Source organism: Streptomyces antimicrobicus, assembly GCF_020532625.1.
Taxonomy (GTDB): Bacteria; Actinomycetota; Actinomycetes; order Streptomycetales; family Streptomycetaceae; genus Streptomyces; species Streptomyces antimicrobicus.
This window is the reverse complement of sequence record NZ_JAJAUY010000046.1, coordinates 1-42,902: the sequence shown is the minus strand read 5'-3', so window position 1 is coordinate 42,902 and position 42,902 is coordinate 1. Positions and strand designations below refer to the sequence as shown.

38 protein-coding genes, 1 rRNA gene and 1 pseudogene are annotated in these 42,902 nt (G+C 74.3%); 29 read left to right on the top strand and 11 right to left on the bottom strand.

The window, feature by feature from the left end; translation table 11 throughout:
- Nucleotides 1-70: 70 nt before the first annotated feature.
- Both rrf and LG632_RS14315 read left to right on the top strand, forming a co-directional pair.
- Nucleotides 71-187: ribosomal RNA gene (rrf, locus tag LG632_RS14320) — 5S ribosomal RNA — on the top strand.
- 1,362 nt (nucleotides 188-1,549) lie between these two features.
- Complete coding sequence (locus LG632_RS14315; protein ID WP_226727427.1) at nucleotides 1,550-2,407, top strand: tetratricopeptide repeat protein; 858 nt, start codon at nucleotides 1,550-1,552, stop codon at nucleotides 2,405-2,407.
- A gap of 60 nt (nucleotides 2,408-2,467) precedes the next feature.
- Here LG632_RS14315 and LG632_RS14310 read toward each other — a convergent pair whose 3' ends face one another.
- A complete protein-coding gene (locus LG632_RS14310; protein ID WP_226727423.1) occupies nucleotides 2,468-3,775 on the bottom strand; it encodes a DUF1015 domain-containing protein in 1,308 nt (435 codons plus the stop codon).
- A gap of 82 nt (nucleotides 3,776-3,857) precedes the next feature.
- On the opposite strand from LG632_RS14310, the gene LG632_RS14305 reads away from it, so the two are divergent.
- The 4 genes from LG632_RS14305 to LG632_RS14290 all read left to right on the top strand — a co-directional run bounded on the left by LG632_RS14305 (nucleotide 3,858) and on the right by LG632_RS14290 (nucleotide 7,957).
- Complete coding sequence (locus tag LG632_RS14305; RefSeq protein ID WP_226727422.1) at nucleotides 3,858-4,895, top strand: HAD hydrolase-like protein; 1,038 nt, start codon at nucleotides 3,858-3,860, stop codon at nucleotides 4,893-4,895.
- 61 nt (nucleotides 4,896-4,956) lie between these two features.
- Nucleotides 4,957-6,003, top strand: a complete 1,047-nt coding sequence (locus LG632_RS14300; protein WP_226727421.1) for a FecCD family ABC transporter permease — start codon at nucleotides 4,957-4,959, stop codon at nucleotides 6,001-6,003.
- A gap of 95 nt (nucleotides 6,004-6,098) precedes the next feature.
- Nucleotides 6,099-7,121, top strand: a complete 1,023-nt coding sequence (locus LG632_RS14295) for a FecCD family ABC transporter permease (protein WP_226727426.1) — start codon at nucleotides 6,099-6,101, stop codon at nucleotides 7,119-7,121.
- Nucleotides 7,118-7,957, top strand: coding sequence for an ABC transporter ATP-binding protein (locus tag LG632_RS14290; protein WP_226727420.1), 840 nt, complete (start codon nucleotides 7,118-7,120; stop codon nucleotides 7,955-7,957). The genes LG632_RS14295 and LG632_RS14290 overlap by 4 nt, the downstream gene beginning before the upstream one ends.
- A 28-nt stretch (nucleotides 7,958-7,985) precedes the next feature.
- On the opposite strand, the gene LG632_RS14285 is transcribed toward LG632_RS14290, so the two are convergent.
- A complete protein-coding gene (locus LG632_RS14285; RefSeq protein WP_226727419.1) occupies nucleotides 7,986-8,333 on the bottom strand; it encodes an SCP2 sterol-binding domain-containing protein in 348 nt (115 codons plus the stop codon).
- A 44-nt stretch (nucleotides 8,334-8,377) separates the two neighbouring features.
- Here LG632_RS14285 and LG632_RS14280 point away from each other — a divergent pair, with 44 nt between their 5' ends.
- The 5 genes from LG632_RS14280 to LG632_RS14260 all read left to right on the top strand — a co-directional run bounded on the left by LG632_RS14280 (nucleotide 8,378) and on the right by LG632_RS14260 (nucleotide 13,615).
- Entirely contained in the window at nucleotides 8,378-8,731 is a 354-nt protein-coding gene (locus LG632_RS14280) for a hypothetical protein (RefSeq protein ID WP_226727418.1), read from the top strand.
- Nucleotides 8,732-8,738: 7 nt separating this feature from the next.
- Complete coding sequence (locus tag LG632_RS14275) at nucleotides 8,739-9,554, top strand: TlyA family RNA methyltransferase (RefSeq protein ID WP_226727417.1); 816 nt, start codon at nucleotides 8,739-8,741, stop codon at nucleotides 9,552-9,554.
- Nucleotides 9,555-9,574: 20 nt separating this feature from the next.
- On the top strand, nucleotides 9,575-10,471 hold the full coding sequence (locus LG632_RS14270; RefSeq protein WP_226727416.1) for an NAD kinase: 897 nt from the start codon (nucleotides 9,575-9,577) through the stop codon (nucleotides 10,469-10,471).
- Nucleotides 10,472-10,570: 99 nt separating this feature from the next.
- Nucleotides 10,571-12,328 carry a DNA repair protein RecN gene (gene recN, locus LG632_RS14265; protein ID WP_226727415.1) on the top strand — a complete coding sequence of 586 codons (1,758 nt, stop codon included), beginning with the start codon at nucleotides 10,571-10,573 and terminating at the stop codon, nucleotides 12,326-12,328.
- Nucleotides 12,329-12,550: 222 nt separating this feature from the next.
- Nucleotides 12,551-13,615 (top strand): glycosyltransferase family 4 protein, encoded by a 1,065-nt coding sequence (locus tag LG632_RS14260; protein ID WP_226727425.1) that lies wholly within the window; start codon nucleotides 12,551-12,553, stop codon nucleotides 13,613-13,615.
- Here LG632_RS14260 and LG632_RS14255 read toward each other — a convergent pair.
- The 3 genes from LG632_RS14255 to LG632_RS14245 form a co-directional block, all read right to left on the bottom strand.
- The gene (locus tag LG632_RS14255) at nucleotides 13,612-15,237 is read right to left on the bottom strand and encodes a PucR family transcriptional regulator (protein WP_226727414.1); all 1,626 of its coding nucleotides are present in this window, start codon (nucleotides 15,235-15,237) and stop codon (nucleotides 13,612-13,614) included. The genes LG632_RS14260 and LG632_RS14255 overlap by 4 nt on opposite strands.
- A gap of 110 nt (nucleotides 15,238-15,347) precedes the next feature.
- Nucleotides 15,348-16,727, bottom strand: a complete 1,380-nt coding sequence (locus tag LG632_RS14250) for an FAD-binding oxidoreductase (RefSeq protein WP_226727413.1) — start codon at nucleotides 16,725-16,727, stop codon at nucleotides 15,348-15,350.
- A gap of 58 nt (nucleotides 16,728-16,785) precedes the next feature.
- Complete coding sequence (locus LG632_RS14245) at nucleotides 16,786-18,591, bottom strand: glycoside hydrolase family 15 protein (protein WP_226727412.1); 1,806 nt, start codon at nucleotides 18,589-18,591, stop codon at nucleotides 16,786-16,788.
- A gap of 545 nt (nucleotides 18,592-19,136) precedes the next feature.
- On the opposite strand from LG632_RS14245, the gene pyrG reads away from it, so the two are divergent.
- The 11 genes from pyrG to LG632_RS14190 all read left to right on the top strand — a co-directional run bounded on the left by pyrG (nucleotide 19,137) and on the right by LG632_RS14190 (nucleotide 31,824).
- On the top strand, nucleotides 19,137-20,789 hold the full coding sequence (gene pyrG / locus LG632_RS14240) for a CTP synthase (protein ID WP_226727411.1): 1,653 nt from the start codon (nucleotides 19,137-19,139) through the stop codon (nucleotides 20,787-20,789).
- 81 nt (nucleotides 20,790-20,870) lie between these two features.
- Nucleotides 20,871-21,500: an NUDIX domain-containing protein gene (locus tag LG632_RS14235; protein WP_226727410.1), complete on the top strand. Its 630-nt coding sequence runs from the start codon at nucleotides 20,871-20,873 to the stop codon at nucleotides 21,498-21,500.
- A gap of 155 nt (nucleotides 21,501-21,655) precedes the next feature.
- Nucleotides 21,656-23,629, top strand: a complete 1,974-nt coding sequence (locus LG632_RS14230) for a tetratricopeptide repeat protein (RefSeq protein ID WP_226727409.1) — start codon at nucleotides 21,656-21,658, stop codon at nucleotides 23,627-23,629.
- A 152-nt stretch (nucleotides 23,630-23,781) separates the two neighbouring features.
- Nucleotides 23,782-24,897, top strand: a complete 1,116-nt coding sequence (ald, locus tag LG632_RS14225; RefSeq protein WP_226727408.1) for an alanine dehydrogenase — start codon at nucleotides 23,782-23,784, stop codon at nucleotides 24,895-24,897.
- 482 nt (nucleotides 24,898-25,379) lie between these two features.
- A complete protein-coding gene (locus tag LG632_RS14220; RefSeq protein WP_445271388.1) occupies nucleotides 25,380-26,417 on the top strand; it encodes a ParA family protein in 1,038 nt (345 codons plus the stop codon).
- Complete coding sequence (locus tag LG632_RS14215; RefSeq protein WP_226727406.1) at nucleotides 26,402-26,929, top strand: hypothetical protein; 528 nt, start codon at nucleotides 26,402-26,404, stop codon at nucleotides 26,927-26,929. Before LG632_RS14220 ends, LG632_RS14215 begins: the two co-directional genes overlap by 16 nt.
- A 59-nt stretch (nucleotides 26,930-26,988) precedes the next feature.
- Nucleotides 26,989-28,050: a segregation and condensation protein A gene (locus tag LG632_RS14210; protein ID WP_226727405.1), complete on the top strand. Its 1,062-nt coding sequence runs from the start codon at nucleotides 26,989-26,991 to the stop codon at nucleotides 28,048-28,050.
- Complete coding sequence (scpB, locus tag LG632_RS14205) at nucleotides 28,047-28,730, top strand: SMC-Scp complex subunit ScpB (protein WP_226727404.1); 684 nt, start codon at nucleotides 28,047-28,049, stop codon at nucleotides 28,728-28,730. The genes LG632_RS14210 and scpB overlap by 4 nt, the downstream gene beginning before the upstream one ends.
- Entirely contained in the window at nucleotides 28,730-29,884 is a 1,155-nt protein-coding gene (locus tag LG632_RS14200; protein ID WP_226727403.1) for a pseudouridine synthase, read from the top strand. Before scpB ends, LG632_RS14200 begins: the two co-directional genes overlap by 1 nt.
- Nucleotides 29,885-30,070: 186 nt before the next feature.
- Complete coding sequence (locus tag LG632_RS14195; protein WP_226727402.1) at nucleotides 30,071-30,811, top strand: NUDIX hydrolase; 741 nt, start codon at nucleotides 30,071-30,073, stop codon at nucleotides 30,809-30,811.
- Nucleotides 30,808-31,824, top strand: a complete 1,017-nt coding sequence (locus LG632_RS14190; protein ID WP_226727401.1) for an ADP-ribosylglycohydrolase family protein — start codon at nucleotides 30,808-30,810, stop codon at nucleotides 31,822-31,824. Before LG632_RS14195 ends, LG632_RS14190 begins: the two co-directional genes overlap by 4 nt.
- A 111-nt stretch (nucleotides 31,825-31,935) precedes the next feature.
- Here the strand turns inward: LG632_RS14190 and LG632_RS14185 are convergent, their stop codons facing one another.
- From LG632_RS14185 to LG632_RS14175, 3 genes are all read right to left on the bottom strand, one after another.
- The gene (locus LG632_RS14185) at nucleotides 31,936-32,658 is read right to left on the bottom strand and encodes a nucleotidyltransferase domain-containing protein (protein ID WP_226727400.1); all 723 of its coding nucleotides are present in this window, start codon (nucleotides 32,656-32,658) and stop codon (nucleotides 31,936-31,938) included.
- A 28-nt stretch (nucleotides 32,659-32,686) separates the two neighbouring features.
- Nucleotides 32,687-33,214, bottom strand: a complete 528-nt coding sequence (locus LG632_RS14180) for a Rieske (2Fe-2S) protein (protein ID WP_226727399.1) — start codon at nucleotides 33,212-33,214, stop codon at nucleotides 32,687-32,689.
- Between the two features lie 96 nt (nucleotides 33,215-33,310).
- The gene (locus tag LG632_RS14175) at nucleotides 33,311-33,652 is read right to left on the bottom strand and encodes a DUF952 domain-containing protein (protein ID WP_226727398.1); all 342 of its coding nucleotides are present in this window, start codon (nucleotides 33,650-33,652) and stop codon (nucleotides 33,311-33,313) included.
- A 29-nt stretch (nucleotides 33,653-33,681) separates the two neighbouring features.
- Between LG632_RS14175 and LG632_RS14170 the strand changes: the two genes are divergently transcribed.
- The 5 genes from LG632_RS14170 (at nucleotide 33,682) to der (ending at nucleotide 38,384) form a co-directional block, all read left to right on the top strand.
- Nucleotides 33,682-34,173, top strand: coding sequence for a YidB family protein (locus tag LG632_RS14170; RefSeq protein ID WP_374203480.1), 492 nt, complete (start codon nucleotides 33,682-33,684; stop codon nucleotides 34,171-34,173).
- A gap of 110 nt (nucleotides 34,174-34,283) precedes the next feature.
- Nucleotides 34,284-35,372 carry a prephenate dehydrogenase gene (locus LG632_RS14165; protein ID WP_226727396.1) on the top strand — a complete coding sequence of 363 codons (1,089 nt, stop codon included), beginning with the start codon at nucleotides 34,284-34,286 and terminating at the stop codon, nucleotides 35,370-35,372.
- A gap of 109 nt (nucleotides 35,373-35,481) precedes the next feature.
- Nucleotides 35,482-36,180, top strand: coding sequence for a (d)CMP kinase (gene cmk / locus LG632_RS14160; protein ID WP_226727395.1), 699 nt, complete (start codon nucleotides 35,482-35,484; stop codon nucleotides 36,178-36,180).
- Nucleotides 36,181-36,236: 56 nt separating this feature from the next.
- Nucleotides 36,237-36,845 carry a lysophospholipid acyltransferase family protein gene (locus LG632_RS14155; RefSeq protein ID WP_226727424.1) on the top strand — a complete coding sequence of 203 codons (609 nt, stop codon included), beginning with the start codon at nucleotides 36,237-36,239 and terminating at the stop codon, nucleotides 36,843-36,845.
- Between the two features lie 75 nt (nucleotides 36,846-36,920).
- Nucleotides 36,921-38,384, top strand: coding sequence for a ribosome biogenesis GTPase Der (gene der / locus LG632_RS14150; protein WP_226727394.1), 1,464 nt, complete (start codon nucleotides 36,921-36,923; stop codon nucleotides 38,382-38,384).
- A 59-nt stretch (nucleotides 38,385-38,443) separates the two neighbouring features.
- Here the strand turns inward: der and LG632_RS14145 are convergent, their stop codons facing one another.
- On the bottom strand, nucleotides 38,444-38,878 hold the full coding sequence (locus LG632_RS14145) for a hypothetical protein (protein ID WP_226727393.1): 435 nt from the start codon (nucleotides 38,876-38,878) through the stop codon (nucleotides 38,444-38,446).
- A 265-nt stretch (nucleotides 38,879-39,143) separates the two neighbouring features.
- Entirely contained in the window at nucleotides 39,144-39,953 is an 810-nt protein-coding gene (locus LG632_RS14140) for a DUF8842 C-terminal domain-containing protein (RefSeq protein ID WP_226727392.1), read from the bottom strand.
- A gap of 360 nt (nucleotides 39,954-40,313) precedes the next feature.
- On the opposite strand from LG632_RS14140, the gene LG632_RS30725 reads away from it, so the two are divergent.
- Both LG632_RS30725 and LG632_RS14130 read left to right on the top strand, forming a co-directional pair.
- Nucleotides 40,314-41,249, top strand: coding sequence for a LysM peptidoglycan-binding domain-containing protein (locus LG632_RS30725; RefSeq protein ID WP_374203479.1), 936 nt, complete (start codon nucleotides 40,314-40,316; stop codon nucleotides 41,247-41,249).
- A 41-nt stretch (nucleotides 41,250-41,290) separates the two neighbouring features.
- A complete protein-coding gene (locus LG632_RS14130) occupies nucleotides 41,291-42,355 on the top strand; it encodes a helix-turn-helix transcriptional regulator (protein ID WP_226727391.1) in 1,065 nt (354 codons plus the stop codon).
- A 419-nt stretch (nucleotides 42,356-42,774) separates the two neighbouring features.
- Here LG632_RS14130 and LG632_RS30805 read toward each other — a convergent pair.
- Nucleotides 42,775-42,902: pseudogene (locus LG632_RS30805) on the bottom strand (phosphatase PAP2 family protein); the annotation flags it as partial.

The window sequence follows — 42,902 nt, the reverse complement described above, 5'->3', positions numbered from 1 at the left end:
CAACGAACAGTTGCTGGTTTGAGCAGAACACAACTACAGAGTGTGCTTGTTCGCTCGAAACCGATAGGGTTTCGGTGGTCATAGCGTTAGGGAAACGCCCGGTTACATTCCGAACCCGGAAGCTAAGCCTTTCAGCGCCGATGGTACTGCAGGGGGGACCCTGTGGGAGAGTAGGACGCCGCCGAACAATCTTTCAAAGGACCCTTGGTCCTCAGCGTTCACGCTGAGGACCAAGGGTCCTTTTTGTTTTGCACCTCTTTACGCCGAAGCGCGGCCATGGGCTGGTTGCGCGAGAATGACTAGCGGTACCCCGAAGACAGGAGTCACACCCATGTCCAACTCTCCCGACGATCGTCCGGAGCGCGAGCCCCGTCGCAACGACGGTGGTGACAGGGGCGGCTACCGCGGGGGCTACCGCCGCGACGACCGTGGCGGCCGTCCCGGTGGCGGCGGCTACCGCCGTGACGACCGTGGTGGCCGCCCGGCCGGCGACCGCCCGTCCTTCCGCCGCGACGACGACCGTGGCGGACCGCGCCGTGACGACGACCGCGGGGGCTACCGCGGCCGTGACGACCGGGGTGGCTTCCGTCGTGACGACCGTGGTGGCGAGCGCCGCGACGACCGTCCGCCCTTCCGCCGTGACGACCGCGGCGACCGCCGCGACGACCGCGGTGGCTTCCGCCGTGACGACCGTCCGTCGTTCCGCCGCGACGACCGCGGCGACCGCGGTGACCGGCCGAGCTACCCGCGCCGTGACGACGACCGTGGTGGGTTCCGCCGCGACGACCGCCGCGACGAGCGCCCGTCCTTCCGCCGTGACGACCGCGGTGACCGCGGCGACCGCCGTGACGACCGTGGCGGCTTCCGCCGTGACGACCGTCCGTCGTTCCGCCGCGACGACCGCGGCGACCGCGGTGACCGGCCGAGCTACCCGCGCCGCGACGACCGGGGCGAGCGTCCCAGCTACCCGCGCCGTGACGACGACCGTGGCGGCTTCCGCCGCGACGACCGCCGCGACGAGCGCCCGCCCTTCCGCCGCGACGACCGTGGCGACCGCCGCGACGACCGTCCGCCGTTCCGCCGCGACGACCGTGGCGACCGGCCCTCGTTCCGCCGTGACGACCGCGGTGACCGGCCGAGCTACCCGCGCCGCGACGACCGGGGCGACCGGCCCAGCTACCCGCGCCGTGACGACGACCGTGGCGGCTTCCGCCGCGACGACCGCCGCGACGAGCGCCCGCCCTTCCGCCGCGACGACCGCGGTGACCGCGGCGACCGCCGCGACGACCGCGGCGGCTTCCGCCGTGACGACCGGGGTGGCGAGCGCGGCGGCTACCGCGGCCGTGACGACCGCGGCGGCGACCGTGGCGGGTTCCGCGGCCGGGACGACCGCGGCGGCGACCGCGGCGGGTACCGGGGCCGTGACGACCGCGGTGGGTACCGGGGCCGTGAGGAGCGGGACCGGGACTTCCGGGACCGCGGGGACCGCGAGCCGGTCAAGCGGCTGCCGATCGACGAGGACGTCACCGGCGACGAGATCGACGCCGACGTGCGCCAGGAGCTCATGAGCCTGCCCAAGGGCCTGGCCGAGGAGGTCTCCAAGAACCTGGTCATGGTGGCCCGGCTGATCGACGAGGAGCCGGAGCAGGCGTACGCGTACTCGCGGATCGCCCTGCGGCTGGCCTCCCGGGTCGCCGCCGTGCGTGAGGCCGCCGGGTTCGCGGCGTACGCCAGCCAGAAGTTCAGCGAGGCGCTGGCCGAGTTCCGCGCCGCCCGCCGGATGACCGGTTCCGTCGAGCTGTGGCCCGTCATGGCCGACTGCGAGCGCGGCCTCGGCCGTCCGGAGCGGGCGCTGGCGATGGCCGGCGAGCCCGAGGTGCAGAAGCTCGACAAGGCCGGCCAGGTCGAGATGCGGCTGGTGGCCGCCGGTGCGCGCCGGGACATGGGGCAGCTGGACGCCGCCATCGTGACCCTGCAGAGCCCGGAGCTGGCCTCCCACTCCGTCCAGCCGTGGACGGCCCGGCTGCGGTACGCCTACGCCGACGCGCTGCTGGCCGCCGGCCGTGAGGACGAGGCGCGCGAGTGGTTCGCCAAGACCGTCGAGGCCGACAAGGACGGGGCCACGGACGCCTCGGACCGGCTGGCCGAGATGGACGGCGTCGAGTTCGTGGACGCGATGCACTCCGAGGACGAGGACGACAGCGCGGCCGAGGGCCGCGACCTGGGCGCCGACGAGTTCGAGGACGACGAGGACGATGACCAGGACCCGGCCGAGGTGGCCCGGGCCGAGGCCGCCGGCGACGTGACCGAGTACTACGACGAGGACGACGAGGAGTACGAGCCCCTCGACCGTGCCGAGGCGGACGCGGACTCGGACGACGACCGCAAGTCCGGCGGTCGTGCCTGAGAAGTGACGGACGAAGGGCGGCACCCCCGTGGGGGTGCCGCCCTTCGGCGTCCTGGGTGCTCAGTCCATGCGGCGCAGTACGAGTCCCGTCGCCGGCTTCGGGCCGAACGAGGTGGACTTGCGCGGCATGGTGACGCCCTGGCGGGCCAGCTCGCGGACGACCTCCTCGCGGACCGGGTGCAGCAGCACCGCGGTGCCGCCGTGGCGCTCGGCCATGGCGATGGTGGCCTCGGTGTCGTGGATGTACGTGATCTGCTCGGGGGTGTCCGGCACGTGCCAGAGCTCCTCCAGCAAGGTCGCGTGCAGCACGGTCGCGTCCAGGCGGCGCCAGGCCTCGGGGCGGTCGTGCCGTACGGTGCGGTCGATCAGCGCCGGGTCCGGGTCGGTGACCAGGTGGAAGCGGCCGTCGCCGGTGAGCAGGAAGGCGTTGCCCTCGGCCGCGGCCGCCCCCAGGGCCTCCAGGGCGGCGGGGAGCGGGCCGTCGACCGTGCGCACGCGGAAGTGGCCGTCCAGGGCGGCCAGGGCGTCGGCGACCGGGAGGCGGCGCAGCATCCGGTGGATGGCGCGGACCTGGAGCGGGTAGCGGACGGTGTCCACGAGGAGGACGAGGCCGAAGTCCCAGGAGCTGGTGGGGTCCTGGGGGTCTTCCTGGTGGTCCCGCTGTTCCTGCTGGAGGCGCAGGTACGTCGCCCAGCGGTGGTGGCCGTCGGCGATGAGGGCCTGACGATGGCTGAGATCGGCCGTCACGACGGCGAGTTCGGCGGGGTCGGTGACGGCCCACAGGCGGTGGCAGACGCCGTCCTCGGTGGTGGTGGACAGCAGCGGGGTGCGCGCGGCGGTGGCCTCCACGACGGCGGAGGTGCCGGTGTCCGCGGTGGGGGCCGGGTCGTCGCCGACGTAGGTCAGCAGCAGCGGTTCGAGGTTGGCTCCGGTGGCGCGCATCAGGCCGGCCCGGTCGGTGACGACGTGGGGCATGACGTCCTCGTGCGGGAGGACGACGCCGGCGTCGGCGGGGGACAGGGCGAGGGCACCGATGATCCCGCGCTGGAGGAGGTCGCCCTTGCGTTGTTCGTAGACGTACAGGGCGGGTTCGGGGTCGGCGCGCAGGACGCCCTCGGCGAGCCAGCTGCCCAGGGTGCGGGCGGCCTGCTCGCCCCGGGCTTCGGCGGTGTCGGCCTGGGGGAGGATCAGCCGGACGATGTTGTGCGGGTCGGCGGACTCCAGGTGGTTGAGTCCGTCGGGGCGTACGACCACGTCGTAGGGCGGCGAGGTGACGGCGGCGAGGCTGCCGACGCGTTCGGGGACGTAGCGCAGCCCGCGGAAGGGGATCAGGCGAAGTCCGTGTTCCTCGGTGCCAGGTGTGGTCATTGGTGCATCGTAAGGTGCGTCTCGCCATGCGGGATGATCGGGGGAGACAAGATCTGTCAAGATCATCGAAGGAGCGGACAGGATGAGTCGGCACAGCAGGACCATGCCCTCCGGGAGCGAGCGGAGCCTGCACCAGGCGTACGACACCGCCCTGCTGGATCTCGACGGGGTGGTGTACGCGGGCGGTCAGGCGATCGCGCACGCGGTGGAGTCGCTGGGGGCGGCCCGGGCCGACGGGATGCACCTGGCGTACGTCACCAACAACGCGCTGCGCACGCCCGACGCGGTGGCCGAGCACCTGACCGAACTGGGCGTCCCGGCCGCGGCGGGCGATGTGATCACGTCCGCGCAGGCGGTGGCCCGGCTGATGGCCGAGCAGTTGCCGGCCGGGGCGAAGGTGCTGGTGGTCGGCGGCGAGGGGCTGCGGGTGGCGCTGCGCGAGCGCGGCCTGGTGCCGGTGGACTCGGCCGACGAGCCGGACCTGGCGGCGGTGGTGCAGGGGTACGGCGGCCCGGAGCTGCCGTGGAGCCGGTTCGCGGAGGCCAGTTACGCCGTCGCGCGCGGGCTGCCGTGGTTCGCGTCGAACACCGATCTGACGATCCCGAGCGCGCGGGGCATCGCGCCGGGCAACGGGGCGGCGGTGGAGGTCGTACGGATCGCCACGGGTGCCGAGCCGCAGGTGGCGGGCAAGCCGTTGCCGCCGATGCACCGCGAGACGATCCTGCGCACGGGCGCGGAGCGGCCGCTGGTGGTCGGCGACCGGCTGGACACCGACATCGAGGGCGCCTTCAACGGGGAGGTCGACTCGCTGCTGGTGCTCACCGGCGTGACGGACGCCGCCCAGCTGCTGCGGGCCGAGCCGCGGCACCGGCCGACGTACGTGGACCGGGACCTGCGGGGGCTGCTGACTCCGCAGCCGGCAGTGACGGCGCAGGCCGGGGTGTTCCGCTGCGGGGGCTGGACGGCGTCGGCCGCGCAGGGGCAGCTGGAGCTGGGCGGCGAGGGCGACGGCGACCCGATGGACGGACTGCGGGTGCTGTGCGCCGCCGCCTGGAGTGCCGCCGGGGACGCGGCGTGCACGCTGGACGCGGGGAAGGCGCTGGCGCGGCTGGGGCTGTGAGCAGGGCCTTCGGGTGCTCCGGGAGATCGGAATCGGCGGAGGCTAGGCTAACCTAACTTCCGTGTTGGTCGAGAGTCCTCCCTCAAAGAGCGCGGCGCCGGTCGCCGCCACCCGCCCGCGGAACGCCGCGCGCACCGCGGGGTTGCTGGCCGCCCTGGGCGTGCTGGCGGCGATCGCGGTGGCGTCCATCGCCGTGGGCGCCAAGCAGATGCCGCTCGATCAGGTCTGGCACGGCCTGTTCGGCTACTCGGGCACCCCGTCCGACGTGGTGGTGCGCGACCTGCGGGTGCCGCGCACGCTGCTCGGGCTGATGGTGGGCGCGGCGCTCGGCCTGTCGGGCGCGGTCATGCAGGCGCTGACCCGCAACCCGCTGGCCGAGCCCGGCATCCTCGGCGTCAACGCCGGTGCCGCGGCGGCCGTGGTGTCGGCGATCAGCTTCCTCGGGGCGTCCTCGCTGACCGAGTACGTCTGGTACGCGTTCGCCGGAGCCGCGCTGGTCTCGGTGCTCGTCTACGTCCTCGGCGGCAGCCGCGCGGCCACGCCCGTACGGCTCGCCCTGGCCGGTACGGCGGCCAGTTTCGCCCTGGTCAGCTACGTCAACGCGGTCCAGCTGATGGACAGCAAGGCGCTGGACAAGCTGCGCTTCTGGACGGTGGGTTCGCTGGCCTCGGCCACCATGGACACCGCCGTGCGGGTGGCGCCGTTCATCGCCGTCGGCGCGGTGCTCGCGCTGCTGCTGGGGCGGCCCCTGAACGCCATGGCCATGGGCGACGACACCGCGCGGGCGCTCGGTGCGGATCTGACCCGGACCCGCGTCACCGCCATGGTGGCCGTCACGCTGCTGTGCGGCGCGGCCACCGCCGCCTGCGGGCCGATCGTCTTCATCGGCCTGATGATCCCGCACCTGGTGCGCGTGTTCACCGGCCCCGACATGCGCTGGGTGCTGGCCTACTCGGCCGTCCTGTCGCCGGTCCTGCTGCTGGGCGCGGACGTCCTCGGCCGGGTCGTCACCCGGCCCGCCGAGCTCCAGGTCGGCATCGTCACCGCGCTGATCGGCGGGCCCGTCTTCATCGTCCTGGTCCGCCGCAAGAGGATGGCTCAGCTGTGACCGTGACTGCCCACTCCCCGGCCGGCGGCCCCGAGCGGCCCGGCGGCCCAGACCGGCCCGGGCGCCCCGAGACGTCCGGCCGACCCGCGACCCGGGTGCTGCGCGGCCCCGCCGGGACCTCCCTGCGGGTGGAGCCGCGCGCCCTGACCGCCGGGCTGGTGCTGGCCGCGGCCGCCGCCGTGGCGGCCGTGGTCCTCGTCGGCACCGGCGACTTCGAGATAGCCCCCTGGGACGTCGTCCAGACCCTGCTGGGCAACGGCACCCCGGCGAACGACTTCATCGTCAACGACCTGCGGCTGCCGCGCGTGCTGGTCGCGCTGCTGGTGGGCGCGGCCCTCGGCATGGCCGGCGGCGTCTTCCAGGCCGTCTCGCGCAACCCGCTGGGCTCGCCCGACCTGCTCGGCTTCGGCTACGGCTCGGCGGTCGGCGCCCTCGCGGTCATCATCCTGTTCAAGGGCGACGCCAACCAGGTCGCCCTCGGCGCGGTCCTGGGCGGGCTGCTGACCGGCCTGGCCATCTACGCGCTGGCGTACAAGCAGGGCATCCACGGCTACCGGCTGGTCCTCGTCGGCATCGGCGCGTCCGCGGTCCTGGTGGCGCTGATCCAGTACCTGCTGACCAAGGCCCAGGTGGTCGAGGCCACCCGCGCCCTGGTCTGGCTGACCGGCTCGCTGGCCGGGCGGGACTGGGCGCAGGTGTGGCCGCTGCTGGTGACCTGCGGCGTGCTGTTCCCGCTGGTCCTCTCCCAGGGCCGGGCCCTGCGGATGATGGAGATGGGCGACGACGCCGCGTACGCCCTCGGGGTGCGGGTCGAGCGCACCCGCTTCCTGCTCATGCTGGCGGCCGTCCTGCTGACCACGGCGGCCGCCGCCGCGGCCGGCCCCATCACCTTCGTCGCCCTGGCCGCGCCCCAGCTGGCCCGGCGGCTGACCCGCTCGCCCGGGTCGAACCTGCTCTCCGCCGCGCTGATGGGCGCCGTGCTGCTGCTGGTCTCCGACTGGGCCTCGCAGCGGGCCTTCGGCTCGGACCAGCTGCCGGTGGGTGTGGTGACCGGTCTGGTCGGCGGTGTCTATCTGCTGTGGCTGCTCGTCACCGAGCGCAAGGCAGGACGCATATGAACCCAAGGAGTACGGACGTGCAGCGGCTGACCGCCCAGAACGTGACCCTCGCCTACGAGCAGCGGGTCATCGCCGAGAACCTGTCGGTGGAGATCCCCGACCACTCGTTCACGGTGATCGTCGGCCCCAACGCGTGCGGCAAGTCGACGCTGCTGCGGGCCCTGTCGCGGATGCTGAAGCCGGCCGCCGGGCAGGTCCTGCTGGACGGGCAGGCCATCGGCTCGCTGCCGGCCAAGCAGGTCGCGCGGACCCTCGGCCTGCTGCCGCAGTCCTCGACCGCCCCCGACGGCATCACCGTCGCCGACCTGGTCGCCCGCGGCCGCTACCCGCACCAGGGGCTGCTGCGGCAGTGGTCGGCGCAGGACGAGCGGATCGTGGCGGAGTCGATGGCCTCCACCGGGGTCGCCGAACTCGCCGACCGGGCGGTGGACGAGTTGTCGGGCGGCCAGCGCCAGCGGGTGTGGATCGCGATGGCCCTGGCCCAGCAGACCCCGCTGCTGCTGCTCGACGAGCCCACCACCTACCTGGACATCCAGCACCAGCTGGACGTGCTCGACCTGTGCGCGGAGCTGCACGAGGAGCAGGGGCGCACGCTGGTCGCCGTCCTGCACGACCTCAACCACGCCGCCCGCTACGCCACCCACCTGATCGCGATGCGCGGCGGCACGGTGGTGGCCGAGGGCCCGCCGGCCGAGGTGGTCACGGCGGAGCTGGTGGAGCGGGTCTTCGGGCTGAAGTGCCAGGTCATCGACGACCCCGAGACGGGCACCCCGCTGGTGGTCCCGGCCACCCGGCAGGCCCGGGCGAAGGCGTCGGCGCCGGCCGCCGCGGTCTGAGCGGCGGGGCGTCGCAGCGGCGGGGCCGTCACAGCAGGGAGCGCAGGCGCAGCAGGTCGCGCACGCCCGCCTCCAGCCGGACCCGGCCGGTGGCCCAGGCCTTGGCGAAGTTCAGCTCGCCCTCGACCAGCGCCACCAGGTCGTCGCCGGTCATCGCCAGCCGGATCTGGGCCTTCGTGGCGGGCGGGCCGGGACGGACGCCGTCCACCCGGATCCGGCCGCCCGCGAGCCGGCCGGTGAAGGTCCGGTCGAGGTCGGTGACGTGGCAGCTGAGCGATCGGTCGAGCGCGGCCGCGCCGCGCACGTCGTCGCCGGCCCGGGCCAGATTGTCGGAGAGCTTGTCGAGCGCCGCGCGGCACTCCTGGGTGGTCGCCATCGTGATCACGACCGTACCGCAGTCCCAGGGGGTAGCGTCGGGGCATGACCGACGAAGTGAACCCGGACGGGGACCCGGCGGACGCGGACCCGGCGGACCCGGCCCCCGCCGACGGGACCCCGGCGGGCGGCGCCCCCGCGGCCGACGCCCCGGCGCACGCCGTCCCCGAGGACGACGGGAGCGCCGACGCGCCCGCCGGCCCGGCCCCGCTGGGCGTCGTACGGATGCCCACCGGCCACGCCGGGGTGGACGCGCTGCTGGAGCGGCTGGCCGACGCCGACCACCTCCCGGCGGACGGACATGTCGAGGTGTACGAGGATGTTCACAGGGGACTGCGTGACGCGCTGACCGCGCTGGACGCCGCCCCCGCCCCTCGTCCGTACGACAACAGGAGCTGAACCGAACGTGGCTGGAGTGGCACGCCGCCGCCTGGACGCCGAACTCGTCCGCCGCAAGATGGCGCGCTCGCGGGAGCACGCGGGCCAGCTGATCGCCGCCGGCCGGGTCACCGTCGGCGGGGCCACCGCGACCAAGGCGGCCACCCAGGTCGAGACCAGCGCCGCCCTGGTGGTGCTCAAGGACGACAGCGACCCCGACTACGTCTCGCGCGGCGGGCACAAGCTGGCCGGGGCGCTCGCCGCCTTCGTCCCGCAGGGGCTGCGCGTCGAGGGCCGGCGGGCGCTGGACGCGGGCGCCTCCACCGGCGGGTTCACCGACGTCCTGCTGCGCGCCGGGGTGGCCCACGTGGTGGCCGTCGACGTCGGCTACGGGCAGCTGGCGTGGTCGCTGCAGAGCGACGAGCGGGTCACCGTCAAGGACCGCACCAACGTGCGCGAGCTCACCCTGGAGCAGATCGACGGCATCCCCGTCGACCTCGTCGTCGGTGACCTGTCCTTCATCTCCATCGGGCTGGTGCTGCCCGCGCTGGTGCGGTGCACGGCGCCGGACGCGGACCTGGTGCTGATGGTGAAGCCGCAGTTCGAGGTGGGCAAGGAGCGCCTGGGCAGCGGCGGCGTGGTGCGCAGCCCGGAGCTGCGCGCGCAGGCCGTGTGCGAGGTCGCCCGGCAGGCGGGGGAGCTGGGGCTGGGCGTGCTCGGGGTGACCGCGAGTCCGCTGCCCGGCCCGTCGGGGAACGTCGAGTACTTTCTGTGGCTGCGGGCGGGGGCACCGGCCCTCGACCCGGCCGATGTTGACCGTGCAGTGGCGGAGGGGCCGCGGTGACAACTTCAACAGGGGGTTCCGTGACGGGGCGGACCGTCTTCCTGCTCGCGCACACCGGACGGCCGGCGGCCATCCGCAGCGCGGAGCTGGTCGTACAGGGTCTGCTGCGCAGCGGACTGGGGGTACGGGTACTCAAGCACGAGGCGGTGAACCTGCCGCTGCCGCCCGAGGTGGAGCTGGTCACCGAGACCACGCCCGGCGTGCTCGACGGCTGCGAGCTGCTGATCGTGCTCGGCGGCGACGGCACGCTGCTGCGCGGCGCGGAGTTCGCGCGCGGCTCCGGGGTGCCGATGCTCGGGGTCAACCTCGGACGGGTGGGCTTCCTCGCCGAGGCCGAGCGGGACGACCTGGACAAGGTCGTGGACCGGGTGGTCACCCGGGACTACGAGGTCGAGGAGCGGATGACCCTCGACGTGATCGTGCGGACCAACGGGGACGTCGTCCACCGGGACTGGGCGCTCAACGAGGCCGCCGTGCAGAAGGTGTCCCCGGAGCGGATGCTCGAGGTCGTCCTGGAGATCGACGGCCGGCCGGTCACGGGCTTCGGCTGCGACGGGATCGTCTGCGCGACGCCGACCGGCTCGACGGCGTACGCGTTCTCCGCCGGCGGCCCCGTGGTCTGGCCGGAGGTGGAGGCGCTGCTGATGGTCCCGATCAGCGCGCACGCGCTGTTCGCGAAGCCGCTGGTGACCTCGCCGGACTCGGTGCTGGCGGTGGAGGTCCAGACCGGGACCCCGCACGGCGTGCTGTGGTGCGACGGGCGGCGCACGCTGGAGCTGCCGCCGAGCGCCCGCGTGGAGGTCCGCCGCGGCAGCGTGCCGGTGCGGCTGGCGCGGCTGCACCACGCGGTGTTCACCGACCGGCTGGTGGCGAAGTTCGCGCTGCCGGTGTCCGGCTGGCGCGGCGCCCCGCACTGACGGGCGCGGCCCGTGCCACCTGCCCCGTCAGGGTGACGGGGCAGGTGGCCGACCAGCGGGTGAGGGGGCGAGGTCACATCCGACGTGCCAAACCTCTGTATGGTCTTCAGCGTGCTTGAGGAGATGCGGATACGGTCGCTGGGCGTCATCGACGACGCGGTGGTCGAGCTGTCGCCCGGATTCACCGCGGTGACCGGCGAGACCGGCGCGGGCAAGACGATGGTCGTCACCAGCCTCGGGCTGCTGCTCGGCGGCCGGGCCGACCCGGCGCTGGTACGGATCGGGTCCAAGGCGGCGGTCGTCGAGGGCCGCATCGTGATGCGGCCGGACGCCCCCGCCGCCGTACGGGCCGAGGAGGCCGGGGCCGAGCTGGACGACGGCGCGCTGCTGATCAGCCGCACCGTCTCCGCCGAGGGGCGCTCGCGCGCCCACGTCGGCGGCCGCTCGGTGCCCGTCGGGCTGCTGGGTGAGCTCGCCGACGACCTGGTCGCCGTCCACGGCCAGACCGACCAGCAGGGCCTGCTGCGGCCCGCCCGGCAGCGGCAGGCCCTGGACCGGTACGCCGGCGACGCGGTCGCCGTCCCGCTGGAGAAGTACGCGGCCGCCTACCGGCGGCTGCGGGCCGTGGCGGCCGAGCTGGAGGAGATCACCACCCGGGCCCGGGAACGGGCCCAGGAGGCCGACCTGCTGCGCTTCGGGCTGGACGAGATCGCCGCCGTGGAACCGCGGGCCGGCGAGGACGCCGAGCTCGCCGCCGAGGCCGAGCGGCTCGGCCACGCCGAGTCGCTGGCGGGTGCCGCCCAGCTCGCGCACCGCGCGCTCGCGGGCGATCCGGAGGACCCCGAGGGCGTCGACGCCAGCACCCTGGTCGCGGGCGCGCACCGGGCGCTGGACGCCGTACGGGCGCACGACCCGGCGCTCGCCTCGCTCGCCGAGCGGATCGGGGAGCTGGGCATCCTGCTGGCGGACGTGGCCGGGGAGCTCGCCGGGTACGCCGACGACCTGGACGCCGATCCGCTGCGGCTGGCCGCGGTGGAGGAGCGGCGCGCGGCGCTGCTGCAGCTGGTGCGCAAGTACGGCACCGCCGAGGAGGGCGTCGACGCGGTCCTGCGGTGGGCCGAGACGGGTGCCGCCCGGCTGCTGGAGCTGGACGGCGACGACGAGCGGATCACCGAACTGACCGCCGAGCGGGACGCGCTGCGGGCGGAACTGTCCGGACTGGCCCAGGCCCTGACCGACGCCCGGACGGAGGCGGCCGAGCGGTTCGCCGCCGCCGTGACCGCGGAGCTGGCGTCGCTGGCGATGCCGCACGCGCGGGTCACCATCGACATCCGGCAGACCGAGGACCCCTCCGGGGAGGGCGTCGAGGTCGGCGGCCGGCCGGTCCTGTACGGGCCGACCGGCGCGGACGAGGTCGAGCTGCTGCTCGCCCCGCACCCCGGCGCCCAGCCCCGGCCGATCGCCAAGGGCGCCTCGGGCGGTGAGCTGTCCCGGGTGATGCTCGCGGTGGAGGTCGTCTTCGCGGGCTCGGACCCGGTTCCGACGTACCTGTTCGACGAGGTGGACGCGGGCGTCGGCGGCAAGGCGGCGGTCGAGGTCGGGCGGCGGCTGGCGAAGCTGGCCAAGTCGGCGCAGGTCGTGGTCGTCACGCACCTGCCGCAGGTGGCCGCGTTCGCGGACCGGCAGCTGCTGGTGGAGAAGACCAACGACGGCTCGGTGACGCGCAGCGGTGTCACGGTGCTGGAGGGCGAGGCCCGGGTCCGCGAGCTGTCGCGGATGCTGGCCGGCCAGGAGGACTCCGAGACGGCCCGCGCCCATGCGGAGGAGCTCCTCGCGGCGGCCCGCGCCGACGGCTGAGGTCCGTCACCCCGGGTGCCCCGGGGTGACGGACATGTAGCCCGTGTGGGTGATAGCTGACGGCGCGCGGGGTCATCCCGGCCGGGATCCGCACCCGAATGGTCTCGGAACGCGCGTACGGGCTGGCATCCTGGGCGACGTCCCTGCCTCCCTCACCCAGGAGCTCCGGCCGTGAGCAGCACACCGGTTCCGGTTGCGGGCCCGCCGTTCGGGCGGGTGCCGATGCGTACCGTCCAAGTCCTCGGGGGCTCCGGCGGGGCGGGCAGCAGCGCCCACGTGCGGTCCCTGGCCGGCGGACTGGCCGCGCGCGGGGTGCGGGTGACGGTGTGCGCGCCGGTCGAGGCGGAGGGCGAGTACGACTTCACGGGCGCGGGGGCGCAGTTCACCCCGGCCGCGGTGAGCTCCCTGCGCTCGGCGTGCGCCGGCGCGGACGTGGTGCACGCGCACGGGGTGCAGGCCGGGATGCGGGCCGCCCTGGCGCTGAGCGGGTTCCGGGTGCCGCTGGTGGTGACCTGGCACGGCGGCGGGCCGGACGCCGGCGGGCCGCTGGCGCGGCTGACCCGGGTGCTGGAGCGGCGGGTGGCGCGGGCCGCCGCGGTGGTGCTGGGCACCTCCTCGGACCAGGTGGACCTGGCGCGGCTGCGCGGGGCCCGGGACGCGCGGCTCGCGCCGGTGACCGTGCCGATGGCCGCCGTCTCCTCCCACGGGGCCGAACCGGGCAAGGTCCGCGCCGAACTGGGCGCGCTGGACCGGCCGCTGCTGATCGCCGTGGGCAGCCTCGTGCCGCACCGCGGCTACGGCGTGCTGCTGGACGCCGCGCGGGCATGGCGGGCGCTGGATCCCGCGCCGCTGCTGGTCATCGCCGGGGAGGGCGCCCTGCGGGCGGCGCTGGCCCGGCGGATCGAGGCCGAGGCCCTGCCGGTGCGGCTGCTGGGGCGGCGTACGGACGTGCTGGACCTGCTGGCCGCCGCCGACGTGGCGGTGCTGCCGAGCCGTTGGGAGGCCCGGTCCCTGCTGGCGCAGGAGGCGCTGCGGGCCGGGGTGGCGCTGGTGGCGACCAAGGTCGGCGGGGTGCCCGAGCTGGTCGGTGACGCGGCCGTCCTGGTCCCCTACGGCGACGCCGAGGCCCTGGCGCGGGCGGTGACCTCCCTGATCGCCGACCCGGCCCGCCGCGCGGCCCTGGCCCGGGCCGGCCGTGCCCAGGCGGCCACCTGGCCGTCGGAGGACGACACGGTGGCCCAGGTCCTGTCGGTCTACGACGAGCTGCTGGACCGCCGGCGCCCCTAGGCCGTGCTCTGCGTGTGCCGGCGGGCCCGCAGGGCCAGGCTCAGCGACAGGACCGTCTCCGGGTCGTCCAGATCGGTGCCCAGCAGCTCCGAGATGCGGGCCAGGCGGTTGTACAGGGTCTGGCGGTTCAGGTGCAGTTCGCGGGCCGTCTCCGCCTTGCGTCCCGCGTGCGCCAGGTACGTCTCCAGCGTGGGCAGCAGCGCCGGGCGCGAGGTCGCGTCGTGCACCCGCAGCGCGCCGATCGCCCGGTCCACGAAGGCCGCCAGGTCCGGATGCTCGCGCAGCCGCCACAGCAGCAGGTCGATGTCCAGCCGGCGGGCGTCGTACCAGGGGCGGGGCGGCAGCCCGTGGGCGGCGGTGGCCGTCTCGGCGGCGTGCCGCAGCCCCGAGGAGGCCGCCGTCCAGCCGCCAGCCACGCCGACCACCACGGCCGGCGGCGCCCCGGCCCGGTCCAGCCCGGCCCGCTCCACGCCCGCCCGCAGCGCCGCCGCCACCCGGTCGGCCACCGCGGTGCGCTCGCCTTCCGACCGCAGCGCCACCAGCAGCGGAACCCTGCCCTCCACCGGGCGGACCCCCAGCAGCACCGGCACGCCCACCGCCGACAGCTCCTCCGACACCGCCCGGGCCAGCACCGACCAGTTCCCCGCCGGGCCGAGCTCCGCCGCCAGCCGCATCACCACCGGCAGCAGCGGCCCGGCCCCCGGCCGGAAGCCCAGCACCCGCGCCTGGGCCGGCGCGTCCTCGGCCGAGATCCGGCCCTCCGCCAGGTCGGTCAGGAAGTCGCCGCGCCCGCGCGCCGCGAGCTCCTCCTCCTGCCGGGCCTGCATCAGCACCACCGCGAGCACGCCCGCCGTGCGCTCGGCGGCCATCCGGTGCACCGGCAGCAGCGGGGTCGACACCCCCAGCAGCACCAGCCGGGCCCGCACCGCGCCGGTGCCCGGTCCGCCGCCGGGCACGTCGACCACGACGGCGTTCGACGGCGGGGCCTCCCCGCGCTGGCCGCGCAGCCCCTCCCACACCTGGAGCGGGTCCGCGCCCGGGTCGCCGGAGCTGCTGCCGGCGGCGTAGAGCAGCTGGGCGTCCGGGGTCTCCAGGAACACCGGGTTGGCCGTGAAGTCGGCCAGGATCCGCAGCACCTGCGGGACGCCCCCGCCGCCGAGCAGGGCCTCGGTGCACCGCCGGTGCACCTCCTCGGCCCGCTGCAGCAGCGCGTAGTGGCCGTTGACGATCTCGGTGTGGACCTCCTCGGTCACCGTCACGAACGGCACCTCGCGGTGCAGCTGCACCAGCGGCAGCCCGGCCGCCCGCGCGGTGTCCACGAGCGTCGCCGGCAGCCGGGTGAACCGCGGGCCGAGCTCCACCACCAGCGCCGCGATGCCCCGGTCGGCGAGCCGGCGGACGAACGCGCGCTGCTCGGCGGGCCGGGTGCCCAGTCCCAGGCCCGTCGTCAGCAGCAGCTCCCCGCCCTTGAGCAGGGAGGCGATGTTCGGCACCTCGCCGGCGTGCACCCAGCGCACGGTCCGCCCCAGCCGGTCGGCGCACGCCACCACCTCCGGCAGTCCGCTGCGCAGTCCGGGCAGCTCAAGTGCTCGTTGAACGGTGATCCCGCCCTGGTTGTCCATGTCGCCGGACGGTACCTCCCGGCCGGTTCCGGCCGCTACGGAGGTGCCCGCGGAGGTGCCCGCGAAGGTGCCGTCGGGGATCCCTGCGGAGCTCTCTGCCGGGCGTCCGCTCACAGCGGCTTGATGTTGTGGTTGAAGCGGAAGACGTTGTCCGGGTCGTACCTCCGCTTCACCTCGCCCAGCCGCCGCATGTTCTCCGCGCCCAGCCCGGCGACCACCCGGTCCGCGCCCTCGTCCCCGAGGAAGTTCAGGTAGACCGCGCCGGTGCGCCACGGCTCCACGGCGGCCCGCACGTCCTTGACCCAGCCGCGGACCCGGTCGTCGTCCGCCGGGTCGGACCAGACGCCGAACGGGTGCACCGCCCACGGCGCGTCCCGGTACGGCACCGGGTAGTCGGCCGGGCCCTCGGCCACCGCGCCGCCCTGCGGCCACACCAGGTGCTGGGTGCCGCTCGGCACGGGCATCGTGGCCGCCATGCCGCAGAAGGCGTCCACGAAGGCGTCGGGCGCCCCGGTCAGGTACTCCGCCGACCAGTAGTTCCGCATCCCCGGCGGGTCGTCGATCATGCACTGCAGGTCCGCGTACGGGATCGGCGTGACCATCTCGACCACGTGCGGGACCGCCAGCAGCGGCTCGGCCAGCTTGCGCATCCGGTCCTCGGGGCCGGCGTACGTCAGCAGCGCCCCGGCCAGCAGCCGCCCGACCAGCTCGGGCGGGACGAACTCCTCCGGCGGGCCGGTCAGGTACAGCACGGCGCCGCTCGCCTCGCGCGGGGCGGACTCGATGAGGTCGCGGTAGGCGCGCAGCACCTGCGGGCCGTACTCCGGCAGGTACAGCAGGAACGCGATCGACATCTGCGGCAGGGCGTGCAGGCGCAGCGTGAGGGACGTGGCGATGCCGAAGTTCCCGCCGCCGCCGTGCAGGGCCCAGAACAGCTCGGGACGGTCCTCGGCGGTGGCCGTGACCTGCTCGCCGTCGGCGGTGACCAGCTCCACGCCCAGCAGGTTGTCCACGGCCAGGCCGCACATGCGGTCCAGCCAGCCCGACCCGCCGCCCAGCACGAAGCCGCCCACCCCGGTGCTGGAGACCCGGCCTCCGGTGGTGGCCAGCTCGTACGGCTGGCAGGCGCGGTCGAGACGGCTCATCGTGGCCCCGCCGCCGACCCGTACGGCCCGGGACGCGGGACGGACCGTGACCTCGTGCATCCGGCGCAGGTCCACCACCAGCGCGCCGTCGCCGAGCGCCGAGCCGGAGACGCTGTGCCCGCCGCCGCGCACGGCGATCGGCAGGTCCAGCTCCCGGGCGAAGCGCACGGCGGTGACCACGTCCGCCTCGCTCTCGACCTGGGCGATGACCGCCGGACGGCGGTCGACCATGGCGTTGAAGACGACCCTCGCCTCGTCGTACCCCGCGTCGCCGGGGGCGAAGACGTCGCCTGACAGATCCTCGCGGAGCGCGGCCAGGGCCGCGCCCGCCTTCGAGCCAGCCATACCCTCAGGCTAATCAGGCCCCGTACGCCCCGCCCGTCAGCCGCGGTGGCCCCGCCCGTCAGCCGCCGTAGGCCCCGCTCGCGGTCAGCCGCAGAGCGGTGTCGATCAGGGGGACGTGGCTGAAGGCCTGCGGGAAGTTGCCCACCTGCCGCTGGAGCCGCGGGTCCCACTCCTCGGCGAGCAGCCCGAGGTCGTTGCGCAGCGACAGCAGCTTCTCGAACAGCCGCCGCGCCTCGTCGACCCGGCCGATCATCGCCAGGTCGTCGGCCATCCAGAACGAGCAGGCCAGGAACGCGCCCTCGTCGCCCTCCAGGCCGTCCACACCGGCCTCCTCACCGGCCGTCGGGTAGCGCAGGATGAACCCGTCGGGGGTGGACAGCTCCCGCTGGATCGCCTCGACCGTGCCGATGACCCGCTTGTCGTCCGGCGGCAGGAAGCCGACCTGGGGGATCAGCAGCAAGGAGGCGTCCAGCTCCTTCGACCCGTAGGACTGGGTGAAGGTGTTGCGCTCCTTGTCGTAGCCCTTCTCGCAGACGTCCCGGTGGATCTCGTCGCGCAGCTCCCGCCACCGCTCCAGGGGGCCGTCGGCGTCCCCGGACTCGATCAGCTTGATCGTGCGGTCCACGGCCACCCAGGCCATCACCTTGGAGTGCACGAAGTGCCGGCGCGGGCCGCGCACCTCCCAGATGCCCTCGTCGGGCTGGTCCCAGTGGGCCTCCAGGTAGCGGATCAGCTTGAGCTGGAGCAGCGAGGCGTAGTCGCTGCGGGCCAGGCCCGTCATGTGGCCCAGGTGCAGAGCCTCGGTGACCTCGCCGTAGACGTCGAGCTGGAGCTGGTGGGCGGCGCCGTTGCCGACCCGGACCGGCTGGCTGTTCTCGTAGCCGGGCAGCCAGTCCAGCTCGGTCTCGCCGAGCTCGCGCTCGCCCGCGATGCCGTACATGATCTGCAGGTTCTCGGGGTCGCCGGCGACCGCGCGCAGCAGCCACTCGCGCCAGGCGCGGGCCTCCTCGCGGTAGCCGGTGCGCAGCAGCGAGGAGAGCGTGATCGCAGCGTCCCGCAGCCAGGTGTAGCGGTAGTCCCAGTTGCGGACCCCGCCGATCTCCTCCGGCAGCGAGGTGGTCGGCGCGGCGACGATGCCGCCGGTGGGGGCGTACGTCAGCGCCTTGAGCGTGATCAGCGAGCGGATCACGGCCTCCCGGTACGGGCCGTGGTAGGTGCAGTGCTCGACCCACTCGCGCCAGAACTCGGTGGTGGCCTCCAGCGCGGCCTCGGCGTCCGGGGTCTCCGGGGGCTCCTTGTGCGAGGGCTGCCAGCTGATGCAGAAGGCGATCCGGTCGCCGGGGCCGACGGTGAAGTCGGCGTACGTGGTGAGGTCCTTGCCGTACGTCTGCGCGTCGGTGTCCAGCCAGACCGAGTCGGGGCCGGCCACGGCGACGGTGCGGCCGTCGACCTTGTGCACCCAGGGCACCACCCGGCCGTAGCTGAACCGCATGCGCAGGGCCGACCGCATCGGCACCCGGCCGCTGACGCCCTCGACGATGCGCACCAGCTGGGGGGCGTGGTCCTCGCGGGGCGGCATGAAGTCGATCACGCGCACGGTGCCGCGCGGGGTCTCGAACTCCGACTCCAGCACCAGCGAGTCGCCGAGGTAGCGGCGGCTGGTCGCCCGGGGGATCTCGCTGCCGGGCGCGTAGGCCGGCCCGATCCGCCAGAAGCCGTGTTCCTCCGTGCCGAGGAGCGCCGCGAAGACGGCATGGGAGTCGAAACGTGGCAGACACAACCAGTCCACCGAGCCGTCCCGGCAGACCAGTGCGGCGGTCTGCATGTCCCCGATCAGTGCGTAATCCTCGATGCGCCCGGACACGTTGCATCTCCAGTCGAACGGCCACGTCCGCCCCGAAGGGCGCTTGCATTGCGCGGTTGTGCGCGGTCCTAGGGTCCCCCGCGCGAGCTCCGGATGTCGTGAACGGCTGGGTGCTGCCGTCAGGGGACGAGCCGGACTGCTCGGGCGGCGATGTGGAGCGATATCCGAGCAGGATATGTCGGCACCCTAGTGATCTCCTTAAGTCTTGGAACAATGGGGCTCCGCCAAAAGAGTGGCGAGTATTGGTGTGACCAACGGTCTGGTCACCACCTGGATGGCCGACAGCCCGGCGCGCGGCCGCGGGAGCCCGCGCGTGGCGCGGAGCGGAACGGGCCGCTCCCGGCCGCCCCGGTCAGGGCCGCGTGCCGCCGCCGCGGGCGTGGCCGGAGGCGGACCCCGCTGGTCGCTGATAGGCTGGTACCCCGTGGACCGGGAGTCCGCCTGTGCGAATCAGCGGCCCCGAAACCGCAGCTTCGGCACCCCCGGAAACGGGAGAGACGGCCGGACGCACCTCACCTCGCGACCACGGGAGCCCCCTCTTGGCGATGCCGCCCAAATCCATGACGACCAAGCACATCTTCGTCACCGGGGGTGTCGCTTCGTCCCTCGGCAAGGGCCTGACGGCCTCCAGCCTGGGTGCGCTGCTCAAGGCGCGCGGCCTGCGGGTCACCATGCAGAAGCTCGACCCGTACCTGAACGTCGACCCGGGCACCATGAACCCGTTCCAGCACGGCGAGGTGTTCGTCACCAACGACGGCGCCGAGACCGACCTGGACATCGGCCACTACGAGCGCTTCCTCGACGTCGACCTCGACGGCTCGGCCAACGTCACCACCGGCCAGGTCTACTCGACGGTGATCGCCAAGGAGCGCCGCGGCGAGTACCTGGGCGACACCGTCCAGGTCATCCCGCACATCACCAACGAGATCAAGCACCGCATCCGGCGCATGGCGACCGACGACGTCGACGTCGTGATCACCGAGGTGGGCGGCACCGTCGGCGACATCGAGTCGCTGCCGTTCCTGGAGACCGTCCGCCAGGTCCGCCACGAGGTCGGCCGGGACAACGTCTTCGTCGTGCACATCTCGCTGCTGCCCTACATCGGCCCCTCGGGCGAGCTGAAGACCAAGCCGACCCAGCACTCGGTCGCCGCCCTGCGCAACATCGGCATCCAGCCCGACGCCATCGTGCTGCGCGCCGACCGGGACGTTCCGACCTCCATCAAGCGCAAGATCTCGCTGATGTGCGACGTGGACGAGGCCGCCGTGGTCGCCGCGATCGACGCCAAGTCGATCTACGACATCCCCAAGGTGCTGCACAGCGAGGGCCTGGACGCGTACGTCGTGCGCAAGCTCGACCTGCCGTTCCGCGACGTGGACTGGACCGTCTGGGAGGACCTGCTGGACCGGGTCCACAACCCCGACCACGAGGTCACCGTCGCGCTCGTCGGCAAGTACATCGACCTGCCCGACGCCTACCTGTCGGTCACCGAGGCGCTGCGCGCCGGCGGTTTCGCCAACCGCGCCCGCGTCAAGATCAAGTGGGTGACCTCGGACGACTGCAAGACCCCGGCCGGCGCCGCCGCCCAGCTCTCCGACGTGGACGCGATCTGCGTGCCCGGCGGCTTCGGCGACCGCGGTGTCGACGGCAAGGTCGGCGCCATCACGTACGCCCGTGAGAACAAGGTCCCGCTGCTGGGCCTGTGCCTGGGCCTGCAGTGCGTGGTCATCGAGGCGGCCCGCAACCTCGCCGGGATCCCGGAGGCCAACTCCACCGAGTTCGACGCCTCCACCCCGCACCCGGTCATCTCGACCATGGAGGAGCAGCTCGCCTTCGTCGAGGGCGCGGGCGACCTGGGCGGCACCATGCGCCTGGGCATGTACCCGGCGAAGCTGGCCGAGGGTTCCATCGTGCGCGAGGTCTACGGCGACCAGGCGTACGTGGACGAGCGCCACCGCCACCGCTACGAGGTGAACAACGCCTACCGCGGCGAGCTGGAGAAGAAGGCGGGCATCGTCTTCTCCGGCACCTCCCCGGACAACAAGCTCGTCGAGTACGTCGAGTACCCGCGCGAGGTGCACCCGTACCTGGTGGCCACCCAGGCGCACCCGGAGCTCCGCTCCCGCCCGACCCGTCCGCACCCGCTGTTCGCGGGCCTGGTGAAGGCGGCCGTGGAGCGCATGCGGGCCGCCGAGTAGGTCCAGCCGGCGCATACGGTAGGCAGCCGGGGTACGAGCGCGTACCCCGGCTGTCGCGCGTTCGCAGGAGGCATCACCGTCATGGACATCAGGGATACGTCGCAGTCCTGGGAGGTCGTCTCCGCCGAGCGCCCCTTCGAGGGGGCGAAGACGGCGGTCGCCTCCGACCGGGTGCGGATGCCGGACGGGTCGACCGCGCGCCGGGACTACCAGGTGCACCCGGGATCGGTGTGCGTGCTCGCCCTGGACGAGCAGGGCCGCGTCCTGGTCCTGCGGCAGTACCGGCACCCGGTCCGGCACAAGCTCTGGGAGCTGCCCGCCGGACTGCTGGACGTGCCGGGGGAGAACCCGCTGCGGGCCGCCCAGCGCGAGCTGTACGAGGAGGCCCACGTCGAGGCCGGGGACTGGCGGGTGCTGGTGGACTTCTTCTCCTCGCCCGGCGGCTCGGACGAGGCGGTCCGGGTCTTCCTGGCCCGCGACCTCGCCGATGTGGAGGGCGAGCGCTACGCGGCGTCCGAGGAGGAGGCGGACATGGAGCTGGCCCGGGTCCCGCTGGCCGACCTGGTCCGCGGCGTACTGGAGGGACGGCTCGGCAATCCCGGGCTGGTCAGCGGGGTCCTCGCGCTGTCCGCGGCGCTGGCCTCGCCCGGCGGGCTCGACGCCCTGCGCGGGCCGCAGGCGCCGTGGCCGGCGCGGCCCTACGAGGCGTGACGCCCGCGCGGTGCAGCGGTGGGGCGGGTGCCGGGGAGTGAAAGTGTGACGATGTGTTGATCCGATTGAGGGATCTGTCCGCCGCGCTCCCCGCAGCTCGTCGCACAGAGTGAATTACGCTCTGTTTTCCCGAACGCTGGGAAAGGAGCGGATCCGTGGCGGATTTCGTCGGGCGGCGGCGTGAGCTCAAGGAGCTGCGCGAGGACATCGCACGGACCGGACTCGACACCCTCTCCGGCCGCAAGGCCAAGGCGCCGCGCGCCCGCGTCCTGCTCGTCGCCGGGCGCCCCGGCTCCGGCCGCACCGCGCTCGCCGAGGAACTCGTGCGCGAGGTGGCGCCCGAGTACCCCGGCGGCGTCCTGCGCGCCCGGCTGACCATGCCCGGCGGTGAGCCCGCCGACACCGAGGCCGTGATGCGCGGCCTGCTCCGCTCCCTGGGCCGGGCCACCCCGCCCGGCGCCGGCGAGGACGAGCTCGGCGCCGCGCTGCGCGAGGCCCTCGCCGACCGTACGGCGATCCTGCTGCTGGACGACGCCGCCGACGTCTTCCAGGTGGACGCCCTGCTGCCGGACAACCCCGACTGCCTGGTGGTCGTCACCGCCGAGGGCCCGCTCACCGGGATCCCCGACGTCCGTCCCTGCACCCTCGGCGGCCTGGACACCCCCTCGGCCGTCCAGATGCTCACCCGGCACACCGGTGACATCCGGATCGCCGCCGACCCGCGGGCCGCCGAGGCCCTCGCCGAGGCCTGCGGCAGCCAGCCCGCCGCGCTCGCCCTGGCCGGCGGCTGGCTCGCCGCCCACCCCAAGGCCTCCCTGGTCGACCTGGCCAAGCAGCTGCACGACATGCCCGCCGGGGCGGGCGGCACCGTCGCCAAGGCCTTCCAGCTCGTCCACGCCTCGCTGCCGCAGCCCGCCCAGCGCACCCTGCGGCTGCTGCCGCTGGCCCCGACCGGCCTGATCGACTCGCACACCGCCTCGGCCCTCGCCGGCTGCTCGGTCGTCGCCGCCCAGTCCACCCTGGAGGACTTCGCCCAGCTCGGCCTGCTGCGCCCGGCCGCCGACGGGCTCTTCCTGCTGCCGGGCTGCCTGGCCCCGCTGGTGCGCGGCCTGCTGGAGACCAAGGAGCGCCCGAGCGAGGTCCAGCTGGCCCGGGCCCGGATGCTGGAGCGGACCGTCCGGCTGCTGCACTCCTGCCGGGCCATGGCCGAGGCCGGTGGGGAGCCCGTACGCGAGAAGCTGGAGGGGCTGCCGCGGGCGCTGCGGTTCGCCGACCGCCGGGCCGCCGCCACCTGGCTGGACAGCAGGCTCCCCGCCCTGACCGCCGCCGCGCACCTGGCCGTCGCCGACGGCGAGCTGGACACCCTGGCCCGGCGGCTGGTGGCCGCCCTGGTCCGGGCGCTGGCCGAGCACCGCGGCACCGCGGAGGCCGCCCCCGAGCTCTACCCGCTGCACCGGCTGGTCCTGGACGTGGCCGAGCGGCGCTCGCTGCACCGCGAGCGGGCGGCGGCGCTGCTGAACCTGGCCGACCTCGACGCCGAGACCGGGCGGACCACGGAGGCGCTGGAGCGCTACCGGGCCGCGCTGGACGCCGGCCGGGCCGCCGGTGATCCGTACGCCACGGGCCGCGCGATGGAATCCGTAGGGGGTGCCCACCAGGCGCTCGGGGACTTCCACCGCGCCGCCGACTGGTTCGGCCGGGCGCTGTCCCAGGCGCTCGCGAGGGGCGAGCGGGCGGACGAGACGCGGCTGTACGGGCGGCTGGGCAACGTGCACACCCTCGCCGGTCGCTACGGCGACGCGCTGCGCAGCTGGCGGGCGGCCGCGGCGGGTCACCGCAAGGCGGGCGATGTCCCGGGACAGGCGCGGGCGTTGAGCGAAATGGCGCGGGTGCAGGAGTACGCCGGCCGCCCGGAGGAGGCGCTGCACACCTGCCGCGAGGCCGTCGAGCTGGCGCGGCGGGCCGGCGACCTGCGGCTTCAGGCCGCGCTCCAGGTGCGGCTGGCGGACACGCTGGACCGGCTGGGCGACCCGGCGGCGGCGCGGCTGCACCGCACGATGGCTGATCGCCTGTTGTCAGAGGCCCCGGCCGACCCTGTTGCCTACGAAATCCGCAGTGGATCCGACTGAGATTATTTGTTTGCAAGGCTAGACACGGGTTAATCCTTCATTAAACTGGCTCTGCCACGTCATCACGTGGTGCATCCCGTTGCGCACTCTTGTGAGCGGGTATGTATGGCATTGCACCGTAAAATCCCCTGAGCCAAGGACCGTGATCGACGATGAAGGTCGGCATCCCCCGCGAGGTCAAGAACAACGAGTTCCGGGTGGCCATCACCCCTGCCGGTGTGCACGAGCTCGTCCGTAACGGCCACCAGGTCTTCATCGAGCAGAACGCCGGTGTCGGCTCCTCGATCACCGACGCCGAGTACGTCGCCGCCGGCGCCGAGATCCTGGCCACCGCCGACGAGGTCTGGGCCACCGCCGACCTGCTGCTGAAGGTCAAGGAGCCGATCGCGGAGGAGTACCACCGCCTCCGCAAGGACCAGACCCTCTTCACCTACCTGCACCTGGCGGCCTCCCGCGAGTGCACGGACGCCCTGCTGGAGTCCGGCACCACCGCCATCGCGTACGAGACCGTCGAGCTCGCCAACCGCGCGCTGCCGCTGCTCGCCCCGATGTCCGAGGTCGCGGGCCGGCTGGCCCCGCAGGTCGGCGCCTACCACCTGATGCGCTCCGCCGGCGGCCGCGGCGTCCTGCCCGGCGGTGTCCCCGGCACCCACGCCGGCGAGTGCGTGGTCATCGGCGGTGGCGTCTCCGGCTGGAACGCCGCGCAGATCGCCATCGGCATGGGCTTCCACGTGACCCTGCTGGACAAGGACATCAACAAGCTCCGCGAGGCCGACAAGATCTTCGGCACGAAGATCAAGACGATCGTCTCCAACGCCTTCGAGCTGGAGAAGGCCGTCGTCGAGGCCGACCTCGTCATCGGCGCCGTGCTGATCCCGGGTGCGAAGGCCCCGAAGCTGGTCACCAACGAGCTCGTCGCCAAGATGAAGCCCGGAAGTGTCCTTGTCGACATTGCCATCGACCAGGGCGGCTGCTTCGAGGACTCCCGTCCGACCACCCACGCCGAGCCGACCTTCCAGGTCCACAACTCGGTCTTCTACTGCGTCGCCAACATGCCGGGCGCGGTGCCGAACACCTCCACCTACGCGCTGACCAACGCCACGCTGCCCTACATCGTGCAGCTCGCCAACCTCGGCTGGGTCGAGGCGCTGCGCCGTGACCCCGCCCTGGCCAAGGGCCTCAACACCCATGACGGCCAGGTCGTTTACGGCCCCGTCGCCGAGGCCCACGGCCTCGCCTCGGTGGAGCTGAGCGCCCTCCTCGGCTGACCCCGCGGGGTGCGCCCCGTCGGTCGCCGACAATCCGTCAACGACTGACGTCAATCTCACGTATCCGGCCGGACCTTGCCCCCAAGGTCCGGCCGGACGCGTTGCGGGGTGAGGCTCCTCACGCGCTCAACTCGCCTCGAACGTAACCCTTTAACCGTTTCGCACACCCGCGAAACTTCGCAGTGAGGGCTCGTACGCCCTTGACAGAGTGGTGTTCGGTTGCCGACACATCGTGCTGGGTCCGGCGGATTGTGTTGCTGCGGAGCGGTGACACGCCATAGAGTCGCCAACCGTCGGCATGGTGCCACGCTGACCTATCGATAAGTGTCCTGGTCACGTCCGAGGAGGTAAGACGACTTGTGAATGAGTCGACATTTGCTCCTGGGGGTGGTCAAGCAGGGGAGCCCGCGCGCAGCCAGGGTGCCGCCGGGCTCGAAACTGTCGGCTCCGTCGCAGTACGCACCTTCGCGAACCACCAGCACATGACGACGCCCCAGAAGAGCATGGACGGCCTAGACGTGAACTCCATGGCCGGCGACCTGAGCGGCCGAGAGCCCACCGGTTTCGCCGACTACGACGAGGTGCCCGAGGGGCACTTCTTTGACCCCGACGCCGAGTACGAACCCGACCCCGAGTACGCGGCCACCCTCGCCCCCGACGCCGCGAGACAGCGGCGCGAGCGGATCGGCCCCACCGGGCGGCCGTTGCCGTACTTCCCGATCCCGGGCCCGCTGACCGACCACGGTCCGGCGAAGATCATCGCGATGTGCAACCAGAAGGGCGGCGTCGGCAAGACCACGTCGACCATCAACCTGGGTGCCGCGCTCGCCGAGTACGGGCGCCGCGTCCTGCTCGTCGACTTCGACCCGCAGGGCGCCCTCTCGGTCGGCCTCGGCGTGAACCCGATGGAACTCGACCTGACGGTCTACAACCTGCTCATGGAGCGGGGCATGTCGGCCGACGAGGTGCTGCTCAAGACGGCCGTCCCCAACATGGACCTGCTGCCGAGCAACATCGACCTCTCCGCCGCCGAGGTGCAGTTGGTCAGCGAGGTCGCGCGCGAGTCGACGCTCCAGCGGGCGCTGAAGCCGCTGATGAACGACTACGACTACATCGTGATCGACTGCCAGCCCTCGCTGGGCCTGCTGACCGTGAACGCCCTGACGGCCGCTCACAAGGTCATCGTGCCGCTGGAATGCGAGTTCTTCGCGCTGCGCGGTGTGGCCCTGCTGACGGAGACCATCGAGAAGGTCCAGGAGCGCCTCAACCCGGAGCTCGAACTCGACGGCATCCTCGCCACGATGTACGACTCCCGCACGGTGCACAGCCGTGAGGTGCTCGCGCGCGTGGTCGAGGCCTTCGACGACCACGTCTACCACACCGTCATCGGGCGTACGGTGCGCTTCCCGGAGACCACGGTCGCCGGTGAGCCCATCACGACCTACGCCTCCAACTCCGTGGGTGCCGCCGCGTATCGCCAGCTCGCCAGGGAGGTGCTCGCCCGGTGTCACGCCGAGTGAGTCTGCCCGGAGCCGAAGAACTGTTCCGTACGACCGGGGGGATGGCCCTGCAGGCCTCCTCGCCGCGACGGGGGACGGACGAGCTGCCGTCCGCCGGAGCGGAGCTCGCGGTGCCGCCGCAGGAGGCGACGCCGGCCGAGGAGCACAGCCGGGAGGCTGAGCAGCCCAGGCAGCCGACCGTCGCCGCGCCGCGCCGTCCGCAGGAAGGTTCCGGCCCGGCCACGGCGGCCGCCGGTGCCGCAGCAGCAGCCGCAGCCGCCGCGCCGCGGCGGAAGGGGCGGGGGGCGAACCGCCGCCCCAGTGGGCGCGAGCGCCACGACGAGAAGATCACGGTCTACGTCTCCGCCGAGGAGCTCATGGACCTGGAGCACGCGCGCCTGGTGCTGCGCGGCGAGCACGGCCTGGCCGTCGACCGCGGCCGCATCGTGCGCGAGGCCGTGGCGGTCGTCCTGGCCGACCTGGAGTCGCGGGGCGACGCCTCGATCCTGGTCCGCCGCCTCCGTGGCCGCTGACCGGCTCCGCCGGTAGTCTGCCGCGGGGCCCCACCCCGCCCCCGCACCCCAGGACCGCAATGCCCCCCACCCCCCACCGCCGCCCCCTGGGCCGAGGCCCCCACGCCCCCGAGGCCCCCCTGACGGGGCCGGGGGAGCCGGGCCCCGACCACGCCCCGACGCCCACCCCCGGTGACGCCCCCGCGGCCGTGCAGGCCCCTGCGGCAGGTGCGGCGGGGCCGGGGGGCGAAGCCCCCGAGGTGCCGGTCGAGGTGGGGCAGCGCCCGGGCGCCGGTGCGTCTTCCGCTCCCGGGGACGCCCCCGCGGCCGCGGAGGCCCCCGTGGGGGGTGGGGGGACGTTCACGGTTCGGTTGGGGAATTTCGAAGGGCCCTTCGACCTGCTGCTGCAGTTGATCTCGCGGCACAAGCTCGACGTCACCGAGGTCGCGCTGTCCAAGGTCACCGACGAGTTCATGGCGCACATCCGGGCCATGGGGCCCGACTGGGACCTCGACCAGACCACCGAGTTCCTCGTCGTGGCCGCCACCCTGCTCGACCTCAAGGCAGCCCGGCTGCTGCCCGCCGCCGAGGTCGAGGACGAGGCCGACCTCGCGCTGCTCGAAGCGCGGGACCTGCTCTTCGCCCGGCTCCTGCAGTACCGGGCGTACAAGCAGATCGCCGCCCTCTTCGAGGAGCGCGCGCAGGACGAGGCCCGGCGCCACCCCCGTACCGTCGGCCTGGAGCCGCACCACGCCGACCTGCTCCCCGAGGTCGTCATCAGCATCGGCGCCGAGGGGTTCGCCCGGCTCGCGGTCAAGGCCATGCAGCCCAGGGCCGAGCCGCAGGTGTACGTCGACCACATCCACGCCCCGCTGGTCAGCGTCCGCGAGCAGGCGCAGATCGTCGTACGGCTGCTCCAGGCCCGGGGCGAGGCCACGTTCCAGGAGCTGACCGAGGGCGCCGAGGACACGCTCACCGTCGTGGCCCGGTTCCTGGCCCTGCTGGAGCTCTACCGGGAGAAGGCCGTGCAGCTCGAACAGGAGCAGGCCCTGGGCACGCTCACGGTCCGCTGGAGCGGCGGCGAGGGCGCCGGCCCGGCCGTGACCGACGAGTTCGACCGTGTGGTGGAGGAAGCCGAATGACGACCCAGCCGAGCGAGAGCACCCCGGCCGCCCCGGCGACGTCCGCCGCCCCGGCCGCCCCGGACGGCGAGCAGTCGGCGCTGCCCCTCAAGCCCGCCCTGGAGGCCGTCCTCATGGTGGTGGACGAGCCCGCCACCGAGGCCCACCTCGCCAAGGTGCTCGGCCGCTCCCCGCGCGAGGTCGCCGACGCCCTGCGCGAGCTGGCCGACGAGTACACCGTCCAGCGCCGCGGCTTCGAGCTGCGCCTGGTCGCCGGCGGCTGGCGGTTCTACAGCCGCGCCGAGTACGCCCCGGCGGTGGAGGCCTTCGTCCTGGACGGGCAGCAGGCCCGCCTCACCCAGGCGGCCCTGGAGACCCTGGCGGTCGTCGCGTACCGGCAGCCGGTGAGCCGTTCCCGGGTCTCCGCCGTCCGCGGGGTCAACTGCGACGGCGTCATGCGGACCCTCCTGCAGCGCGGTCTGGTCGAGGAGGCGGGCACGGAACCCGAAACAGGTGCGATCCTGTACAGGACGACGAACTACTTTCTGGAGCGGATGGGCCTGCGCGGCCTGGACGAGCTCCCCGAGCTCGCGCCCTTCCTCCCGGAGGCGGAAGCGATCGAGGCCGAGACGCAGGAAGGCGTCCCGTCGTTCGATCCGGACGCCCCGGACACCGACGAAGACGACAAGACGGAACTTTGATGCGAAGCAGCGGCGGCAACAGGAACAGCGGCAAGAGCGGCGGGCGCGGTAACTACCGCGGCGCCGGGAACTCGCGCGACGACCGGCAGGGCGGCCAGCCCCAGAGCCGTCCGCGCCGTCCCCGCCCCGAGGAGCGCCGCTACGACGTCGGCCCCGAGGGCGAGCGTTCCGGAGCCGGGCGCTCCGGCGCGGGCCGCTCCGGCGGTGGCCAGCCCGGCGGCGGCGGTGCCCGCGGCTCGGCGGCCCGCGGTGGCGCCAAGGGCGGCCCCAAGGCCCCGCAGGGCGGCCGCGGCGGCTCCCAGGGCGGCTACGGCCCCCGCGCCGGCCAGTCGCGTCCGCGTGAGTACGAGGCGCGCATCGAGGAGCGCAACCGTGAGCGCTACGCCGACAAGCCCCAGATCAAGACGCCCAAGACCTTCCCGGGCGCCGAGCTGGAGGGCGAGCGCCTGCAGAAGGTGCTGGCCCGGGCCGGCATGGGCTCGCGCCGCGCCTGCGAGGAGCTGATCGACCAGGCCCGCGTCGAGGTCAACGGCAAGATCGTCACCGAGCAGGGCCTGCGCGTCGACCCGCAGAAGGACGAGATCAAGGTCGACGGCCTGACCGTCGCCACCCAGTCGTACCTGTTCTTCGCGCTGAACAAGCCGGCCGGCGTGGTCTCCACCATGGAGGACCCCGACGGCCGCCAGTGCCTCGGCGACTACGTCACCAACCGCGAGACCCGGCTCTTCCACGTCGGCCGCCTCGACACGGAGACCGAGGGCATCATCCTGCTCACCAACCACGGCGAGCTGGCCCACCGCCTCACCCACCCGAAGTACGGCGTCCAGAAGACCTACCTGGCGGCCATCACCGGCCCGCTGCCGCGCGAGATCGGCAAGCGCCTGCAGTCCGGCATCCAGCTGGAGGACGGCTACGCGCGCGCCGACCACTTCCGCGTGGTCGACCAGGTCGGCAAGAACTACCTGGTCGAGGTGACCTTGCACGAGGGCCGCAAGCACATCGTCCGCCGGATGCTCGCCGAGGCGGGCTTCCCGGTCGAGAAGCTGGTCCGTACGGCCTTCGGCCCGATCGAGCTCGGCGACCAGAAGTCCGGCTGGCTGCGCCGCCTGACCAACACCGAGGTCGGCATGCTGATGCGCGAGGTCGGCCTCTAGCCGTCGTCCCTCCCCGGCTCTCCAGAAGCCCGCGGTGCTCCCGTAGCGCCGCGGGCTTCCGCTTGCCCGGACCACGTCCCGCCATTTATAGTCAGTGCGACCATAAAGGCGGGCCGGGCCCGTTCCTGGACCCACGGGGGTGGACCAGGACCGGGACCGCGCCGGACCCGCCGGGGGAGGACACGCATGACCGGCAGCATTCCGGCGGGCTACGACCCGTACGCCTACGAGCCCTTCGCCGTCACCGTGGACCTGGCCGTCTTCACCGTCCGCGCGGGGCAGCTGCACGTCCTGCTGATCCGGCGGGCCCAGGAGCCCCACCGGGGCGCCTGGGCGCTGCCCGGCGGCTTCGTGCTGCCGCGGGAGTCCGCCGAGCGGGCCGCGCGCCGCGAGCTGGCCGAGGAGACCGGCCTGCCGGCCCGCCTGGTCGGCGAGCTGCACCTGGAGCAGCTGCGCACCTACAGCGAGCCGGACCGCGACCCCCGGATGCGGGTGGTGTCCATCGCCTTCACCGCGCTCGTCCCGGACCTGCCCGAGCCCTCCGAGCAGGGCGGCGGCGACGCCGACCGGGCCCGCTGGGTCCCGGTGGAGCGGACCGGCGAGCTGGCCTTCGACCACGGGCGGATCCTGGCCGACGCCCGGACCAGGATCGGCGCCAAGCTCGAGTACACCTGCCTGGCCACGGCCTTCTGCCCGCCCGAGTTCACCCTCGGCGAGCTCCAGGCCGTCTACGAGACGGTGTGGGACACCGTCCTCGACCGCCCCAACTTCCGCCGCAAGGTGCTCGCCACCCCCGGCTTCGTCGAGGCCGTGCCCGGCGCCGCCCGGCTCACCGGCGGCCGCGGCAAACCGGCCGCCCTCTACCGCGCCGGTCCCGCCACCGCGCTCCATCCACCGCTGCTCCGCCCGGAAGGACACCGCCGATGACCACCAAGCGACCGGCCACCGGGGCCCTGATCGGCCTCGCCCTCGGCGACGCGCTGGGCTTCCCGACCGAGTTCCACGACGTCCCGTCGATCCTGGCCACGTCCGGCCCCTGGCGGGAGATGCGGCTGCCGCGCCCGGCGGTCGTCACCGACGACACCCAGATGACCCTGGCCCTCGCCCGCGGCATCCGCACCGCGGCGGAGCACGGCCGGCCCGCCCCGCTCCGGCTGACCCGCCCGGTCCGCGAGGAATTCGTCGACTGGTACCACTCCCCGGACAACAACCGCGCCCCCGGCAGCACCTGCCTGCGCGCCTGCCGGCTGCTGGACGACCCGGCCCGGGACTGGCGGGACGCCAGCCAGCTCGGCTCCAAGGGCTGCGGGGCCAACATGCGGGTCGTGCCGGTCGGGCTGGTGCCCGGCTGGACCGAGGAGGAGCGGGCCGGCGCCGCCCAGCTCCAGTCGGCCCTCACCCACGGGCACCCGACCGCGCTCGCGGCCTCCGACCTGACCGCGTACGCCGTCCGGCTGCTGGCCGACGGGACCGAGGTCACCGGACTGGTCGGCCGGCTGCGCTCGTACGCGCTCCACCACCGCGCCACGTACCACGAGCGCTGGCTCGGCGACCTGTGGGCGCGCAGTGCGAGCGACCCCTCGCCGGAGGCGTTCGCCGCCCGCGGCTGGGACGAGTGCCTGGCCGTCCTCGACCGGCTCGCGGCGGCCCTGAAGCACCCCGCCCCGGAGCTGGACCCCTGCCTGGCCACCGGCGAGGGCTGGATCGCCGAGGAGGCCCTCGCCACCGCCCTGCACTGCTTCCTGCTCTTCCCCGACGAGCCGCTGACCGCGCTGCGCCGGGCGGCCTGCACCGCCGGGGACTCCGACTCGATCGCGTGCCTCACGGGGGCCTTCGCGGGCGCCCACCTCGGGGCGGACGTCTGGCCCCGGGACTGGGAGGGCCGGATCGAGTACCGCGACGAACTGCTGGCCTTCGGCGCGCTCTGGGACCGGCCCTGAGCGGCGCCCGGCGGGACAGGCCCTGAGCGGCGCCCGGCGTTCCTGGGCCGCGTCGGACGCCCCCGGCCGCCGGCGCCCCGCCCGGCGCTCGGCCGGCGCCCAGCCCGGCGCCTAGGCCGGCGCCGCCTCGGCCGAGGCCCGGCGGGTGCGCAGCAGGAAGTCGGCCACCCGCGCCCGGTCCGGCTCGGCGGGCAGGGTGGTGGTCCGCAGGGCCGCCTCCGTCTCCTCGGACAGCCGGGCGGTCCACGCCGTCACCTCGTCCCAGCCGCGCTCGCCGCGCCGCACCGCGAGCAGGTCCGTACGGTACGGGCCCGCGTCCACGCTCAGGCGGCCGGTGCGCAGCAGGTCGCGGCACGACAGCAGCAGCCGCAGCAGGTGCATGGCGTGCTTCCAGCGCGGGGCGCCGTGAGCGCGTACGTCCGCTTCGAGCTTCCCCCACTGCGAGCGCGCGTACCGGCTGAAGCTCGCGTGGGCCCGGCGGGACAGGAACGCCCCGCGCAGGTCCAGGAGTTCCTCGCCGACCGGGGTGAGGACCTCCACCAAGGGGGAGTGCAGGCACTCCAGGATGGTGGGGTTGGCCTTCAGCGCCAGCTCGCAAAAACGCTCCAGCTCCCAGGAGAACTGCTCCTGCGCAGGCCCCTCCACGTGCGTCGGCGGCTTCTCGAAGCGCCAGAACAGCGGCGTCGGGGCGAGGTAGACACCGCGCCGGTCGGTGTCGCTCGCCTCGGTCGCCAGGCCGAAGGCGCGCGAGCCCATGACACAGGAGTAGACGGTGTGGTCGCGCACCAGGGTCAGGGGCAGCGGGTGCCGCGCCGGAGGGGTCTGCTCGTCCATCGGGCGAGCGTAGGCGGACCCCCGGCGGCTACGCGAGCTTGATTTCGCCGCCCTCGACCGTGATGGCGCGGGCCGGCAGCGGCCGGGTGGCCGGGCCCTGGGCCACCGCGCCGGTCGCCATCTCGAACCTGCTGCCGTGGCAGGGGCAGTCGATGGTGCCGTTCTCGACCTTGCTCACCGTGCAGCCCTGGTGGGTGCAGACCGCGGAGAACGCCTTGAACGTGCCCGCCCGCGGCTGGGTGACCACCACCTTCTCGGCGGTGGCGACCTTGCCGCCGCCGACCGGCACGTCCGAGGTCCGCATCAGCGCGGCGCCGGCCCCGGTGCCGGCACCGGTCGTGGTCATGGGCGTCCCCGCGGCGGCCGGGGAGGACGGCGGGGCGCCGCCGCCCGCCTCCTCGCCGGAGCCGCAGGCGCCCAGGGCGCCGCCGGCCAGGGCGGCGCAGCCCGCCGCCAGCACCGTGCGCCGGGCGGCGGGCAGCGGTGCCCGGGGGTCACGGGGCGCGTCGGGTTCACGGGATGCGCGGGGTTCACGGGGTGCGCGGGGCTCGCTCATGACATCTCCTCGCTTCGTCTCCCGGCCGGTGCGCGACCGGGACGGCGAGCAGCATCCTGGACCCCGCCGCGGGGCGGCGGGCGTACGCCGCGCCGGTCAGGCGCCCGGTTCCCACGGGACGAGGGCGGCCGGCCGGCCCGGTTCCCGGACGACCTCCCACAGCCGGGCGGCGGCGGCCCGGTCCAGCGGGCCGTGCACGTGCGGGTAGCGGGCCCCCGCCTCGCCCTCCCGGCTCACCTCGGAGGTCAGGGCGCGCTCGTCGAGCTCGACGGCCAGCAGCGTGCCCGGGACGTCCCGGTAGTACCGGTCGGCGATCTCCAGCGCGGTCGGCCGGTCCGCCGAACAGTGCACGAAGCCCTCGGAATCGAGCGAGGGCGGCGCGTACGGCAGCTCGGGACGGGCCGACCAGTCGGCGAGCGGGACGATGTGGAAGATCATGCCCACGTTGTACCGCAGGACACCGCCCGGTGGCGGCACGCGGCGGTCCGGGCGACATTGGCCGTGATCCCCGTCCCCCGGCGAAAGGCACGACCATGGCGGGAAACGTCCTCGGCTCGCTGCTCGGCGGCCTCCTCGGCGGCGGCCCGGGCGGCAGCGCCGCCGCCGGCGGCAACGTCCTCGGCTCGCTGCTCGGCGGCCTGCTGGGCGGCGGCGGTGCCCGGGCAGCCGACGGCAACCCGCTCGGCGGACTGCTGGACATGCTGGCCAAGGCCGGCCTGGCGGACCAGGCGCAGTCGTGGATCGGGACCGGCGACAACGAGCCCCTGACCCCCGACCAGGTCAAGCAGGCGCTGCCGGACGACACCCTCCAGCAGGCGGCGCGGCAGGCCGGGGTCAGCCCCGACCAGGCCGCGGACCAGATCGCCCGGCAGCTGCCGCAGGTGGTCGACCAGCTGACGCCCGAGGGGCAGGTGCCCTCCGGTTCGCTGGAGGACATCATCCGCCGGCAGAAGTTCTGACCCGCGCCGCCCCGCCCGGGGGAGCGGGGCCTCCCCCCGGCGTCCGCCGGCGGCCGACGCTGGCTACGCTGATCACGCCGACCCGTGCAGCAACCGAGGAGCGCCCCCACGTGAGAACCGCCGTCGTCATCGGAACCGGGCTGATCGGCACCTCCGCGGCGCTCGCGCTGGCCGGGCGCGGGGTGACCGTGCACCTGTCCGACCACGACCCCGCCGCCGCGCGGACGGCCGCCTCGCTCGGCGCCGGCACGTACGAGCCGCCCGAGGGCCCGGTGGACCTCGCGATCGTCGCCGTGCCCCCGGCCCACGTCGCCGACGCGCTCGCGGACGCGATCGGCCGGGGCCTGGCGCGCGCGTACGTGGACGTCGCCAGTGTCAAGGGCGGACCGCGGCGCGAGCTGGAGTCCCGGGGCGTGGACGTCAGCTCGTACATCGGGACCCACCCGATGGCCGGCAAGGAGCGGTCCGGGCCGCTGGCCGCCACCGCCGACCTCTTCGAGGGCCGCCCCTGGGTGCTCACGCCGACCCGCGAGACCGACCACGAGGTGCTGAACCTGGCGCTGGAGCTCGTCGCCCTGTGCCGGGCCGTGCCGGTGGTCATGGACGCCGACGCCCACGACCGGGCCGTCGCGCTGGTCTCCCACACCCCGCAGCTGGTCTCCAGCATGGTCGCGGCCCGCCTGGAGGAGGCCGAGGAGTCCGCCGTACGGCTGTGCGGCCAGGGCATCCGCGACGTGACCCGGATCGCCGCCTCCGACCCCCGGATGTGGGTGGAGATCCTCTCCGCCAACCCCGGGCCGGTCGCCGACGTGCTCGCCGGCATCGCCGCCGACCTGGAGGAGACCGTGCACGCGCTGCGCGGCCTGCAGTCCGCCGACGCCTCCGACCGCCGCCGCGGTGCCAAGGGCATCGAGGACGTGCTGCGCCGCGGCAACGCCGGCCGGGACCGGGTGCCGGGCAAGCACGGCGCCGCCCCGGCCCAGTACGAGACCGTGGCGGTCTTCATCAGCGACCGGCCGGGCGAGCTGGCCCGGATCTTCGCCGACGCCGGCCGCGCCGGGGTCAACGTGGAGGACGTCCGCATCGAGCACGCCACCGGGCAGCAGGCGGGCCTGGTGCAGCTCATGGTGGAGCCGCGGGCGGCCGCGGTCCTCACCGCCGAACTGCGCGAACGCGGCTGGGCGCTGCGGCAGCAGTAGGGCCCCCGCCTGCGCGCGGAAGGCCCAGCCGCGTCGGGCCGGTAACCTTGGACAGGGGCGCTTTGGCGCGCCCGGAACCCGCACGTCCGACCAGGAAGGCGCACGCCCCGTGGAAACCGCCGCTCCGTCCGCCGTGATCGTCGCCATCGACGGTCCCTCCGGCACGGGCAAGTCCAGCACCTCCAAGGCCGTGGCCGCCCAGCTCGGGCTGCGCTACCTGGACACCGGTGCCCAGTACCGGGCCATCACCTGGTGGATGATCACCAACGGCGTGGACACCGACGACCCGCACGCCGTCGCCGTGGCCGCGGGCAAGCCGGTCATCGAGTCCGGCACCGACCCGTCCGCGCCCACCATCACGGTCGACGGCCTGGACGCCTCCGGCCCGATCCGCACCCAGGAGGTCACCTCCAAGGTCAGCGCCGTCAGCGCCGTGCCCGAGGTGCGCACCCTGATCACCGAGCTGCAGCGGCGCATCGCCGCCGGGGCCCGGGACGGGATCGTGGTCGAGGGCCGCGACATCGGCACCACCGTGCTCCCCGACGCCGACCTGAAGATCTTCCTGACGGCGTCCGCCGAGGCCCGTGCCGCCCGCCGCAACGGCGAGCTGGCGGGCAAGGAGGCCGCGGACCTCGCGGCCACCAAGGAGGCCCTGATCAAGCGGGACGCGGCCGACTCCGGCCGCAAGACCTCCCCGCTGGCCAAGGCCGACGACGCCGTCGAGGTCGACACCACCGCGCTGACCCTGGACCAGGTGATCGCGCACGTGGTGGCCCTCGTGGAGGAGAAGCGGACGGCCGGCAAGTGACTGCGACGCCCTCCCCCAAGGGTGCGGCGGTCGGGCGGCGGATCGGCATCGGGCTCATGTACGGGCTGTGGAGGCCCCGCGTGCTCGGCGCCTGGAAGGTACCGGCCTCCGGCCCGGTCATCCTCGCGGTCAACCACGCCCACAACATCGACGGGCCGATGCTGATGGGGACGGCACCGCGACCGGTGCACTTCCTGATCAAGAAGGAGGCCTTCGTCGGCCCCCTCGGCCCCTTCCTGCAGGGCATCGGCCAGATCGACGTCGACCGGTCCGGCACCGACCGCACCGCCGTCACCCGCGCGCTCGGCGTGCTGAGCGACGGCGGCGCCCTCGGGATCTTCCCCGAGGGCACCCGGGGCGAGGGCGACTTCGCCTCCCTGCGGGCCGGCCTCGCGTACTTCGCCGTACGGTCGGGGGCCCCGATCGTGCCGGTGGCGGTGCTGGGCAGCAGCGAGCGCCGCGGCCGGCTGATCAAGGGCCTGCCGCCGCTGCGCAGCCGCGTCGACATCGTCTTCGGCGATCCCTTCGCCGCCGGCGACGGCTCCGGCCGGCGCACGCGGGCCGCGCTCGACGCGGCCACCGTACGCATCCAGGAGCACCTCACGGCCCACCTGGCGGACGCCAGGCGCCTGACCGGGCGCGAACGGGCGCCCGAGCAGGTCTGAGCTGCGAGACTTGAACCAGTAGTGGGCCCGCCCGCGGGCGCCACCGACCACCACGAACGACGAGGAACGGACTTCATGAACGACCAGCACGACCACGGAGCGCTTGGCGACGCCGAGTACGCGGAGTTCATGGAGCTCGCCGCGGAAGAGGGCTTCGACATCGAGGACGTCGAGGGCGCCATCGAGGAGGCCGGCCACGGCCCCCTCCCGGTCCTCGCCGTCGTCGGCCGGCCGAACGTCGGCAAGTCGACCCTGGTGAACCGCATCATCGGCCGCCGCGAGGCGGTCGTCGAGGACAAGCCCGGCGTCACCCGCGACCGGGTCACCTACGAGGCCGAGTGGGCGGGCCGCCGCTTCAAGGTCGTCGACACCGGCGGCTGGGAGCAGGACGTCCTCGGCATCGACGCCTCCGTCGCCGCCCAGGCCGAGTACGCCATCGAGGCCGCCGACGCGGTCGTCTTCGTGGTGGACGCCAAGGTCGGCGCGACCGACACCGACGAGGCCGTCGTCAAGCTGCTGCGCCGCGCCGGCAAGCCGGTGGTCCTGGCCGCCAACAAGGTGGACGGCCAGTCCGGCGAGGCCGACGCCGCCTACCTGTGGTCCCTCGGCCTCGGTGAGCCCTACCCGGTCTCCGCCCTGCACGGCCGCGGCACCGGCGACCTGCTCGACCAGGTCCTCGCCGTGCTGCCGGAGGCCCCCGCGCAGACCTTCGGCGGGACCGCGCTCGGCGGCCCGCGCCGGATCGCCCTGATCGGCCGTCCCAACGTCGGCAAGTCCTCGCTGCTCAACAAGGTGGCGCGCGAGGAGCGCGTGGTCGTCAACGAGCTGGCGGGCACCACCCGCGACCCCGTCGACGAGCTGATCGAGCTCGGCGGCGTGACCTGGAAGTTCGTGGACACCGCCGGCATCCGCAAGCGCGTCCACCTCCAGCAGGGCGCCGACTACTACGCCTCCCTGCGCACGGCCGCGGCCGTGGAGAAGGCGGAGGTCGCCGTCGTCCTGATCGACGCGAGCGAGTCGATCAGCGTCCAGGACCAGCGCATCATCACCATGGCGGTCGAGGCCGGCCGGGCGCTGGTGATCGCGTACAACAAGTGGGACACCCTCGACGAGGAGCGCCGCTACTACCTCGAGCGCGAGATCGAGACCGAGATGCAGCAGGTCGCGTGGGCGCCCCGGGTGAACGTCTCGGCGCTGACCGGCCGTCACATGGAGAAGCTGGTCCCGGCGATCGAGACGGCCCTTGCGGGCTGGGAGACCCGGGTCCCGACGGGCCGCCTCAACGCCTTCCTGGGCGAGCTGGTCGCCGCCCACCCGCACCCGATCCGCGGCGGCAAGCAGCCGCGCATCCTGTTCGGCACCCAGGCCGGCACCAAGCCGCCGCGGTTCGTGCTCTTCGCCTCGGGCTTCCTGGAGCACGGCTACCGGCGCTTCGTCGAGCGCCGGCTGCGCGAGGAGTTCGGCTTCGAGGGCACCCCGATCCACATCTCGGTGCGGGTGCGGGAGAAGCGCGGCAGCAAGGCGGCGAAGAAGAAGTAGCGGCGGCCGGCGGCCGCGAGGCCGCCCGGCAGTGGCGCGGCGGTGAGCGGCGGGGGCGGTCAGTAGCCCCGGCGCGGAGCGGGCGGCAGGGCCGCCGGGATGTGGTGCATCCCGGTCTGGTGCTGCCGCCCGTTGCCGTACGTGCCCGAGCCGGAGGCGGCCGCGGCGTACAGCGGCTGGGGCTGCTGGGCGGGGGCGTGGACCGTCTGCCAAGGGTCGGTCTGCCATGCGGAACCGTTCCATCCGCTGACACTGCTGAAGGTGGGGTACCCGCCTGCGGCGGAGCCGGCGCCGACGAGGGAGCCGGCCCCCGAACCGGAGGCGCCGCCGGAGCCGGGACCGTAGCTGCCGAAGGCCGTGAAGCCGAGGTCCTCCTCACCCGTACGATCGCCCGGCAGGGCCCGGAACGAGCGCAGGTACTCCGAGTACAGCGCGTCGTAGATGGGGGTGGGGCTGTGGAAGGACGGGGCGCGGGAGGGGTCGTGTGAATGCACGTATCAGCCAACGAACCCGATGGCTTACGGATGCGGGGGCCGAGCGAAAAACGCCGATGTCCGGGGCGTGCCGCCGGCGTCCGGCAGTCGGCCGAGGCACCTGCCGCCGCCCGGACTCCGGCGCACGGAAACGGACATGCCGCCGCCGCCGTCGGGCCCCGGGACGGCGGGACCGGACGGCGGCGGATGCGTTCCCCGGCAGGGGCGTTCCCCCGCGAGGGGAGTTCTCCCGCGAGGGGAGTTCTCCCGCGTCGGGAGCGGCGGCTCAGGTGCCGGCGAGCGGCATGGAGGCGGCCACGAGCTTGCCCCCGGCGGCCGCCTTGTCCAGCGCGTCGCGCAGCAGGTCCTCGCGGGGCTGCTGGCCGATGGAGCCGACCGGAGCGGCGTAGACGAGGACGCGCTTGGTCTTGTTGACGGCCTGCCGCCAGCCCTCGGTGACCGACAGCGCCTGGTGGGCCTGCCACCAGGCCACCTGACCGCCGGCCTCGCCGCCGGGCTGGAGCACGGCGTGCAGCTGGCCGCCGGCGAGCAGCACCGACCAGCCGGCGAGCGGGGAGGGCAGCTCGGCGGTGTCGGTGACCGGGATGAACCCCTGCTCGATGAGCAGCGGCAGGAAGTCGTCGCCGGGACCGGTGGTGCCCGGGCGGGCGATCGGCGCGGTCGGCTCGACCACCAGGGCGGGGTGCAGGTCGCCGTCGATCAGGACCAGGCCGCTGGTGATGCCGAGGACGGCCTGGCCGCCGGGCTCGGACCGCGGCACGTCGGCGGTGGGCGCGCCGGCCGCGGGGGTGGCGGGGCTCTCACCGGTGATGCTGGCGACGGCGCCCTGGAGCTGCTCCTCGGAGACGGTCACGACCTGCGAGGGGATGCAGCGGCCGTGGGCGAAGGCGAGGACGGCGGTCTCCTCGCCGACGAACAGCACGGTGCTGGTGGGCTCGCGCTCGGAGTCTCCCGGCGTGCGGCAGGAGGTGCAGTCGTAACTGCCCGGCGCGGTCTCACCGCGAAGCAGCAGGTCGGCTTCTTCGTCGCCGATCTCGGCGCGTACGTCATCACTGACGTCGAGCATGCGCGGCACGGGGTGACTCCTCGGACTAGGACGGAAACAATGTGCAGAGCAACGGAGCGGGACCGCACGGCACGGCACGACAGGGTGCGCGGCCGGGCGGTTCCCGGCTCTCCGGGCTCAACGGGGGAGGGGTGGCCGGGGTCACGCCGGAAGGGGGAACGGATTCGAACCGGGCGCCCGAAGGGGTGACACCCGGGAAGAAGGCTTTCTCTCCGTTCCAACTCCTGCTCGTTTGCGGCCACTTGATGTCGAGGATTGGCGGTTTCGAGCGCGGGGGGCGTGGGGCGCCGGTCGGCCGACCGGGTAGCGGTGCCGCGCCGCCCGCGCGCCGGGCCCCGACACGCCGCCCGCGGCGTGCATGGTGACCCGATGCCCGACCTCCACCGCCCCGAGACCGCCCCCGCGGCAGTGACGCGAGCGGCCTCCGCCACGGCCCTGGCCGTGACGGCGACGGCGACCGTGACGCTGCTGTGGGCCGCGACGGTGCTGTGGACCGCGACGGTGACGGTGGCCCGGCCCGTCGGGGCGCCGGCCGCACCGCCGCCACCCGCGCCCGGACCGGGCGGCGTGGGCGCGATCGGCTCGCCCGGGAAGATCGGCTCGGGCCCGGGGGACTGCGGACCGGGCGGCCGATGGCCGTGGGACTGCGTGGCGGACTGCGAGAGCAGCGGCCGTTGGCACATCAACACGGGCAACGGCTTCTACGGCGGGCTGCAGTTCTGGCAGCGGACCTGGGAGGACAACGGGGGCCTGCGGTTCGCCGCGCGGGCCGACCTGGCCACGCGGGAGCAGCAGATCGAGGTGGGGGAGGAGGTCGTGGCCACGCAGGGGTGGCAGGCGTGGCCGGTGTGCTCGAAGCGGTACGGGCTGGCGGGGCGGTGGCATGTGGTGCGGTCCGGGGAGACGCTGTCCTCGGTGGCCCGCAAACGCCGGGTGCAGGGCGGCTGGCGCACCCTGTACGAAGCCAACCGCACCACGCTGGGCCCCTCCCCCCACGCCCTCCCCCCGGGCACCTCCTTGCTCCTGCCAACCCCGAGCCCCCCGAGCTCCCCGAGCCTCCCGACCTCTCCGGCTCCTTCGGCTTCCGCCGCACCTTCGGCCTCCGCCGCCCCTTCGGGCTCTTCGGCCCCTTCGACCCCTCCAGCTTCCCCCGCCCCTCCGGCTTCCCCCGCCCCTTCGGCCTCTGCCGTCGCTCCGGTCGCGCCGAGGCCTCCGGCCTCCACGTCGCCGAGCCCCCGGCCGCCGACGGCGGAGCCGGTGGGGGGAGTGGGCCGTGTCCGGGCCGGGCTACCGCAGGTGTCGTAGCGGGGCCGGGCGCGTCCTGGCCCGATGGCACACTCGGGCCCATGCTGGAGACCTCCGCACGACTTCTGCGCCTGCTGTCCCTCCTGCAGGCCCACCGCGAATGGACCGGCGCCGACCTGGCGCAGCGCCTCGGCGTGACCCCCCGCACGGTCCGGCGGGACGTGGAACGGCTGCGGGAACTCGGGTATCCCGTCAACGCCAGCCCGGGCACCGGCGGCGGCTACCAGCTCGGCGCCGGCGCCGAGCTGCCGCCGCTGCTGCTCGACGACGACGAGGCGGTGGCCGTGGCGGTGGGTCTGCGGACCGCCGCGGGCAACGGCGTCGAGGGGATCGGTGAGGCTTCCGTCCGGGCGCTGGCCAAGCTGGAGCAGGTGCTGCCGGGCCGGCTGCGCCGCCGGGTGTCCGCGCTCAACGAGTTCACCGTCTCCATGCTGCGCTGCCCCCAGCGCTCCACGGTGGACGCCTCCGTGCTCACCGAGCTGGCCACCGTGTGCCGCGACAGCGAGCGGCTGCGGTTCGCCTACCGCGACCACGACGGCGCCACCACCCGCCGCCTGGTCGAGCCGCACCGCCTGGTGTGCAGCGAGCGCCGCTGGTACCTGGTCGCCTGGGACGTGGACCGGGCGGACTGGCGCACCTTCCGCGCCGACCGCGTCGAGCCGCGCCCGCCGCACGGCCCCCGCTTCACCCCGCGCACCCCGCCCGCCGAGGACCTGGCCGCGTACGTCTCCCGGGGCGTCGCGCAGCGGGCGTACGTCGCCCAGGCCGTGCTCCGGCTCCATGCGCCGGCCGCGGAGGCGGCCCAGCAGATCTCGCCGTCGGCCGGGGTGCTGGAACCGCTCGACGACCGGTCGTGCCTGCTGCGCACCGGCGCCGCCAGCCTCGACCACCTGCTCGTCCACGTGCTGCTGATGGGCTACGAGTTCGACGTGGTGGAGCCGCCGGAGCTGCGCGAGCGGATCGCGGCGGCCCGGGACCGGCTGGGGCGGGCGGTCCAGCGGTCGGCGGTCGCGCCGGTCGCCGAGCCCGTCACCGCGCCCGCCGCCCAGCCCGTCACCGCGCCCGCCGCCCAGCCCGTCACCGCACCCGCGACCGCCTCCGGGTGAAGAAATGATGAGGGAGATGGTCGTACGGAACGGGTCCGTTCGGAAGCCGTTCCACGGGCCGTCAGTTTCCTTGCCGAGCGGGAGCCCTGGGAATTGCGCGGACGCTCGTGCGGGACGCGTCCGGGGGGAATGGGGTAGGGCGATATCGGCCGGGTGCGCCGGCGTCTCCCGGGTAATTCGCCGGTTCGGTATTCGCGTGCTCGGCGGCTGGGTGACGGTGAAACAGTTGTCGACATTCCGTGACCCAAGCGTGACCCGGCTCGGAGGAACCGCCGGGCGCCACGCTGACGCGGCTGGACGAAACGACCGACCGAGCGGCTGAGCGACCGGCTGACCGACCGACGGCCGTCGGTCCTTGCGCGTTCCTCACGGCGGCGGGTGTGCGTACCGTTCCCGCCGTGCGGTGTCCCGGGCGGCGCTCAGCCCCCGGTGACGGGGCGGGCCGCGGTGGCGCCCCGGGGTGCGCCGCGCTCGGCGTGGGGCGGTCGGCGGCTGCCCGCCGGAGTGAGCGGGGTGCGCTCGGAGCGGATCACGTGGGGCCGGGCCG

Excerpts from the sequence above, each read along its gene's own strand:
- LG632_RS14190 (WP_226727401.1), top strand. The coding sequence starts at position 30,808 with ATGACCACCAAGCGACCGGCCACCGGGGCCCTGATCGGCCTCGCCCTC.
- LG632_RS14250 (WP_226727413.1), bottom strand. The coding sequence starts at position 16,727 with ATGGCTGGCTCGAAGGCGGGCGCGGCCCTGGCCGCGCTCCGCGAGGAT.
- LG632_RS14180 (WP_226727399.1), bottom strand. The coding sequence starts at position 33,214 with ATGAGCGAGCCCCGCGCACCCCGTGAACCCCGCGCATCCCGTGAACCC.
- LG632_RS30725 (WP_374203479.1), top strand. The coding sequence starts at position 40,314 with ATGCCCGACCTCCACCGCCCCGAGACCGCCCCCGCGGCAGTGACGCGA.
- ald (WP_226727408.1), top strand. The coding sequence starts at position 23,782 with ATGAAGGTCGGCATCCCCCGCGAGGTCAAGAACAACGAGTTCCGGGTG.
- LG632_RS14220 (WP_445271388.1), top strand. The coding sequence starts at position 25,380 with ATGACGACGCCCCAGAAGAGCATGGACGGCCTAGACGTGAACTCCATG.
- LG632_RS14185 (WP_226727400.1), bottom strand. The coding sequence starts at position 32,658 with ATGGACGAGCAGACCCCTCCGGCGCGGCACCCGCTGCCCCTGACCCTG.
- der (WP_226727394.1), top strand. The coding sequence starts at position 36,921 with ATGAACGACCAGCACGACCACGGAGCGCTTGGCGACGCCGAGTACGCG.
- LG632_RS14260 (WP_226727425.1), top strand. The coding sequence starts at position 12,551 with ATGCGTACCGTCCAAGTCCTCGGGGGCTCCGGCGGGGCGGGCAGCAGC.
- LG632_RS14280 (WP_226727418.1), top strand. The coding sequence starts at position 8,378 with ATGACCGACGAAGTGAACCCGGACGGGGACCCGGCGGACGCGGACCCG.
- pyrG (WP_226727411.1), top strand. The coding sequence starts at position 19,137 with ATGCCGCCCAAATCCATGACGACCAAGCACATCTTCGTCACCGGGGGT.
- LG632_RS14195 (WP_226727402.1), top strand. The coding sequence starts at position 30,071 with ATGACCGGCAGCATTCCGGCGGGCTACGACCCGTACGCCTACGAGCCC.
- LG632_RS14290 (WP_226727420.1), top strand. The coding sequence starts at position 7,118 with ATGAACCCAAGGAGTACGGACGTGCAGCGGCTGACCGCCCAGAACGTG.
- LG632_RS14130 (WP_226727391.1), top strand. The coding sequence starts at position 41,291 with ATGCTGGAGACCTCCGCACGACTTCTGCGCCTGCTGTCCCTCCTGCAG.
- scpB (WP_226727404.1), top strand. The coding sequence starts at position 28,047 with ATGACGACCCAGCCGAGCGAGAGCACCCCGGCCGCCCCGGCGACGTCC.
- LG632_RS14305 (WP_226727422.1), top strand. The coding sequence starts at position 3,858 with ATGAGTCGGCACAGCAGGACCATGCCCTCCGGGAGCGAGCGGAGCCTG.
- LG632_RS14285 (WP_226727419.1), bottom strand. The coding sequence starts at position 8,333 with ATGGCGACCACCCAGGAGTGCCGCGCGGCGCTCGACAAGCTCTCCGAC.
- recN (WP_226727415.1), top strand. The coding sequence starts at position 10,571 with ATGGTCTTCAGCGTGCTTGAGGAGATGCGGATACGGTCGCTGGGCGTC.
- LG632_RS14155 (WP_226727424.1), top strand. The coding sequence starts at position 36,237 with ATGTACGGGCTGTGGAGGCCCCGCGTGCTCGGCGCCTGGAAGGTACCG.
- LG632_RS14210 (WP_226727405.1), top strand. The coding sequence starts at position 26,989 with ATGCCCCCCACCCCCCACCGCCGCCCCCTGGGCCGAGGCCCCCACGCC.
- LG632_RS14310 (WP_226727423.1), bottom strand. The coding sequence starts at position 3,775 with ATGACCACACCTGGCACCGAGGAACACGGACTTCGCCTGATCCCCTTC.
- LG632_RS14175 (WP_226727398.1), bottom strand. The coding sequence starts at position 33,652 with ATGATCTTCCACATCGTCCCGCTCGCCGACTGGTCGGCCCGTCCCGAG.
- LG632_RS14255 (WP_226727414.1), bottom strand. The coding sequence starts at position 15,237 with ATGGACAACCAGGGCGGGATCACCGTTCAACGAGCACTTGAGCTGCCC.
- LG632_RS14200 (WP_226727403.1), top strand. The coding sequence starts at position 28,730 with ATGCGAAGCAGCGGCGGCAACAGGAACAGCGGCAAGAGCGGCGGGCGC.
- LG632_RS14235 (WP_226727410.1), top strand. The coding sequence starts at position 20,871 with ATGGACATCAGGGATACGTCGCAGTCCTGGGAGGTCGTCTCCGCCGAG.